Consider the following 57,671-nt stretch of genomic DNA (forward strand, 5'->3'; position numbering starts at 1 on the left):
TTTGGTGCATGGCAGCAATGTTCATTGGAATTACGGTCATTTGTTATGCCGTAGCGATTTTATTGTGGCTGCGCTTTCGCTCATACCGCTATTTGCTGGTGTTGATTGCAGGCCATTGCACCATCGTAGCCGAGCCGATTTTGCAACGTTTGTATAGCCTGACCTACCCTGATGGTGTGGCAGCGATCAACCTTTTTGGCAATCCTGTGCCGATCTATGCGTTGCTGGCGGCTAGTTGGATTGGCTCGTTACCAGTGTTGTTGATGTATTTTGGGCAGCAGCAACATTGGTGGACACGCCATTATCTGACTGGAGTGGTAGCGTATGTGGCGCTCGTGCTCTATCACATTATCATTCAAGGGCTGGCCGCCCGCACCGGGTTATGGCGTTATAGCCAAAATGTTGGGGCTTGGGGAATTAATTTCTATCTCTTGATGGCGGTTTTTGCTGGGCTAAGCTCATTACTCTTGTTCTATGCCATGGTTGCCAGCCGCTATTATGCCGCCGAAATTGCTGTGCCAACTCTGGTTGCCGCCAGCATCGGATCGCCGTTGATCTGCTTTGGCTTGCTGGGAGCGCCGTTCTGGCTACCCCGCTTAATCGGCAGCAGCGGCAATTTTACCAAGCCTGCGTTACTGGTGATTGCAGGGCTGGTGCTGTGGGTTGTGCATTTGGCCAGCGCGGGGATTCATGCTTCGCGCCAACAACATGTGATTGAACGATGATGAAGGCTATGGGCTATAGGCTTTTGGCTATAAGCTTTTTTCTTGATAAGTGGCTTTGAGATCCAAACAATCTCCGATCGCCCACAGCCTATAGCCTTACAAATAAGGAACTTTGATTATGACAAAGGTATTGGTGCTCCGTGCACCGGGGATTAACTGTGATGCCGAGGCCGCCGAAGCCCTCGAATTAGCGGGAGCCAAGGCCGAGCGGGTTCACGTTAACCGTTTGGCCGAAGGCAGCGTTCAATTGGCCGATTACGGCATGCTGCTAATTCCAGGCGGCTTTGCTTACGGCGACCATCTTGGAGCAGGCCGCATGTTGGCAGTCGATTTGATCTATCGTTTGCGCGAGGATCTGAGCCGCTTTGTGGCTGATGGTCGGCCTGTGCTGGGCATTTGCAATGGGTTTCAGGTGTTGGTCAAAACTGGCCTTTTGCCCAGCGATAAAGTTGGTCAAGCAACCTTAATTGATAACGCCAGCGGCCATTATGAATGTCGCTGGATCAAATTGGGTCTCAACAGCGCTAGCCCGTGTGTCTTTACCCAAGGCTTGAGTGGCACGCTTGATTTGCCGATTGGCCATGGTGAAGGCCGTTTCCTGACCGATCAAGCTACGCTCGAAAAGCTCCAAGCCAATAACCAAATTGTGGTGCAATATCTCGATCAAGCAGACCAGCCAACCATGGAATATCCGGCTAATCCCAATGGAGCATTAAATGCGATCGCAGGCATTTGCAATCCGGCGGGCAATGTCTTTGGCTTGATGCCGCACCCTGATCGAGCATTCTTACCACAACATCATCCACAATGGCGGCGACGCGGCCTTGATCGCGAAGGCCCAGGCATGGCGATTTTCCGCAACGGCGTGCGGGCGATGGCCTTAGTTTAAGCCCAACGGCGCAACAGATTCTTGCTGTTGCGCCATGTTCAATTTCAATTAACTTGTTAGAGAGCCGCTACTTGATTACGTGGTGAACCACCCCAATTGTCTAGTGCATCAATATCAGCACCGCTAGCAACCAGCAGGCGGGCTACTGCCGACTGTTCATGCCACAAGGCCAAGGTCAGCGGCGTGCCACCATCAGAGCCACGCGGCTCCAAGCCAGCACCTCGCTCAAGCAGATATTCGATCACCGCAAGTTGGCCAGATTTACTGGCCCAATGTAACGCAGTATAGCCCCATTGATCGCGCTGGTGTAAGGCATGACTATCAGTTTCGACTAAAGCTTCGACCCTCGCAAGATTGCCCATACCTGCCGCCATCCATAGATCGGGTTTAACCCCATGAGCCAGCAAAAACTCAACAGTCGCTGTCTGCTCACGTTCAACTGCAATTCGTAAGGGTGTACGACCATAGCGATTAGGCGTGCTGCCTACCTCAGGATTATGCTTCAGCAATTGTTCCAAGTGATCAGTGCGGCCAAGCATTGCGGCAATAAACACATCGGACGTTGCCCCATGCTCCAGTAAGATCTCAGCAGCAGCATTGTGAGCATAAGCAACAGCAAGTTGCAGGGCGGTTTCGTTGCGTTTGGTTCGTGCAGCAATATCGGCACCATGCGCCAACAATTCAGCAATCGCCTCAACTTGACCATTCCAGGCCGCCAAATGCAAGGCAGTATATCCACCTTGATCGCTGATCTGAATGTTAACCGCTGTTTGAGCCAGCAGATCACGCAAGGCTGGCTCGGTGCCAAGCAAACTAGCAGCCAAGATCGGTGCAGGATTGCTATAAGTCAACAACAAGGCTGCGAGTTCAGGAGTTGCTTGCCGTTTGCGGGTTCCGGCAGCATGAGCAGCCAAATAGAGCGGTGAACGACCATGAGCATCTAGACTATTGGGATCGGCATGATACGCTAATAGCAACTCAGCCATGGCTTGATTGCCCCGATCAGCAGCAACATGCAAGGGTGTGGCAGTTGGCGGATGGGTCTGGTTGCCGCTGGTACGAGTGTGGACTAATGTCGGGTCATTTTTCAGAAGCATGGCAGCATGATCATCGTGATCAAGGATGATTGCTGAGAAAATATCGATCATTGCTCCGTTTGCGATCAGGTAGGAGCACAGATCGGGATGATCGCCCCATTGATGACCTGGGCGACGAATGCAACTAGCAGCCAAATGTAATGGTGTTTGCCCAGCATGATCAACGGCATTAATATCTGCGCCTTTTTCCAGTAATATGCTAATAATATCGGGCCGTGTTACCCAGCGTACCATCGCATGCAGTGGCGTGCCGCCATGCAGATCACGCGCATTGGGGTCAGCACCAAGTTCAAGTAGCTGCTTGACCAAGCGCTGTTCACCATTCCAAGCAGCGATGTGTAGCGGGGTCTGGCCAATCGGCGCATTTGCATATTGCTCTGGATGGCTCGTCAGGCCATTAGCAATTGCAGGATTAGAAGGATTGAAAATAATCCGTGCTAACTCTGGCTGTACCGCTAGAATCTCAGTGGCAATTGAGCTTTGACCAGAACGAAGTGCCTCAAAAAGCCGCACTTCGATCATTGGATTATTCATGGAAGTTCCTTTCCTGCTCAACAAATCGATTTGGGGAGTTCAACTATATGTGATTGGGTTAGCTATGTCAAAAACTGGTTGAAGGAACGCAGCTAGCAATCTGTGAGTATTTTGGCGTAGAACAATGGCTGGGTTTGAGGCTTTGGATGCTTGTGGGGAGTTTGGGTTGATAGCTCAAAAAAGGAGGCCTTGAGCAACAGTTGATCAAGGCCTTTGAGTTATTTAGGCTAATTTGCGTAGGCGTAGGCCAACCAATACACAGACAGCCAATACGCCAAGCACAATTGGCAAGGCCAGATTTGAGCTTGAGCTAGTGTCTGGTAATACCCTAGGCAGGCCAGGTTGCTGAACAGGAGTGGCAGTCGAGCCATCGGCAGGAACCAAGGTTGGGGTCAGCGTAATGCCAATGTTGGCAAGTTCAATAAATGGATAGGTTTTTAGCAGCACAGCCTGAACAGCCGAACAAGTTGACATCGTATCTGGCTGTGGGGTCGATGAATCGCGCCGAAAACCACCATCAGCAAGCTGCAAACGCCGCAAAGCATTAATAGGATTATTGATATTATCACCCCATGGTTCAGCCTTGGGGTCGCCACCAGTGGCTAAAATAGCTTGGATGGCCAAGGAAGTTGAAATTGCATCCTTAAACGCTGATGGCGGAAAGTTACGATTGCCGACAAACCCCCGATCACCCTCTTGCTGGGTTTGCAAGAAGGCCAACGCCGCCGGAATTGCCGCAGATTGCTTTTGATCAGCCGCGACTAAGGCCTGAATTTGTAAGGCGGTGTTTTGGGTGCTGGTATTCCACGACCCATCTTCCAACTGTTGATCAAGAATCGTCTGGATTGCCTGTGGCTCAATCGCCTCGCCAGCAGCTTTCAAGGCCATCATTACCAAGGAATTCTCATATAAGTTTTCACCATACATGCCCGTTGCAGGATCGTAGCTCTTGATGATTGCTTCAACCAAATCGACCCCACCAACCGAACGGGGATCATGTCCGGTTAGCAATTGAGCCATGACAATCGCCGAAGCTTTAGCGGGATACCCAATATAGCTCTGAGCCTGTTGCTCAATAAAGCGTTGCGTGGCTGGGTCGATTTGATAGCCTGCCGCATGGAGGGCATACACCGAGCATGCCGTTGGATCAAGTGGAGAGTGATAATACGAATCAAAACTGCCATCCGCCTGCTGCTGAGTTAGCAACCAATCAGCCCCTTTATTGTTCTCCGCCGTTTGAGCAGCGATTGGGACCGCTACCAAAAAACCAACGATGACCAACAGCCAACGATAGCGAACAATGGTTTGAAGCATGCCAATACCTCCTAGAACTACACAGCACAGCCCAAGGCGTGGCCAAATTCTTAACAATTCTTGGGCTGACATGATTATTATGGAAAATCAATGCCTAGATAGGTATAGGACTAAAGTCATGATTTTGTACTTATTGGCATAGAAAGACCCTCGGTGCATTGCAAGCACCGAGGGTCGAGTTTGCTTGAGGCTTGAAATTTACTCACATGGTGGGCGATGTTGGGCATTGATCGTTTCACGGTAGGTCAGGGCATGAATCGCTCGCACCCCTGCCTTGGCGCTATCGCCCGAAACCACCAAGCTAATTGCACATTCGGATGAACCTTGAGCAATCGCAATCACATTGATTTCAGCATCGCCAATCGCGCTAAACACCCGTTTGGCCACGCCAGTTGTACCACGCATCCCAGCGCCAACCGCCGTAATGATCGAAACACCTTCTTCCAAGGCAATCGTATCGATATCGCGGCGTTCGAGTTCAATCGCTAATTCTTGGTTCAGCGATTCGACCACCCGTTTTGCCCCGCCATCGGGGATGACAAAACAGATACTTTGTTCAGACGAAGCTTGTGAAATCATCAAAATGCTGGCATCTTCACGGGCTACCGCACCAAAAGTACGGGCAGCGATGCCAGGTACGCCCAACATGCCACGGCCTGCCACGGTGATCATGGTCAAATTATGGATTGCGGTAACTGCTTTGATTGCGCCAACGATTGGCTCAGTTTTACCCACAATCACCGTGCCAGGATGGCTGGGATTGAAGGTATTTTTGACTCGCAAGGGGATGCCACGCTCGACCACAGGCCGAATTGTTTTGGGGTGCAGCACTTTCGCGCCGTAATAAGCCAATTCGCTAATTTCGTTGTAGGAAAGCGTGCTGATCACATGGGCATCGGGAGCAATCCGTGGGTCGGCAGTCATCACTCCATCAACATCGGTATAGATCCAAACTTCGCTGGCTTCGAGCGCCGCGCCCAAAATCGCCGCACTCCAATCGGAGCCACCACGACCAAGCGTCGTTTTTACGCCCGCCAAGGTTGCGCCGATAAAACCTGTGACCACTGGCGTAATTCCTTGATCCAAGATTGGGCCAAGGGTTGCGGTGGTGCGCTCGGTGGTTTCGGGCATCAACGGCGAAGCATCTTGATAACGATCATCGGTAACGATCAAATCGCTAGCATCAAAATGCTGAGCTGGCACGCCTAGATGGCGCAAGGTTGCCGCAACGATGCGGGCGCTCATACGCTCGCCCAAGCCAGCAATCGCATCGAGCGTGCGCGGAGTCAATTCGCCCAAAACCCGCACACCTTCGCACAAACGGGCACACTCATCGAGCAAGCCATCAATTTCGGTTTGGATTGCGGCCTGTTCAGCATCGAGCAACTCGCCAATCACAGCATGATGGCGCTGGCGCAACTCGGCGTGCAGCCTAGCAACCGCAGCAGCATCGCCCGTTGTTTGGGCAACCCGCACAATATTCAACAATTTATCGGTGACACCGCTGAGGGCCGACACCACCACAACAACATGATCCCAAGTAGTGCGATTAGTGGTAGTGATTGCAGTTAAGCCACGAATAGCTTCAGCTGAACCGACCGACGTACCACCAAATTTCGTCACTAGCAAACGCATAACGTGCTCCAAATGAAAAAATTGAATCCACCTTGCAGGCGAGCAACAACTCAACAACTTTTTGCCCCCAGCAATTAAGTTGCTGCTCAAAAGCCTGAATGTGGCTAAATCAATAGCGTCAAAACCTTGCTCGCTCTCACCGCGCCACTACAAATCTAAGGCGGCGACCACAGCGCTCAATTCAGCAGGGATCGCCTGTGGAACCGAGAACTGCTCGACTGCCAATTGTGGGTCTTTCAAGCCATGGCCAGTCAATACTGCCACAAAACGGCCATTGGGATCGATGCTGCCAGCAGCCAAAAGCTTGCGAATGCCGGCAACGCCTGCTGCCGAAGCTGGCTCGCAGAAAATGCCTTCGAGTGCCGAGAGATCGCGCCAAGCCGCCAAAATTTCTTCATCGCTGACATGATCGATCGTGCCTTCCGATTCGTCGCGAGCATTAACTGCCAACTGCCACGAAGCCGGATTGCCAATTCGAATCGCGGTTGCCACAGTTTCAGGATAGGCAATTGGCTCACCGCGCACGATCGCTGCCGAACCAGTTGCCTCAAAACCCAAAATTTTGGGCAAGCTTTCCGAGCGATGCGCTTCGTAATAGCGTTTGAAGCCCATCCAATAGGCCGAAATATTGCCAGCATTACCAACTGGCAAGGCCAAATAATCGGGTGCATCGCCGAGCACATCGCAAATTTCGTAGGCAGCGGTTGCTTGGCCTTCCAAGCGATAGGGGTTAACCGAGTTGACCAAAGTAATTGGATGTTGTTCGGCCAACACGCGCACCATATCCAAGGCTTGGTCGAAATTGCCTTCGATCACCAAGAGTTTGGCTCCGTACATCAAGGCTTGAGCCAATTTACCCAAGGCGATTTTGCCAGCAGGCACGACCACCACACATTCCATGCCCATGCGAGCGGCATAGGCAGCGGCGGCAGCACTGGTATTGCCAGTTGAAGCACAGACCACGGCTTTGCTGCCAGCTTCGAGGGCTTTGGCAATCGCCATGACCATGCCGCGATCCTTGAACGAACCAGTTGGATTCATGGATTCCAATTTGAGCCACAATTCGCGCACCCCAAGATGGGCAGCCAAGCGTGGCACATTGATCAACGGAGTATTGCCCTCGTGCAAGGTGACAATAGGCGTTTGGGCAGTGATCGGCAAAAATTGGCGGTAGCGTTCGAGTAATGGCACCGCCGAAGCATGGGTGGTTAGCTGACTCATAGCTGGTGTGTCCTACAAAAAAGCCCCTTCCCAATGCGGAAAAGGGCATCATCGCCGATGGCGCTGATTATAACATATTTAGATTATTGTTGAGTTAGTTACTGAAGATTGGCTACTTTATTTTAGCCACGAAGCACACAAAGAACACAAAGACTGATTTTTAGCCACGAATTGCACGAATAATCTTCAGAGTTCTAATCCCTGATGTACATTTCATTTGATCTTGGTATTAGTCACAAGCTGATGCGCTGTTTGTGGACATGCCGTCGGCGGAATGCCCACCATTCGCTAATTGATTATCCCCACATCTGTGCTATACTTGTGCTTATACACTTCATAGATCCTGAAAAAAGGTATTAATGCGCCCGACCCCCAACGAGATTGATTGGTCTACGATTGGTACGCATATCTATCAACGGCCTGAGAGGATTCCCCAAGCATTCCGAGATCTCAACGCTAGTGATCCTGCGGTTCGAGAATACGCCCGAAATTTTCTGCTTGGTCATGGCCAAGACTTTGGCTCGTATTATGATACGACACCACTAATTGTAGGTTTTTTGTTAGACATCCTTGGCAATCCGGATACTCCCGATCGCTCGGAACTTATGATGGCCTTGGGTGGCCCCTTCTGGGGGATGCTTACCTCTTGGGGCACGATTGCGATGAAGCGCATTCAGGTTGCTATCTATGCCATGGCCAAAGAACGCAGAGGAATCTTAATCACCCTGCTCAGCGATGCGGATGCTCCTGTACGCCAGGGCGCTGCCAGATTGCTTGGTTATCTCACAGAGGATCGCCATGAGATTGTGTCGATCCTGCTCAATCACGCGGCCCGCGAAATAGATGCTGGGGTTGGAAGCGAACTCTGTCAGAGCGTGAAACGCCTACTCGCTGATTCGATGGGCTGGAAAGACTTTGTGAGACTTGATCCGATTCCCATGTTCTACGACCTCATTTTCCGTCACCCGCTTATGGAAGTGCGCGTAGCTGCGGCACAAGCGGCTGTCGAGATACAACATGCGCATCATTCTATGCGGCAACATGCTAGTCTTTGGCATGAGATCACACGACTCTTGCTCGATACATTTCTTGCCCAGACCCAGCATGTGCGACTCCCAGATGGATACGATGATATCGCAACGGTTGAACCTCTGCTAAGTGATCTCTCACGACTTGCCCCAGAGCCGCTTCTTGCAGCAGTAATACGGCCAGACATCAGTGCCGAACAGGCCCATTTGCTAGCGATGGCCATCATGATCTGTGCATGTGTTTCTGGTGACGGGATTGCTGCCTCTTGGCGAAAAATCTCACTTTCACTTGTTCAATGGCATGACGAACGTGCTTTTCGCTACCGCCCACAATCTCTTATCCACGAACGATCTTCATTCCGACGCGATCTGGTACAGGCATTGGTGGATACCCCTCGCGTCTGGGATATTCCGACCACCCTGTTCTCAGCCTGGTTTGGTATGCCGGATAGTCGAGAGGCTCTTGCCATGTGGCTCACCCAGCACACCGCTGAGCGCTAATTGTCCGCATGGTGATAGAACGCGATGGGGAGGGAAGGGAAACTTTGGGGCCATGGTTCCCTTCCCATTTCACACGAACATAATGCCGTGTGTGGCAACGCTTTTGAATCTGTGGTAGACCGTACAGTTTGATACTTGATATTTATTAATACTGTAGCTCTGTGCCTCTGCATTACCAGCTGTGAGACGCGGTTACGGTTCAGTTTAACAGCAGGTCACGCACCAAGCCAACTGCCAACAAGCCGACAACTTGGCAGCTAACAATTAGCCAAAAACCTTGCAGAAACGTAGTTTTTTGCGATTTATGCCGAAAAAACCAAATGCCAATCACAGCGCCTAAGGTTCCACCAACGGCCACAAACCACAATAGCGTACTCTCGGCAATTCGGCGGCCACGACCACGCGATTTTTGTTTATCGACAATAAATACAATTAACGTGATGAATGAAATGACGATTAGGCCAATCAGGCCATAGCTAACGCCTATATTAAATGCTGCGCCTAGCCCAAACGCCACCAAAAAATGGCCTAAACCTGCTGGAATTCGCCCACGTTGTGCCATTGTTCAACCTCAATCACAAACAATGCAGGCTATTATAACGAAAAACGGCGACGATCTAGAAATGCTAGATCGTCGCCGTTTGAACAATTATTCAGGGTTGAGTTTAGTCGCAGTGGCCTGGGCCAATTACGCCATTGTTGAAGTTATCCAATTGGGTGGCGTAGCTTGTGCCAGTGTTAGAAGCTGCGCCACTTGGTTTGCTGCCCAATGGATATTGTTGCAACCAAGCGTCAGCAGCAGCGATCGTTGCATTAACCGTGCTGCCATTAGCACCTTGAGCAACATTCAACTTGGCGGCGATCAATTGGTGAGCCAAGATGTAGGTGGCATCACCACGTGGCGAGGTGTTGAAAATTGCCATCAATTGGCTTTGGCTATAAACCACACCACCAATGCTCAAGCTAGTAACTGGCCAAGCACTTGGGTGATTCTTCCAGTAGCCTTGGGTATAGGTACAATCTTTACCAGTAGGCGTGCTGGTTGGAGTTGGCGCTGGTGTTCTGGTGGCAGTCGGCGCTGGTGTCTTGGTCGCGGTTGGCGCTGGCGTGCTAGTTGCCGTTGGCGCTGGTGTCTTAGTCGCGGTTGGGACTGGTGTCTTGGTCGCGGTTGGCACAGCGGTTGGCGTTGGGTAGGCCGTTGGTTCTGGCGTGTTGGTTGGCGCAACCGTTGGCTCAGCCGTTGGTTCTGGCGTGTTGGTTGGCTCAGGTGTTGGCTCAACTGTTGGTTCTGGCGTGTTGGTTGGCTCAGGTGTTGGCTCAACTGTTGGTTCTGGTGTATTGGTTGGGGCAACTGTTGGCTCAGCCGTTGGTTCTGGTGTGTTGGTTGGAGTTGTTACGCCACAATAGTTGGTTCCGCCAAGGTGGCGAGATGAGAGCAAGCGCTCGCCATAGCGTTGACCATCGAGCGAGTGCAATACAGGCCCATAGAACACATCAATTTGGGCAGCACATTCAGGCGCTGCAACACTTAAAGAAACAGTTGTTTTTGGGCCAACTCGGCCAATTGCCCACGAATAAATCAATTGATGATCAATGATTTCATCAAATTTTTGATACGAAGCCATACCTACATCGTAGGAGCAGGTAGTTGATTTATTCCAAATTTTGCCGACGTTATTGCTTGAGAACCAACCCGAAAGATCAGCCTTTGGGTCACAGACTGGAGCTACGGTTGGAGCTGCGGTTTCGGTTGGAGCTGCGGTTGGGGCTGTAGTTGCCGTTGGCGCAACCGTTGGTTCTGCCGTTGGCTCAGCCGTTGGAGCTGCGGTTGGTTCTGCCGTTGGTTCAACGACTGTCTCAACACTGACTGATTCTACGCCTTTGCTCACATTGGCAAAGCTGGCACTTGGCCCACTTGCCACCAAAATTGTTGCAAGTAGCACAACCCGCGTTGTCCATCGTCGCAGTGTCGGGGTCATAAGAACTCCTTACAATAAAAATAGTTAAAGAAATAATAAAATAATTAAAATAGAAAAATAAACCGTGCTACTAGCTAGTATAATGTCATCAAACTGTCATCGCTAGTTCAACATGAGCGTGATCTTTTTGGGGTAAGAGGACTAGATATTGGTAGTACTGGTACTAATTCGATCCGTAAGGTTCTTCGTAAGGTGGCATAAATGCAAATAGTACTCTATTAGTAGAATATTAATTAAATAGATAGTTATTTTGCGTAATTAAATCTACTATTTCAGTTTTATCAAAATTTTTATGTGGTTAATTAAAAATCGACTTTATTATTTAATTTTCCGCTTAAATAACTCAACTATTGCCACTATAGCCTAAGCATTGCCCCATAACCCAGGCCCAAGCAACAATCGGCTATACTAGGCCAATCATCGTCTGTGGATAGGTGGATTATGTTGCGTGGTTTGCGTTCGCGCTGGGGCAATATTGGAGGGTTGTTGCTGTTGTGGCTGATTATTGGTTGGTGGGCGAATGCGCAACCAACCCGCTCGGCCAATGTGTTGCAGCATACTTCAACCAGCGTTGGCGGCTTGTACGGCCTTGAGCAATCAAGCAGCTTGCCAGGCGCAACAGGCCCGACTACCCGCAACTACCGCTGGAGCAATGGCAATTTGCACGTGCCACTCTGGCCTGCCAGCAACCATGCTCGACTAGTTCAGCTTGAATATTTAGCCCCATTTGGCCCAACCAGCCTACAATTCGAGCAAACTCAAGCCCTGAGCCTAGCGTTGCAACCTGAGCTCCGCCAACTCAGCCTATTTGTGCCAGCCGATATACAACAATTGCAATTGCGCAATCAGCCAAGCCAACAAAATGGGCGCAACTTGGGTTTGCTGCTCAGCCACCTCAGTTGGCAAGAACTTGGTTCAAAGGGCTGGGCGGCTTTACCTGATGCTACGCCGTTTAATCCCGGTAATTTGGCCTTGCTCTGTGGCGTGGTGCTATTGCTTAGCCTTGGCTTGGCGCGGCATTGGCTAGCGCTCGCTGGCAGCGGCTTGAGCCTTGGCTTGGCGGCCTTGGCTTGGTCAGGCAATTGGCTCAATCGGGCGGCGATCAACAGCCTCAGCCAATTGTTGCTGGTGGCAGCCTTGGCCGTTGGCGCATACCATATTTGGCAGCGTTGGCCACGAGCAGTTAATTGGCGCTGGCTATTAGTGGCGATTTGGCTGATCACAACGCTCTGTTTGTGGACTCCAACGGTGCAATATGATGGCGTTGGTTATTACGCCTATTTGCGTTCGGCGGGCATCGACCACGATTTTGATTTTAGCAACGAGTTTAGCCAAACTCCCTTAGAAATCAACACTGGGGTGAAATTGACCAAAACGGGCTACGCCGCCAATCCTTGGAGCGTTGGCCCAGCCATGGCGTTCGCCCCGTTGTGGTGGCTCGGCCATGGCATTGCCCTGCTCGGTGGTTGGCCCAGCGATGGCTATAGTCAACCGTATCTTGCTTTGACCACGTGGGGCAGCGCCTTGGCTGGATTAATCTTCATCCTGAGTTGCGAGGCACTGCTGCGCCGCCAATTTAGCCCTAAAATCGCCGCCCTAGCCACCATCAGCATCTATCTTGCTAGCAATTTGCTCTATTACAGTCTATTTCAAGGAGCCTATGCCCACAGCCTTTCGGCGGCCTGCGTCAGTTTGATGGCGCTTGCCAGTATGCGTTTGCGCGAACAACCAAGCCTTGGGCGTTGGGCGCAACTGGGCTTGAGCATGGGCGCAACCATCGTTAGCTATTGGATTGGCGCATTGGTGCTGATTCTGCCAGCGCTGCTGCTTTGGCCGTTGCTAGTTGGCCAACAACGCCTAGCATGGCCGAATTTAATCAAAGGCCTTGGCATCGCCGCGCTCGCTGGCCTGCTTGTGGTGTTGCCGCAGTTGGCGATGTGGCGTTTACTGTATGGCGAGTGGCTGACAATACCGCAAGGTGGCAATTTTGCCACGCCGCGCAGCAGCCAACTTTGGCCAATGCTGGTTGGTTCGCTGTACGGCATGCTCTGGTGGACACCAATCTATCTGCTAGGGTTGGTTGGCTTAGGCTTGAGCATTCGCCAACGGCAAGCTTGGCCATATCTGGCGGCAGTCATTATTTATTTGATTTATATTTCGCGTTTGCCTGATTGGCATGGCAGTGGAGCTTTTGGTTTACGCCGTTTGACCACGCTTGCGCCTTGTTTGGCTTGGGGCGTGGCAGCCCTGCTACACCGTTGGCGACGCTGGCCAAGCACAGCAATCGGCTTAATCGCAAGTTTAGTCGGCTGGAATCTCGCCTTGATGGCACGCTACATCACCTATGCGATTCCACGGGGTTATCCAGCGATTGCCGAATTGCCACTCAGCGCCATTTTGCTCTCCGACCAACCCCTAGAGGCCTCACGGCTTGGTTTATTGATGCGCAATGGTTGGTTTGGCAGCCAACTAAGTAATTTTCAAGGGCGTAGTTTATGGGTATTTTTGGGGCTATTGGGCAGTACTGCTGGAGTTTTGGCAATTTGGAGGTGGTTGGGGCGAGCCAACTCGCCAAGCCTAAATCAAGAGACTTAGCGAGTTAGCAAGGTTAATTGGATCACTTGTGGGCATCGCGCAAAAAGCGGCGCACTACCTCGCGCACTGAATTTTTATCAGTCGCGGTGCACAAATAAATATGAATATCGGGATTCAAACCGAGTTGTTGGCGCAGATCAGCTTGGCTAATGACGGTGTTTAAATCGCTTTTATTGGCCACAACCGCATACGGCACTTCACCATGATCGCGAAATTGGGCCAAAATTGCCGCTGCATCGTCGATCGTGGCTGGTTGCGAGAGATCGACAAGCACCAAAAAGCCGTTCATGTTTCTGGCTAAAATGTCGCGCATAAATTCAAAACGGTTTTGGCCAGGCGTACCATACAGACGCAAAGTATAATCATCGAGCGCCACCCGCCCATAATCCATTGCCACGGTGGTATTGGACTTGATGCGTTGCTCATCGGGCGATGAGGTGGCTTTATCGGTATCGACAACGGCAATATCCGATAATGATCGAATAAAGGTGCTTTTGCCCGTGTTAAAGGCTCCGGTGATCACGAGCTTAAATGTTTCCACAGGAATGCTCCTTTCATTTAGCGCAAGCTCAGCGCCCAACGGTAAACATCTTCATAGCGGGTTGCCGCAGTATCCCAGCTAAAATCGTGGGTCATGGCCCGCCGCACAAAATAGCTCCAATCATTGGGGTAGCGATAGGCGGCTAACGCTCGGCCTAGCCCATGCAGCATAGCATCAACGTTGTAATCGCTAAACACCACGCCAACTCCTTCTGGTTGGCTCATATCGGGCACGGTATCAACCAAGCCGCCAGTTGCCCGTACCACTGGAATTGTGCCATAACGCATTGAGATCATTTGGCTCAGACCGCATGGCTCAAAGGCCGAGGGCATGAGAAAAATATCAGCTCCAGCATACACCCGTTGTGCTAAGGGTGCATTAAATCCAATATAATTTGCCACCCGTTCAGGCACAAACCGACTGGCATCGCGGAAGGCATCTTCATAGGGGCCATAGCCTGAGCCAAGTACCATTAGTTGGGCATCGGTTTCAGCAATAATCCGACCTAAGCCTTGCACAATCAGATCAATGCCCTTTTGACTATCAAGCCGTGAAACAACCGCCACTAACGGCACATCGGCCCGCTCTGGCAGGCCAACTTCGCGTTGTAATGCCGCTTTACAGACAGCCTTGCCCGCCAAATCATCAACACTAAATTGCTGGGCAATATGCTGATCAGTTGCCGGATCAAAGTGGCGTGGATCGATTCCATTCAAAATGCCAACCAAGCGATCCGAACGTTCACGCAGCATATGATCTAGCCCAAAGCCATATTCAGATCGTTTGATTTCATCGGCATAGGTTGGGCTAACGGTGGTAATCACATCGCTGGTATAGAGCGCCTGCTCCATCAGATTCAATTCGCCAAAGGCATCGTAGACCCCAACCAAGGGCCAAGCATCGTTGGCAAAGCGGCCTTGATGCGCCAAATTGTGAATCGTAAAGACTAAGGCTGGCCGAGCTGCATTGCCCCAAGCGATCCGAATTGCGGCAGCCGCATGCCAATCGTGGGCATGGATCACATCGGGCCACCAATTCATTTGGCGACAGGCTTCTAAGGCAGCGTGGCAAAAGAGGGCGAAACGCACATCATCATCGCCATGACCATAAATCGTGGTGCGCGACCCAAAGAAATATTGATTTTCAATAAACCAAGTTTGTTGATCGGCAGTTGCCCAAAGTTGGCATTCTTCGCTACGCCAATCCAAACCAACCGGAAAATTATCGCGGAGTTGCCCTAAATTCCAGCGCAAAGGGTCAATCGTACCATATCGCGGAATCACCAGCCGAACATCGAGTCCTCGCCGACGAAGTACCTCTGGCAATGCACCCGCCACATCACCCAACCCCCCGACCTTGACAAATGGAACGCTTTCCGCTGCCAGAAACAAGACCTTCATGGTAGCCCCTTTGCGCTCGCGACAGGAAAGGGCATCCTGTGCTTGCCTGCATTATACTCGTTCAGTTGGCTTGATAGAAGAGTGCTTTTGCTGTGCCATGAGCCAAAAATAGCCTGAAATTAACGCAAAAACGGGCATGATCGCCCTGCAATCACACCCGTAACCCCATTCCTAAAACTATTGATTAATTCGTTGTTCTTCATCACCAAACACAATGCCCAACGAGCGGCCAGTTCGCACCATTTGGCCATCAACTGGCACTGGCTTAATTTTGTTGGCACATTCAAGCAATGGCACGGTGATCAATTGATCGTTTTGGATTGCCACTAGTTGGCCAAAGCGCCCTTGGGAGATGGCCCAAACCGCACCAACCCCATAGCGCGAGGCCAAAATTCGATCGATTGGCGTAGGCGAGCCACCACGTTGAATATGTCCCAACACGACTGCGCGGGTATCTTTGCCAGTTAATTCAGCCAATTGATTGGCAACGTAATAGCCGATCCCGCCGAGCAAGCCTTCACGTTGGTAAATTGCCTCGCCGCCAGCTGGCATTGCACCCTCAGCCACGATGATGATGCTAAACGAAGCACCAACGCCATCACGTTCGCCAATTTTGTGCGCCAAGGCGCGTAAATCGAAGGGAATTTCAGGAATCAGGATGGCATCGACTCCGCCAGCCAAGCCAGCGTGCAAGGCAATCCAGCCAGCATGACGACCCATGACTTCAAGCACCATCACCCGATCATGGCTTTCGGCGGTGGTGTGCAAGCGATCTAGGGCATCGGTAGCAACCCCAATCGCTGTATCAAAGCCGAAGGTTTGGTCAGTGCCGACTAAATCGTTATCGATAGTTTTGGGCACGCCAACCACTGGCAAACCAAAGCTACCCAAATCGTGGGCGATCGATTGACTGCCTTCGCCGCCTAAGACCACGACTGCATCGATACCTTCAGCTTTGGCATTGGCCACAAATTCTTGGTAGGATGCATCGTTGCGCACCAGCTCGCCATCGGCATTTTTGTGCCAACCAAAATTACCTTTATTGGTGCTGCCCAAAATCGTGCCACCGCGACCGAGCAACCCGCGCACTTCTTTCAATCCTAAAGGCCGCAGGCGCGGCGTACCAACTAAACCCTCAAAACCATCTTCAATCCCAACGACTTCCCAGCCATGTTCTAGCACTGCCGATTTTACAAAGGCTCGAATAACACCGTTTAAGCCTGGGGCATCGCCACCACTGGTTAAAATTGCAACTTTGCGAATGGCCATGGCACAACTCCTTAATATCTATATCTGCATGAAATCAAGCCCGATTAATTATGGCTATCCTAGCACTATCAGGTTGGCTCTGGCAAGGAATATTCATACGACCCATGGTTATGGTTTAGTTACCGATTTAATCAGTCGCATGACCGACTACGATCAACTTAATCAGGATTAGGCTAAAACCAATTCGTTTTATGGAGGCAAACCAATGCCATTTGGAATTCTAAATGTTGGCTACGATTCAACCAATTATTATCTGGTTGGCTCGACCTATGGTTTTTTGTTGGTCGATGCTGGCTGGCCAGGCACATGGGGCAAATTTATGGCCGTACTCAAACGACATGACGTGGATTTAGCGCAAATTCATTCCATGCTGATCACCCATTATCACCCCGATCACGCTGGTTTGGTACAAGAACTTAAATCCAAGGGCATTCAGCTGATTGTGGTTGAAGAACAACAACCAGCCATTCCCTTGCTCAAAAGTTTAATCAAGCCCGAACTGAACTATCAGCCGATTACGCCCGAAGATACCACCGTCATCACCACTGCGCAAAGCCGCGAATGGTTAGACTCAATCGCCATCGCTGGCGAGATCATCCACACACCAGGTCACTCAGCCGATAGCATTAGTTTAGTGCTCGATCAGGGTATTGCTTTTACTGGCGATTTACAACCTTATGCCGCCGATGCTGAGAGCCAAGCCTTGGTTGAACGCAGTTTTCAGGCCTTGCGCGAACGTGGCGTGGAGTGGCTCTACCCAGGCCATGGCCCAATGCGGCCACTGATTTATGCCAGCCAACAGGTTAAACTTTGCCCCGATGACCCAAGCTAGGTGAGGTCGTAACTAAAAAACAGTGCAATCTCGCGCGGGTCAAGCGCAGAAGGATCGTACAATTGCCAATCGCTGCCACACCAACCGAAGCCGACTGTTCGGTAAAACGCAATTGCGGATGGATTAGTCGTTTGAGTTTCGAGCCACAAACAACGTGCCGATAATTGCCGCGCCGCCGCGATCGCTGCCGTGAGCAATTGTCGGCCCAAGCCCCGCCCACGATAACGCCGATCGACATAGCAATGTTCGAGCACTGCCCGTCGATTCCATTGTTGATATTCGACTGCCGCCAAACCCACCACCTGAGCTTGAGCTTCGGCCACAAGTACCCAATCGTGCTGCGGCAAACGCGCATAATCCTCGCTCAAATCGTAATGCTTTTCAAACGGGCTAGCCAAATCGACTAACCCCAAGCGCATGGTTAACTCACGTTGGTGCAATTGATAGATCGTTGTAGTGCTAAAACTGGTGTCGAGCAAGCCAATCGCCGCCTGATCATGCGGCCAATTTAATTGCCGCAATTGAATTTCGTTCATGAAGCCTCACTTTTTTTGGTGTTCAATCACAGCCGAAGCTGAAACTTACTGGTACAATAGACACATCGATCTTAATGTTTAATCAACGAGGCTTGCCTCATCGAGTTTATACAACACATGAAGTTTCATATCATTACTTTAGGCTGTCCGAAAAATACCGTCGATAGCGAAGGCATGCATGGCATTCTGACGCGCGAAGGCCACACCGCCGTCGATAGCAGCGATGGTGCCGACGTGGTGATCGTCAATACCTGTTCGTTTATCAACGCTGCCCGCGAAGAAACCGTCGGCGTGTTGCAAGAGCTAGCCAACAACAAAGCGCCAGGCCAAAAATTAATTGCGGCTGGCTGTATGGCCGAAAGCCATGGCGATGTCTTGCGTTCACGCGTGCCCAAGCTCGATGCCACCCTCAGCACCAAAGAATGGATGCGCATCGGTTCAGTTGTGGCAGGGAGCAGTGCGCCTAGCAAAACCACAGGCTTTGGCATTCCCTTGATGGGCGGTGCACCAAGCGCGATGCCCAGCACTGGGCTTAATCTTAGCCTCACACCTGCTTCAACTGGCGATAGCCTCGGAGCCTATGGCGATTGGCGCACAACCGCGATTACCCGCAACAAACGCGGCCCTTCAGCCTATCTCAAAATTTCCGATGGCTGTAATTTGCGCTGTGCCTTCTGTACAATTCCATCGTTCAAAGGCGATATGCGTTCGAAGGCGGTTGGCTCGATTTTAGGCGAAGCCCGCGAGTTAGTCGAGGCGGGAGTCCAAGAAATTATCTTGGTCGCCCAGCACCTCACCGATTATGGCCGCGATTTGGGCATGAAACAAAATGGCCTTGGGGTTTTGCTCGAAGAGTTGGCCGCAGTTGTGCCAGCCGACCGCTGGATTCGGCTGATGTACGCATATCCGCAATCGGTTACGCCCGATTTGGTCGAAACCATGGCGCGGCTGCCACAATTGTGTCATTATGTCGATATGCCATTGCAGCATGCCCACCCTGATACCTTGCGCCGCATGCGCCGCCCACCCGACACCGATAAAACTAAGGCAATTGTAAACTCGTTGCGCCAAGCCATGCCCGATTTGTCACTACGTACAACGTTTATTGTGGGCTATCCTGGCGAAACCCGCGATGAATTCAAAGCCTTGCTCGAATTCCTCGAAGAAATGCAATTTGATCGGGTGGGGATGTTCCGCTATTCGCTAGAGCCAGGCACAGTTGCTGGCGAATTGCCTGATCAAGTAGCTGAACGGGTCAAAGAGCGGCGTTGGAACGAAGCCATGGCGGTGCAACAAGTGATTTCGCGTGCTCGCACTGCGCGTTTTGTCGGCCAAACCATGAAGGTATTGGTCGAAGGCACTGGCACTGATGATGATGGCCGAGCGATTGTGGTTGGGCGTTCGTATCGCGATGCCCCCGAAGTTGATGGCTTGGTCTTTGGCTATGGCGCTGCCGATGTTGGTCAATTTGCCAATATTGCTATCAACAAAACCACCGATTACGACCTATGGGGCGAGATCGTCTAAGCAAACTTCTCCCCTAGCTCAAAATAAAAAGCCCCTTGCCGCAGTGGGCAAGGGGTTGGGGTGAGGGAACTTAGACCCGCGCATAGCGATTTTGCGCATCGCGGCTGAGTTGCTTAAGTTGAGTTGGATCGTTACGAGCCAAATAATCAACAACATAGCTCAGGGTCAAATCAGGATAATCATCGAGCAAGCCATCGAGCACTTGTTGCACAACCATTTGCACAAATTCATCTTGGCTTAATTCAGGGCTATAAACATAGGCCAAACCATCGCGGGTGCGGTGCAAAATACCTTTTTCAGCCAAACGGCTCATCGTGGTCATCACAGTCGTGTAGGCAATATCGCGGCGATGTTGCAACGAACGATGAATTTGCTTAACCGTGCCTTGAGTTTCTTTCCATAACAATTCCATAATTTCGGTTTCCAACGGGCCAAGGACTTTTACCAAACCATCTTGGGTTGGGCTGAAACGAAAGCGCATTTTCAAACTCATCATCGGCTCCTTCTTTGATTGAGATCTGGTGCAACGGGTTGTTCTTAGCTGCCTTGAGTGTACGCCCTTGCAAGAATCGGTACTAGATCTGAAGATTACAAAGACATTACGTAGTACGAGGTTACTATGAAACAAATTTCTGACGAATCGATTCGCCAAGCGATGCAGAGTGCCTTCCCACCTGCCGATGCCCGCGTAACTATGTTTTATGAGATGCAGGAATATCATTTGGGCTGGCGTAATGCTCAACTTGAGCCAACCCAAGCCGATAGTGGCAAGTTGTTGCGCCCACGCTTTTGTTTGCTCGCCTGTGCTGCGGTTGGCGGCGATCCCCAACAGGCTGAGCCTTTAGCTGCCGCGATTCAGCTTTTACATGATTTTTCGCTCATCCACGATGATATTGAAGATCACAGCCCAACTCGCCGTGGCCGCGAAACCGTGTGGAAATTGTGGGAAGTTCCGCAAGCGATCAATGTTGGTGATGGCATGTTTACGCTTGCCCAGCTTTCATTATTTCGTTTGGCAGAAGTTGGGGTCGAATCATCGGTCGTGGTCGAAATTGCGCGGCGCTTTAATCAAACAATTATTCGTTTGTGCGAAGGCCAGTATCTCGATATGTCGTTTGAGCAACGCCTCGACATTAGCGAAGGCGATTATTTGGCGATGATCAGCCGCAAAACGGCGGCATTAATCGCCGCTGCGGCTGGTTTAGGGGCAATTTTGGGCAATGCCAACCGCGAACAAGCCGCCGCCCTGTATAATTGGGGTGAAGCCTTGGGCTTGGCCTTCCAAATCGAAGATGATATGCTCGGCATTTGGGGCGCAGAAGCGGTAACAGGCAAGCCCGATGCTCACGATATTTGGGGCCGCAAAAAAAGCCTGCCGATTATTCATGCTCTAGCTCATGCCGATGCTGAGGATGGTGGCAAGCTGGCGGCGATTTATCAAAAAGAACAGCTTGCAGCCAGCGATATTCAAACTGTGCTGACAATTTTAGAGCGCACTGGCTCACAAGGCTATACTGCTGGCGTAGCCAAGTTCTATCACGAGCAAGCTTTAGCCGCCTTAGCCGATTTACAAGGCGAGGCCGAGCCAATCGCCGAGTTGCATGCATTAACCAAACAATTATTGGGACGAGTGAAATAGTTGGGCAATCAGCGCTGCTGGTCTAGCCCAGCAATCTGCTAACCAAGGAGTAAAGGTTGGGCTACGGCCTTGCTGCTAGCCACCGAGAATACATGATGCGAATATTGTTGCTAACAGCCGAATATTTGCCCCAACCTGGGGGCGTTGGCGATTACACTGCCAAATTAGCCGAAGCCTTAACCGCGCTCGGCTGTCAGGTTTGTGTGCTCACTGCTGGCGAAGGTGCTGAACAAAGCGAGCCATGGCTGGTTTGGCGCAGGGTGCGCGGCTGGGGCCGTAAGCTGCATCAGGATGTGCGCAACGCTGCCAAGCAATTCGAGGCCGATATTGTGCATATTCAATATCAGACTGGCGCATACGAGATGAAGCCTGCGGTCAATTTGCTGCCTGCGGCGCTCTCGGTGCCAAGTGTCGTAACCCTGCACGATTTGCGTATGCCCTATTTGGCTCCTAAAGTTGCGCCGTTGCGCCGCTATGTTACCCGTCTGCTGATCGAAAATGCTCATGCCGTGGTGGTTACCAATGCCGAGGATGAATCGCGCTTGGCTGGCGATGCACCCAGCAGCAATCCCGATATTTATACCTTGACCCAGCCATTGGAGCCGCCAGCTCACTTAATTCCAATTGGCGCGAATATCGAGGTTGCGCCATTAGCCGACCGCCAGCAGCTACGCCAGCAGTTGGGAGCCAACCCCGAAACGCTGTTATTGGGCTATTTTGGCTTGCTCAATAGCACCAAAGGCGTGCACACCATCGTTGAATCGTTGCAATATTTGCCAGCAACCACCCGCCTCGTGATTATCGGCGGTGGCACAGGCACGCCCGAAGATGAAACCTACGCTGAACAGTTACGCGCCACGATCAGCCGCCTCGAGCTTGATCAGCGTATCCATTGGACGGGCTACCTGAGTGCTAGCGAGGTTTCCCGTACCTTGCAAGCACTCGATTGCGCGGCTCTGCCATTTAGCGATGGTGCATCATATCGCCGTGGTAGTTTGTTGGCGATGCTCGCCCATGGTGTGCCAACAATCACCACTCCACCGCATGTGCCAATCGATCCTTCGCTGCGCCATGAACGTGATGTGCTGTTAGTCGAGCCAGATGATGCAATTAATTTGGCTTTAGCGGTTGAGCAAATCGCCGCCAACCCCGAATTACGCCAACAATTGAGCCAAGCTGGCCAACGCATCGCCTGCTCATTCCGCTGGGAAACCATTGCCCAATTGCATACGACGCTCTATCAACAATTGCTCGACGCGCAGCAAACCAAGCACGAGCATGATGAGGGGTCAGCATTCAGCGGCTAGGGGTCAGAGAGACGGAACCACGAAGACCACGAAGAGCACGAAGATCAAGGCTCATGCTGTCCGCCAAGCATTCGACATCTGCTATACTGACGTGGCGAATGCTTGGTGAGGATTATGCAACGTTTTAACCCCAAACGCTATTTCGATTTACGCAATCGGCTGCAAAGCGATCAACAACGCCTCTGGGCTTTGTTCAGCACATTGATCATCAGTTTGGTGCTAACGACGCTGGTGCTACGGATCGCCCCACCTGCCACTGAAACTGGGCGCTTGATTTTTCGGCCTGTTGATTCGGTGACCGAGGACGACCGCACCCAAGCTGAGCAACCACCACCAACCTTGCCCCCAGCGATCGAACCGCAAAATCTGGTCGAGGTGAGCACAGTTTTGCCTCGCGCCGCCGAAGCGCCGACGATTATCGATGATATTCGCTTTACATCCGAGCAAAATCTGACCGTCGCCAATATTCAAACTCTGCTAGATGCGCAGCCTGGCACGCTCAAAGCCGCTTTGGTAACAGTTGGCGATCGCAATTTATCGCTGGCCGAGGTTGTGGTTGGCCAAGCTTATTTGTATAGTCTTAATCCCAAGTTGCTACTAGCCTTGCTCGAATTTCAACAAGGCCTGCTGACCAATCCAACTCCCAACCCCGATCAACTCGATTGGGCCATGAAATATCAGGGTGAGGATGAAAAGTGGCGCGGCTTGCATGGCCAAATTCGTTGGGCCGCCCGCGAATTGCGGCGTGGCGTGCGCGATTTCGCCTACGTTACTGAGTTGCAATATCGCGATAAAGATGTCAAAGGCCCAATTCCCGCTGGTTTAAACCCTAGCTCGTATGCTGTGGTGCGGATGTTAGCCCAAACCATGACTCCCGAAGAATTGGCGAAAGTGCTCAGCGATGGCAGTTTTGTCGCAACTTACAGCAAATTTTTCGAAGATCCCCGCCAAACGTTGGGCCAAGTGCCAGCGCCAGCAACGCCATTTTTACGTTGGCCGCTACGCAATGTCACCTATATCACCTCATTTTTTGATCACGAATATCCCTTTCTAACGCCCAATCAATCCTTGGTGAGTTGGTGGGGACGACGCGAAACCCAAATTTCCTACGATGGTCATGATGGCTGGGATTATGGTGCACGACCGCCCGAAGCAGTGGTTGCCGCCGCTGATGGCACGGTGGTTTGGGCCAGCAACTCTGATGATGGTTGCGGTGTGCCAGCTAAAGGCGTGGTGCTCGATCATGGCAATGGCTATCGCACGCTCTATTGGCATCTCAGCGAAATTTCGGTCGAGCTTGGCCAAGCCATCAAAGGCGGCGAACAATTAGGGATTGTTGGCTCAACTGGCTGTGCGATCGGCCCACACTTGCACTTTCAAACCCAGTATCTTGGCCGCAACACCGATCCGTATGGTTGGTGCTCAAGCGAACCCGACCCCTGGAGCAGTTATCCGGTTGGCACGGCTTCGCGTTGGCTTTGGGCCGATCGCCCGAATCCTTGCGATCTTGGGCAAACCATCGCGGTTCGGCCAAGCGACCAAGGTTTTAGCCGCAGCGAGGGCAATTGGCAAAACGCCCCGATTGGCGCTGGTGGCGAAACGCTTTGGATCACCTCGCAAATTCCCATGACCAGCACTGAAACTCTGACCGATACGATCTCGGATTTGGCAGGCGTTGCGACACCCCAACCAACCCCCAGCCAGCCACCAAGCACCGCCACTTGGCAAACCAGCATTCCCAGCGCTGGGCGCTACCGCGTATTGACCTATATTCCCTACTACTACAACGGCCACGATGATGCAGTCGCCGCCCATTATGTGATTGAACATGCCGAAGGTCGCAGCGATGTGGTGGTCAATCAGTTTGTGTATGCCAACGAATGGGCCGATCTTGGCACGTACACCTTTGACCCTAGCAAACCGGCCAAGGTCGAGCTAAGCAACGAAACCAGCATGGCCGACCAAGGGATTTGGGTTGGCACAACCGTTTGGCTACCTGCCGATTGACAATCCGCTTCAATAATGATACATTATATCAATAATCTGGTCGTGCAAAGCGCGGCCACTTTTTTGGCAATTCTATAATGATATACAGTATCAATATGAAGCAAAATAGCCCAAATTATCAATTGCCCAAGGCTGTGCATCAAGTAGGCCGACCACTATTCGAGCAACAATGTTGGTGTTGGGGTCACGATGTGCGGCGTAGCGCAGGCAATTTGCTGCTGGAATATGGCGCAACGCGCAGCCGTGTGCCTACCGAGCAACGGGGCAGTAGCAATTATTATTTTCAATTGAGCTGTGGAGCGAGATTGGATTTGTGGGGTTGGGGTTTGTGGTATGGCGATGGCTATGCGCCAAGCCTGTTTTTGCGCCGCGATAAACTGCAAGTTGGATTGATTGAGCGGGCAGCGCCGCTGTGTGATGTTTGGTCGCTCAGCCAAATTCCAGCCGTTCGAGCGCCGCATACTTGGGCTGAATGGCTGTGTATGACCAGCTTGCTCGGTCATTGTTGCACATGGATTGCCGCCTACGAGCAGTGGGTTATCGCGCAGGCAGGGCTTAATTATCGCCAAACATGTGTCGCCGATTGGCAGAAACCAGCCTTGCCAGCCCACGAAATGGCTGAGCGCTGGCAACAACTAAACGATTTAATTATTGCCAGCCAAGAAAACCTCAGCCTAACTGCGGTTTAGGCTTGATCAGCCAACCATTGGGCAGCTTGTAAGGTGTTTTGCAGCAACATCATATTAGTGACCGGGCCAGTACCGCCTGGTACCGGGGTAATTGCGCTCGCAACCTTGCTGGCACTTTCCCAATCAACATCACCAACCACTTGGCCTTCAGCCACTTCGTTGATGCCAAAATCGAGCACCACTGCGCCAGGTTTGAGCATCTCGCCAGTGACCAAGCCAGCCTTGCCGACCGCCGCCGCCACAATATCGCCTTGGCAAATAACCTCGGCCAAATTGGCAGTACGTGAATGGCAAATCGTGACGGTGGCATGCCGCGCCAACAACAATTGAGCCAGCGGTTTGCCGACCACATTCGAGCGGCCAACCACCACCGCATGCTTGCCAGCCAGACTAATTTGATAGCGATCGAGCAAGGCCATGCCACCAGCAGGCGTATTGGGCACAAGCGCGGTCAAGCCTTGAGCCAAGCGGCCTGCGTTGGTCGGGTGCAACCCATCAACATCCTTTTGGGGATTGAGCGCGGCTACCGCACCATCAGCCGAGAGTTGGCTAGGCAACGGCATTTGAATGATAATGCCATGAATCGCAGAATCGTTGCTGGCTTGTTGAATTGCCGCTTCTAAGGTCGCTTGATCGCAGGTTTCTGGCAAGCGTTGCAGGGCAAAGCCAAAGCCAACCCCTTCGCATGAACGCCGAATTGAACGCACATACCAATCGGAAGCAGCATTACCCGCCACTTGAATCACCACCAATTGGGGAGCATAACCAGTGCGAGCTTTGAATTCAGCCCCTTGTTGGCTAATTTGAGCCTTCAATTCCTTGGCCAACCCACGACCATCAAGCAAAAGCGCTGTCATAACATCCTTTACAAATAAAAGGCGGAGCCTGCGCTCCGCCATCGTTGGAAAACCATTTAGCCCTGAAGCTGTTGATTGACTAAGGCCATCACCGCCTCAGTATCGTCGTGCAGGGTTGCAGTTAGCTTGGCAACCTCGGCACGAGTTTCGCGCACATAAAATTGATCTTCGAGCGTGTTGAGATTAATTTCAACGTTGAGCAAGGCGCTGCGTACAGCCGCTTGAGCCAAGAGCACCGCCACGCCCACATCGCTCACTGCCGCTGAATTGCCTTTTTGAGCGGCTGGGCTACACAATGGCAAAATTGCCGCTGCCGCTTGGGCCGCCCTCAATGGCACATCAGTCGCAATCCGCGTCGCTTTTTGGATGGCATCGCGGCGAATCGCAATATCGGCGGTCGTTTCACGCGGCAATTTATAGGCTGCGCTCAAACGCCGAAATGCCTCAACATCAGCATCGGCTAGCTCTTGCAATTCGCGGCGCAACGACTCAGAGCGATCCATCAAACCACGAATTTCATCCTCGACCTCGGCATATTTCTTTTTGCCAAGCGTCAGCGAACAAACCATTGAAATCAAGCCTGCGGCCATTGCCCCAGACACGGCTGCAACACTACCGCCACCTGGCACTGGCTCCTTGGTTGCAAGCTGATCCAAAAATTCGGTGATTGGCACCTGTAATAGGGTCATAACGACCTCCTTGGTGTTGAATCAAGTTCATATTGATCGTACCACATCTAAGCATACGTGCGGTTGAACGATTATGATCCATCGTTGCTTAAAGTGGGCCAAACTTGATCAAGTAGAGCAACATTCCAAGGCATAAATAGGTACCATAGGCAATATACAGCGTGCCTTCGCCTTTGATTTGGCGCAGCGCCAAAATCCCAATTGAGGCGATCCCTGCCAAACCCATGCCATACATCAGCGCTCCGCCAAGGTGTCGCCAACCGACGGTTGCGCCCATAAAAAAGGCCAAATAAACATCGCCTAAGCCAAACGGCGCATCAGTATCAGGAAAAAGCAGCAGCGAGCCAGCAAAAAAGAGCAAAAACAACAAGCCAGCAATCAACGAGCCAATCAGCGAATCTTTAAAGCTAATCGTTAAAAAAGCCGAGCCAAGAAACGCAACCACAGTTGCAATCATCACCAGCAGCACATCAATCAGCCGTACCTTCCAATCGACTGCGCCAACCACAATATAAACCAAGCTGATTAGATACCAATACAAGCCTTGCAGTGAAGCACCATAATCGTGATAGCAAACCCAAGCCATCAAGCCACTGGCTGCCGCAACCAACAAACCCACCCAAGTTGGGCCACCAAGCAAGGGGTGACGTGGCGTTGGCAAAGGATTCGCAGCTTTGGGGTCGGTGGCGATTTGGGTAATCCATGGGTTGAGGCCAAAACCAAGCGCAATTCCAACCACAAGCACAATTGCTGGCAACATAGGCTGATTATCCTTGTAGAGCCGCTAGAGCTGCTGCTCGCATTATTTCAAGCGGTGCAGGCTGCTTGAACCACAAACTAAACGCCAAACCTGCTTGCCGCACCAGCATATCAAGGCCATCGTAGTGGGCCGCACCACAAGCCGCCGCTACTCGCAGCAACGGCGTTTGGCGATAAACCGTATCGTACACCATCAAGTCAGCATGCAACAGAGCTAAATCCAGCGGCGCAGGATCAGCATCCTTCCAGCCCAACGACGTGACGTTGATCAACAAGGTTGCAGCGGCAAGTTGTTCGGCCACTCGCTGATCATCGGCAGCTAACGCCAATTCATGTGGCAAAACTAAGGCTTGAGCACTGCTGAGCGTGCGGTTGATCAGGCTAATCTGTTGGCAACCTGCATTGCGTAAAGCCCAAAGTGCCGCCCGTGCCGCCCCACCTGCGCCGAGAATCACCGCCCGTTGGTTAGCGAGATCTGCGCCATAGGCTTGCAATGAGGCTTGCAAGGCAGGGGCATCGGTGTTATGGCCAGTCAAACTTCCATCGGCTTCACGCACAACCGTGTTGACCGCCCCAAGTTCTTGGGCAATTGCCACTGTGCGATCAAGCAAACCAGCAATCGCCACTTTATGCGGCAAGGTTACGTTGGCTCCCAGCATACCCTCAGATCGCAAACCGCGAACGCGGGCAGGCAGATCGGCGGCGGGAGTATGCCAACGATCATACTGCTGATTAATGCCAAGCGCCTGCAACGCAGCATTGTGCATTGCAGGCGAAAGACTATGAGCGACTGGATCGCCAATGATGCCAAGAGCAGCAGCTATTTGGGACACGCCAAAAACTCTTCTTGAAATTGCAAAAATTCGCTATAGTCGTTGGTGAAGTTGTGGGTTGGGCGTTCACCAGCAGCCACACACTTGGTCACAAAATAAGTCACATCTTCGGCGGCAGGCGAGGCAGCGGCTTGCAAGGCAAACAACCCAGGCGCACTAATTGGCCCAGGTGGCAAGCCGGGGTTGACCCGCGTGTTGTACGGACCAGCAGCACTATTAATTTGTTCAACCGTTAGCTGATCAAGCTTTGGCCACCAATTACCCGATTCACCTAAAATATACTGAATCGTTGGATCGGCTCCCAGTTGATTGCCAGCAAATTCTGGTTTCAGACGATTCCAGAAGGCGGCAGCAATCCGTGGCATTTCCTCGTTATTGCTGGCTTCGCGCTGCACAATCGAGGCTAAAGTCACCACTTCATGGACAGAGCGTCCAGTCGTGGCGCTACTCAACGGCGAATCAGCCCAGCGAATTGCAAAGGTATCGAGCATTTTGCGCACAATCTCTTCGCTAGTTGCATCAGAAAAGATTTCATAGGTATCAGGGAAGAGATAGCCTTCCAAGGTTGCACTATCTGGCAAGCTAGATAAAAAGCTATAATCGGCCTTGAATTGCGAGCCATCACGGGCCACAGCTAAGAAATCATCAGCACTAACGACCCCAGTCGATTCAATCACCGCCGCAATTTCTTCGATCCGCAATCCTTCAGGCACGGTAAAGCGCACCGCAGTTTGAACTTCTGGGGCAACCCGAAACATCTCTAAAATCTGATTGATCGTCATATTTGGGCTAATTTTGTAGGTGCCAGGATACAAATCGGTCTCGGCATTACGTAAATCGGCGAATACGCGGAAAACAATTGCCCGCCGCACCAAACCTTCAGATTCCAGATTGCTGCTGATCACCGCCAAACTTTCGCTAGGAGCGATGGTAAAATTTTTGGCAATATCGCTCTCGCCAGCAGGCTGAGTTAACTCACGCAGAAACAGGGTTGCAACACACGCGACAACTAGTGCGCCGATAGTGGCAACAATCAACAAAGCTCGAATTAAACGTCTCACAAGCATCCCTTATTATCTATAGGTAGCGTTGGCACACGCCAACAATCGTCGATAGCAAGCCTCAAAACCTTGGCTATTATAGCCTTGCGTTATCTATTTGACAACAACTGCTCCTTTCACAACCAGCGTTCACCCCATCCTAATAGGCTAAATCCTTAGGCAAGCATCTCGCTAAATCCTCACCTCTAGGGGTGAGTACCAAGTCGTCTCAACGAATGGGACTCACGCTTGTTAATGAGACTGCACAACGACTAGAAGTGTTGCTATACTAACAAGTATTCTTTTTGGATTCTTTGCTGGCTTGTTGCCAGTTGGATTGCGCTTGGCTGGTTGGTACGCCTGTATCAAGATATATTCCACGATTGAGTTTAGGCTAGGATTAATACTTGCTAGTGATTCGATCAGCGGATTGACTGAATAGCTAGCTAGTCATTGACATGACTTAAGGCCTGAGTCATAATAGTCCTACCGACATACCAACCAATCATCGCAGGATGGTGTTTTATGCAATGGAGCATGCGGCTACGTTCGCTCTGCATTCCTGCTCTATTGACGTTCATGATCGCTGGTTTTGCAGCGTTTATGCTCAGTCAACCGCACGCTAGCTTCGCTCAAGATAGCGAAGGTTCGCCACCTGATTGCCCTGGTTTGGGTGATCTCGGTGCTTGGTTCACCGCTGAAAACGAAGTTGTTATCATCAATCGTTCGAGTGTTTGTAGCTACGAGGTTGGTACGGCTGTCTATAAAAAATTCGATGCCGTGACCGATCATCAGGTGCTTTTCGCCTCACAAACTGATCAACTGCCCCCCAATACCCAACGCACCTATCGCCAAAGCTTAAACCCCTGTGCTGGCCAAATGAGTGCCTTTTTCGGGCCAGTGTTGCCAAGTTTAATGAACCAACGCTACAACGAGCGCTTGTTGGCAGCCAATCATTATGGCGGCACGAATTATTGTTTGCGCAGTTGTGATTCGGGTCAATTGCTGGGTTGGGTCGGGGTCAGCTCGAATGCAATTTTGCAAAGTTCAGCCCGCATTGGCATGAAAATCACTGGTGCCCCACCATGGCAAGTTGAGTTTCGCCTGACTGGCCCGATGACCATGACTCATATTGAGCAAATTGATCCTTATTTGTTCACGGGCAATACCTGGAATTTAAGCGACGTGCCAATTGGCGATTACACCATGAAGGCCACCTATATTGCCAATCCAGGCGTGCGCTGCGATAGCAAAACGATTCAATTTAAAGTTGCTAGCACCCCGCTGCCAACTCCTACGCCATCGCCAACCCCAACCCCAGTGCCAGTTTATCGGGCGCGAATCGTGCTCAATTCATTGGTCATTTGGGATGCTAATCGTGGTGATGGGCTAGCCAATTTCGATGGGTTTGTCCGGCCAGGCGATACCATTTCCTACACCCTTGCCATTCAAAATACTGGCAATATGCCCCTGACCAATGTACAAATCGTCGATCCCTTCTCGAATGCAACCAGCTTCGCGGGATTAAGCCTACCAGCGCCCCAAATTCAGCCAAGCCCTGATGGCTCCGGCCCGATTGGCTGGCAAATTCCCGTCTTGCAACCCAACCAGCGCATCGATGCCACCTTCCATGTGATCGTCAAAGAATCGATTCGCGGCACCTATACCCAAATTATCAATAATGCCAGCTTTGCCAGCAACGAAACTGGCCAACAGTGGAGCAACACCACCGAGCATATTTACAATCCCGATTTTGATCAGTAACTCAGGGATCGGTTGTTGGGGATCGGGGATCGGAAACCCGTAATCTGAAGCCTATCGAATACCTACTGCTTTTCACAAACTAATCTTTATAAAAATGCAGAGGGGTGAAAACCTCTCTGCATTTTTCGGCTTAAAGCGGAACGGAAGGGTGGTGAACGAGGGTTCAGGGTTCAGCCACCCAGAAACCGCGAAGAACACGAAGAACACGAAAGGCGGGTCATGCCAGCAACAATTACATAATTCTGAAATAAATAATAAGTCTCTGCTGCTTTATTTCAATGATGAGGCAGGCTGATCGATATTTGCCTCGCGCATAAACACCATTGCCAAGCCAACCACACCCCAAAACAGCGTCCCCATATGCGGAAACTCAATATTGAAGAAATAGTGATCGAGCAAACCAACCGCTAGCGCTGCCAAAATTGCTGCCTGCAAACCAATAATTGCATCGCTTACCGATCGTTCACAGCGGCGTGCAGCCTGAGTAGTTAGCACCAAAAAGGCCAGCGCAGTTAATATATAGAGGCCTAAGCCAACCAAACCCATACGCGAGCCAAGCGCCAAATACACACTACTCACGCCTGTTGTGAGATCAATGTTGGGTGCACGGCCAAAACCCACCCCAAATATCGGATACTCGCGCATAATCGCGATCGCATTGCGAAATTCGGCCAACCGCATTTGGTTCGCTTGATCTTTGAATTGAATGCCTTCGACGATCCGCTCGACAAAATCGCCACCCTTGCCTAAGCCCACAATCGCAATTGCCCCAGCAAGACCGCCAGCCCCAATTAACCACCACAATTGGCGATAGCGCACGGTTGCCAAAAACAAGCCTGCGATCATAAAGCCACCCAAGGCAGCTCGCGAGGAAGTCAAAAACACTGCCAAAGCAAAACTGGCGGTGATCAACCATAGCCATTTACGGCCTAGGACTGGGCGCTGAGCTAAGGCCTGACCAAGCGCAATCGCTCCCAGCAAGGCCATCATCCCACCAAAGCCATTGGGATCAACTGAGGTGCCAATCGCTCGCTCAAAGCCGCTGGGGTCGTCTTCGACATAGCGTAACACTCGACCACTCGTCGGATAACCAAGCGGAGCCAGAGCGGTCAAAAAGCGCAAGGCTAAAGCGTCGGGAGCAAAGCGCAAGCCAATGCCCAACAATGCCGCCGCCCAGCCAGCCAAAATCAGCAAGCGCAGCCACCAACGCGCCTGTTCCAGTGAATCAAGCGCATTTTGCACCCCCCAGAACAAGCAAATCCCTAGCAGCAATTTAAAATAATTATGCAGCAGCAAACTATCGGGTGAGCCATTCGAGCCGATGATGAAGGAGAAAAACGAACTAGCTAGCAGCAAAATCACCCATGGGGCGAGGCTACCCCAACGCCAAGTACGCTCAGGGTCAGCCAAGCTGCGCACCACCAACATGGCATACAGCGCCAATAACGCTAGTTCGAGCAAGGCTGGAGTTAGCCCAACTTTGAAAGGCAAAGTGCCAAATGGCAAGAGCGTTGCAACCAAAACCGTGGCCGTCAGCATCGAGTGGATCGAACGGGCAAACCATGCCCCGACCAACAGCGCCAGCAAACCAGCGACGACCAAAAAGCTCGGCACAAACGCGGCAGCAGCGCCTAAGCCAATGCCAACTAATGTGCCGCCAACAATCAAGCCAATTTCACGCCGCCGCCGCTGATCAAACGTTGCAAACATACCAAGCTACCTTTTATAACTGGGGATCGGGGATCGGTTGTTGGGGATCAGGTCATCCTTTTTTTGATCCACGAAGAGCACGAAGAGCACAATGTCTTTAACTTTTGCCACAAATTGCTCAAATTATAACTTCATCCCTCATAATTCATCCTTCATACTTCACCTGCTCTGCGCCTCTGCGTTAAAACTAAATTCCCTATGCTCTATGTTCTATGTTCTATGTTCTATGTTCTTCTAGCCTAGCATAAACTATGACAGCCCGACAAGCTCAAAGGCCAATTATTGCAAAATTGCAACCGAGCAAAAGCCCGCTTAAATAAAAAAAGCGCCAGCAGGCCACCTGCACATGGCACGCTAGCGTTACCCTATAGCAAAAAAGGGGGCCAGAACCGATTCTGGCCCGCGAACGGTCGTTCGGAGGTCGGCAGCCTTATACGAGATGGGCTAACTCGTTAGCGGTACGTTTCATGTCCAAGAAGATCAGCCCAAGCTTTGCCCGGCTCTGCGCCAAGGCGGTTAGCACTGCATCTTCACCAATCGAAATCAGAATAACGTAGCCTTCTTCGCCTTGCACAAAGACGAGGTTAAGAGCGCCCCGCCGAAGCTCGCCAGCGATTCGTTCGCCCAGAGACAACATCGCGGCACTCATAGCAGACACACGATCTTCTTCCACATCGTTCGGAAGATTCGAGGCCATGATGAGACCATCAACGCTGACGACCGCCGAGGCTTCGATGTCAGGCGTATTCATCTGCAGTGCCTTGAGATGCCGCACCATCTCTTCGGTTCTGGTTGCCATGCAACTCCTCCTTAGGCCGTAGGCCGGCGTGGAATCTATAATGAATGACTTGCTTGGAACGATCAGCCTTCAGCGGGTTGGCCGTCTGCGCCATTCTACTACATCTTTTGCCAAATATCAACTACAGATCGCACCACAACGGGCTAATTTAGCCCTTGCTTGTCAAGCGCTTACTGTAATATGCTGGGTTGGCTACTCGCTCCGTAGCAGGCGATCGGCATTCGCGATACTTTCTTCCAAGGGTGCGCCGTTTAAGCTATTACGCACCAAAGCGATCAGGATATCCCATCCGTTGTTGAAACGAAGGGTGGTGGGCCAAGCGCTGGCTCGACTAACCGCCAGTTGAATTTGGCTGTACAGTGGATCGGCACTGGCTAAGTCGATTCGGACGCTTGGTATATCAGCGGCTTGAAAAGCCGTTTGCGCTTTCATCTCCACAAGAAACCGCATCACGTCAAGCGCGGCGTTTTGCTGTTGTTCAGTGCTGCGTGGGCTGATCACAAGCACGCTGCTCCGAACAAAGGGTTGCGGTTCTTGGCCGGTTTGGCTCAGGCGTGGCAATGGTTGCACGCCAACGTTCTCCCCCCACAATTGACGATAGGTTCCGATTTGATCTGCCCAGTCAATCGTCATGATCGCACTGTTTTGGCTCACGCTGCGAGCTATCAGTCGATGATCATCACGGGCTAACAAGCGTGGGTCTTGGGCTAATTCGTCAACCCACGTCAACCACTGTAATGTTGGGGTATAGCTTTGGGTTCCCAGCACGACCTCGCCAGTAGTATCGAAGATTGCGCCTCCGAAGGCTGGGAGGTAGGGTTGGGTAAAGTATAGCGATAAATTATACGCTAATCCGTACTGTCCTTGATCATCGCTAAACCCGCGAGCGATCTCAAGCCATTCAGCAGTGCTTTGCGGCGGTGTGCTCACAAAGTTTGCACGATTATAGTACAGCACAGGTAGATCTAGCGTCAATGGCAAGCCATATAATTTCTCGCCATAGCGGGCACCATCAAGCGCAGCTGGCGCAATTGACTCAAAGTTCTCGTCGCTTAGTCGTTCTGTCAGATCGATGATAAGCTGTTGATCTGCCAGTTCCCCTACCCAACGATTTTCGTTGAGCCAGATCAGGTCTGGTGGTGTGCCTTCAAGCAGGGCCGCACGATAATCGTGTAGCAGGTTTGCCCCACGATTGACGATTTGAATCACAACGTTTGGATGCTCACGTTGATATTCTAACAGCAATCGGGTGAAAAGTTCACTCCGTTGGGCATCGGCTCCATGCCAAATGACCAGTTGCGTGCGTGCGGGAGGATTAGCGGTAGCCCCTGGGGTTAACAAAGTGTTATCATAGCTTGTCGTGCTACAACCAGCAACAATGAGAATCCCAATCATAAAAAGGCTAAAATACCGCCATACTGCCCTCATGGGTGTATCCCGTTCTTTCGTTAATTGCGTTTTATCTCATTATAAAGGCATAAAACGCCAACGAATCACCAAAAGTATACCATGCTCATGCGTTACTGACAAGCTGTCGTAAACCCCTTGACTTTGAGCACGCTCAAAGGTGTAGACTGCCAATATCGCTTTGGTGTACTCACTTGGAGGTTGGAATGGAACAACGGTCACTTGGCACGCAAGGCCTCACAGTTAACCCGCTTGGCTTGGGTTGTATGGGCATGTCGGAGTTTTATGGCCCAACTGATGAGGCCGAATCGCTGGCAACAATCGATCGCGCCTTGGAGCTTGGGGTCAACTTCTTCGATACTGCTGATATGTATGGGCCTTTTACCAACGAGCAATTGGTTGGCAAAGCCTTCAAAGGCCGCCGCGATCAAATCATCCTTGCAACGAAATTTGGTATTCAACGCGAAGCCAACAATCAACGCTCGATCAATGGCCGCCCTGAATATGTTAAGGCTGCCTGCGACGCTTCTTTGCAACGCTTAGGGGTCGATTATATTGATCTGTATTATCAGCATCGGGTCGATCCCAACGTGCCAATCGAGGAAACTGTCGGCGCAATGGCCGAATTGGTTCAGGCAGGCAAGGTGCGGTTTATCGGCTTATCCGAAGCCAATTCGGAAACGATTCGCCGCGCACACCAGGTACACCCAATTAGCGCTTTGCAAACTGAATATTCGCTCTGGTCGCGCGAGCCAGAAATTGATATTTTGGCGACAACTCGCGAATTAGGCATTGGTTTTGTGGCCTATAGTCCGCTTGGGCGGGGCTTCTTAACCGGTCAATTTCGCAGCATCGATGATTTTGCCGCCGATGATTATCGCCGCTACTCACCACGCTTTCAAGGTGAAAATTTTGGCAAGAACTTGGCTTTGGTTGAACATATCGAGCAACTAGCTAGCCAAAAGGGCATCACGCCTGCTCAATTAGCCTTAGCTTGGGTCTTGAATCAAGGTGCTGATATTGTGCCAATTCCAGGCACCAAGCGTCGGCGCTATCTCGAAGAAAACATGGCTGCGCTCAACGTGAGTTTCAGTGATGCCGAACTGGCAGCAATTAACGCGGTGCTGCCAATTAATGTCGCGGTTGGCACACGCTACTAGATCTTGATAGCCGCATCCCCAGCTCCTCTCCGATCAATAAGACGAGGGGCTGGGCGATCGTAGCTCACCGATAACCCTCACAACCCGCTCCATCAAGCTCCTCGGCACAGTTCTGGCTCAAGCACCTGTTTGCGAACACCTGCTATAATGGGAATCGACCTCTGCAACATGTCCCGCATGTTCCGCAAAGAAGGAGCATCTATGCCAAAACAAGGTGCGTTCACGTTTGTCTTACATAGCCACTTGCCCTACTGTCGCAAGGCTGGCCGCTGGCCTCACGGTGAAGAATGGATTCACGAGGCCGCTTCCGAGACGTATATTCCACTACTCAATGCGCTCAACGATCTGATCAACGATGGGGTTACACCACGCTTGACGATTGGGATTACGCCAATTCTAACCGAGCAGCTTGCCGACCCCACCATTTTGCACAATTTTGAAGAATATCTCGACGAGAAGATCACTGCGGCGCAAGCTGATATGGATCGGCTGGCCGATGTTCAGGCGGTTTGGGATGCTGCTCAAATTGCCGAACCAGAAACCGAGCCAACTCCTCTGCTCTCCAGCGAAGAGTTGGAAAGCTTGATTACCAAAAGCGATGCGCTGCTTTCTTCAACCGCTGGTGATGCCCCAGCTCCACTTCACGCTGGTTTGCTGAGCGCCACTGCTGCTGCTAGCACCGAAGCTGAAGCAGACGAGGAAGCGGAAGAAGAAGAAACCGAAGAAGAAGAAGTTGAAGAGCCAGCTCCGATCGAGCAGCCTGATCCACATAAAGCCTATTTGGCCATGTGGTATCGCGATTGGTACAGCATGATCAAGCGTTCGTTTATCGAGCGCTACAACCGCGATATTGTCGGAGCCTTCCGCCAATTGCAAGATGCTGGCTATATCGAAATTATCACCTGTGGCGCGACCCACGGCTACTTGCCCTTGGTCAGCCGCGATTCAACGATTTATGCTCAAATTGCGGTCGCTGTCCAAAGCTACGAACGTCATTATGGCCGCAAGCCGAAGGCGATTTGGCTACCTGAATGCGCCTATCGCCCAGCCTATTATCCTGAAAACCCCAGCGAAACCGAGCGCAAGCCTGGCATCGAGGAATTTCTCGAAGCCCAAGGCATCGAGTGCTTCTTCGTCGAAACCACCACCATCGAGGGTGGCGCACCAATGGATAAGGCTGAAGGCAAGATTCTTGGACCATATGGCGATACGCTGCGCCGCTATGTCGTGCCAGTCAGCCGCGAAATTCCGCCAACTGGCAATAGCACACTCCAACCCTACTTGGTTGGTTTGAGCGATAAAGTTGCGGCAATTGGTCGCCATCACAAAACTGGCTTGCAAGTGTGGTCGGCTGAATGGGGCTACCCCGGCGAGGCCAACTACCGCGAGTTCCACCGCAAAGATAGCGAAAGCGGCATGCAATATTGGCGGATCACTGGGCCAAAAGTTGACCTTGGCTATAAAGATTACTATCATCCCGATTGGGTCAGCGATAAAGTTAATGCTCACGCCGAGCACTTCACGGGCTTGGTGCAGCAAGTTATCAGCGAATATCGCGGCCAAACTGGGCGCTATGGCCTGATTTCATCAAACTACGATACCGAATTATTTGGTCACTGGTGGTTTGAAGGGGTCGATTGGATGCGCGAAGTGCTGCGGCGCTTGGCCGCTAATCCCGATATTGATCTCACCACGGCCTCGGAATATATCGCCAGCAACCCACCGCGTGAATCGTTGAACCTACCCGAAAGTTCGTGGGGTTCCAATGGCACGCACCAAACATGGCTCAACCCTGAAACCGAGTGGATGTGGCCAATTATTCATGCCGCTGAAAAACGCATGGAAGGCTTGGTCGCCAGCTATCCACAGGCCGATGGCGCTTTAGCCGAAGCCTTGGCGCAAACTGCGCGTGAGTTGCTCTTGCTGCAATCCAGCGATTGGCCGTTCTTGGTCACGACTGGCCAAGCTCAAGATTACGCCACCAAGCGTTTCAACGAGCATGTCGATCGCTACAATCAATTGGCTGATGCAATTGAGGCCAATGATGCTGGCTTGATGGCCGAACTGACCGCCAGCTTCAACGAGCTTGATAATCCATTCCCCACGATTGATTATCATGTATTTGCCGCTCGTGAAGGCTCAGCAGCCTAACCTAACCAAGTAGATTTATTATTACGCGATTGCTGTTAGCCCAAATAGCAGCAATCGCGCTAGCAATTTAGGCCTATGAAAGTACTTGTGCTTGGCAAAAATGGCGCAGCCCATGCCTATGTTTGGAAGTTGTTCAATAGCCAACGGATTGATAGTTTAGCAACCATGCCAGGCAATGGTGGTACAAGCTTGCTTGTGCCAAATGCTGAGCAAATTGAAAAAATTAACGAGTTGGCCAAATGGGCCTACGACGAACACTTCCAAGTAATTATTCCGGCTGAGGGCAGCTACCTCAGCGCGGGTTTGGCTGATGCCGCCGCTGCCTATAAAATTCCGGTTTGTGGGCCGCCCAAAAATTCAGCAGTCCTAGAGCGCTCGCGGCTTTGGCTCAAAGAATTTCTCAATCGCCACCAAATTCCGACCTCAACAGGCCGTGCCTTGGGCGATTTGGCCATGGCTGAGCGTTATGTGGCCTCGCAACCCATGCCACTCATGCTCTGGGGCGATTATCCCTCAGAATACGATGGAGCCTATACCGACCGCGCCGAAGCCTTAGCTGCCTTGGCGGGCATTTTTGCCTTGCCGCCGCGCGAAGGCCACTATCGAGGTGTGGTGATTGAGCAGCCAGCACTTGGCCCAACCGTGGCACTTTCAGCAATTACTGATGGCACAACCCTGATTCCAATGCAAGCAGTCCGAATGTATGATCGACTTGAGGATAACGATCAAGGCTGGGCAGCTGAAGGCATGGGGGCGCATACCACGCCTAGCGGAATTCTCAAACAACTTAGTGATTATCTCAGTGCCGCTATTCTTGAGCCAATTCGCGCCGCTCTCTTGCGCGATAAAATGCCTTGGTGGGGAATTTTAGGGGTCGATTGTGCAATTACCGCCAGCGGGCCGCAAGTGCTGCGCATACGCACAACCTTGAGTGATCCTGAGGCGCAAGTTTTATTACCCTTGCTCGAAGACGATTTATTTCCCTTCTTGGTAGCGGCCAATAACCGCAGCTTGTTAAATGTGCCAGCTTTGCGTTGGCGCAATGAGGCGAGCGTTGGCGTAACCATGGTCGCCAATGGCTATCCGCATAGTTTTAACACTGGAATGGCGATCGACGGCGTGATTGAGCTTGATGCTGGAGTCGTGGCATTTCAAAATGAAACCGCCAACCCCAATGGCTTGCGCTATGTCTCCGCTGAACTGCATATGCCTGAAAAACGTGGCTTATTCAGCGGGGTCAGCGATGCCTTAAACGATGCAATTCTGGTGCGATCGATGGGGCCAAATCGTTTATCAAGCCAAGCAGGACGCATCGTTACCGTCACCGCCCAAGCCTCAAGTTTGGCAGCCGCCCACGAAAAAGCCTACAACAACCTCAAACGGCTACGAGTCAACTCAGCAGTTTACCGCAACGATATCGGCCTACGCGAGCTATAGCAACGCTGGAATATCGGTCTTTGGTCGGTAGTATGGCCTATCACTACCGACTATGCTTGGTTTAATTCTGCAATTGAGGGAAGTTGAATATGCTACTATTCCGCAAAATCGGGCTTGGGCTGTTATTAATCGTGCTTACTGGCTGTTCGCTCACTGCCGAACCCCTGTCAATCCAAGAGGCCTACGATCAAGGATTAATCGATTTAGAGTTTAAAAACTCTGGCACATCAGGCGACGTAATGTTTATGATCGTCACTGGCAAAACTGATCGCTCGATTCGCATCACGATTCCTGCTGGCCAGATTTTGGATAATCAAACCGACTATCACGAAGATATGGTCTTGATTGCCTATGAAGGTCGGGTTGATACCCTAGAAGATACGTATATCCAACCAAAGGCGCTGATTACAAAACAGGCCACAGCTCGCTACGGCATTATTGAAGCCTACAGCCTTGAATTGTATGCAGATCCAGGCACTGATACTGATGTCTATGAATTTGATGGCTTTGTTGATGCAGAATTGCAACAGCTCGTTGACCATTTAGTGCTACAAAGCAGCGAAGAGTTTGTGGGCAAACAATTGGCAATCTGGGCCTTGACCGATAACCCTGATCGCGAAACGACCTCCGAGATTATCGAATTTACCGAGCATGATCTTGAACAAGCTCGCAGCTTTTTGCTTGGCGCAAACTTAAATCCCAACGATTATCGGATTTTTGAGTAATCAATTAATCATTGCTATTAAAGTTTAGATTTGAGGGAAAACGAATATGTTACTACTCCGCAAAATCGGGCTTGGTTTAGTATTAATTGTGCTCGCTGGTTGTATGCTTAGCTATGAACAACTGACAATTCAAGAAACAATTACCCAAGAACGAATTGATGTGCGCTTTATGGCCAAAGACTTCACGGGTGATTCAATGATTGTTACTATGCGTGGGAAAGTTAATAAACCGACGAATGTCACTATTCCGCATGGAATTTTATTAAGCAATCGGAATAAACGTCAAGATTTAGTCGCAATTCGCTATAAAGGACGAACGAAATCAGTTGATGCAGAGAAATATCGTGCGGTTGAAGAAACATTTCTGAATGCTGAAAAGAAACAAACTGTCCATTTTGTTTTAGAAGTTTATAGCACAAACTTTTATCGCGATTACATTCAGGCAAATGATCAATTTATGATCAACGGTATGGCAGAAGGTGATTTGAAAAAATTTGTTGATTTTTTAGCCGATCAAAAAGATGGAAATGATACTGCAAAACAGTTAGCCATTTGGGCGATTACCGATGATGCCACCCAAGATGAGGCCATAGAATATTACACAAATATTCGGCCTGAGCATTTTAAGCTGGCGGAAGAATTAATTATTGAATCAGGCTTAGATACCGCAGATTATTTGATGTTTTACGAAGAATAGATAAGGATTGTTATGCTCACTATAATTAAATATCGATTACCCCAATTTGTGCTGTTAGCTGTAGTTCTTGCAGGATGTTCTTTGGGTACTAATCAGCGCAAAACGTTGAATCAAGCGATTGACCAAGGTTTAGTTGATGTTGAATTTACCAATCTTGGTACCTTTGGCGATGTGATGATCGCCACAGTTTATGGCAAAGCCAATGATTCGGTTGAGTTGACAGTTCCCAGTGGATTAATTGTTAAGAATGAAAGCTCTGATGAAGATTTTGTTTTGGTGCGCTATCAAGGTATGCTCAGTGCCGCCGATGCCATCGATCCGCAGCTTGAGGAGCCACTAATTGCGCACAAGGATCAGGCTAGCTATGGCTTGATTGAAGCCTACAGCATTGAGGCCTACACGAATTCACCAGCAATCAGCGATACATTTCGGCTTGATGGCTTTGCTGATGGCGATTTGAAAATGCTAATCGATGTGCTTGCCCAAAAACCGCATGATCAATTTACTGCCAAACAAATTGCGATTTGGGCAATTACCGACGATGCTGATCGTGAAGTTATTTATTGGGCCAGTTCACTGTTTAAGGAAGAGGATTTCGAACAAGCCAAAGCGTTGTTAATCGAGGCCAAATTAGATCCCGCCAACTATCTGTTGTTTGCCGAATAAACAAAACCCCCGCCATGTTCTCAATGGCGGGGGTTTTTGCTGCGTTAGCCGAATCTAGGCGGCGGGTGGTTGCTCACCAACCGATTGCAGCAGAATTTCGGCGACATCTTTGCGACCCAAGGTTTCTGATTGGTTGGTGTTCTTGGCGGCATCCTCAAACATCACCATACAGAAGGGGCAGCCCATCGCCACGGTATCAGGCTTTTCAGTTTGCAGTTGCTCCAGCCGAATCACATTGACATGTTTATCGCCAAAGCCTTCGAGCCAAGCATTACCACCACCGCCACCGCAACACATCGCTTTTTCACGATTGCGCGGGCCAGCTTCGACTAACTCCAAGCCAGGAATGCTATTTAGCACATTGCGTGGCTCTTCGTAAATATCGTTGTAGCGGCCAATGTAACAGGGGTCGTGGTAAACAACCTTTTCGTTGACTGGCACGGTTGGGTTGAGCTTGCCAGCTTCGACCAAATCATTCAAGAATTCGGTATGGTGCACCACTTCGTAATCCACGCCAGCTTTGCCGCCAAACTGCGGATACTCGTTTTTGACGGTGTTATAGCAGTGGGCACAGGTGGTGACGATCTTCTTGAATTTGTATTGACCCATGGTTTCGATATTGGTGTTGGCTTGTTGTTCGTACAACAACTCCTCGCCCATGCGCCGTGCTGGGTCGCCAGTACAGGTTTCTTCATCGCCAAGAATGGCGAAATCAACCCCAGCTTTTTGCATCAACTGGACCATTGCACGGGCGGTTTTCTTCGAGCGATCATCATACGATGGAGCACAACCAACCCAATACAATACTTCGGCTTCTTCTTTTTCGGCCAAAGTTGGCACTTCCAAGCCATCAGCCCAAGCGGTACGCTGGCGTTGTGGCAACTTCCATGGATTGCCGTTGCGCTCGATCCCTTGCAACACCGTTTTGACACCCGATGGAATTTCGCCCATCACCATGGTCAAGTTGCGGCGGAAATCGATAATATCATCAACATGTTCAATCGTTGCTGGACACTCGGTCATACACGCGCGACAGGTGGTACAAGCCCAAAGTTCGTTTTCGGTGACAATGCCATGTTCATACAATGGCAAGGTTTCGGGCGTGCCTTCCAGCAATTCGATTTTTACGCCGTTGCTGGTGGTTGGGGCAGTGGCGGTTGCGCCAGCAGGCTGAACCATCACTACCGTGCCATCGCGCTTCATCACTGGGCCGCCATGCATCAAATCGCTCATCTTGGTGATCAGCCATTTGGGCGAAAGCTCGGAGCCAGAGGCAAACGCCGGACAATTATCCTGACAACGCCCACAGCGCATACAGGCATCAAAATCCATGCGGCGCTTCCATGAGAAGTCGCTCAGCGTGGTAATCCCCAATTTTGGCTCATCTTTTTCCAGTTCCTCTTCCATATTTGGAATTCGATCAAGCGCACCTTTGGGGTCGCGATCGCGGAACAAGGTGTTGAGCGGGGTATAGAAAATGTGACGGAATTTGGTGAAGGGAATTGAGCCAACAAAGGCAAAAACCACCGCCATATGGCTCAGCCAGAGTACGCGGTGAATCCACAAGGCTACTTGGCTATGAATCAGCGTACCATCGGCGGCGCGTTCGACACCAAGGCCAATCGCGCGGGCAACGCTGGCCCCAGGATAACCAAAGATCGCCCATTTGGCCCAACCTTGCTCGTAGACGATCGCGGTGACAGCATCTGCGCCCTCGCCAACGGTCATGGTTTGGTTGGCCAAGCGCAAAATTTCAATAAAGTAACCGCCAACCACGATAAAAATCATCGACCAAAGCACCCAAGCATCGGTCCGGCGATTATCCAAGCGGGTTGGTTTGGTTTTGTAGCGTCGCCACAACGCCCAGAGCAAACCAGCGAGAAAGACCATCCCCATCACATCGAGAATCAGTTCATAATACTGATAAAAGCCACCAGTTAAAATCTTGCCTTGCTCTTCACCAGCAATTGGAATGGTGAAGTCGGCTTCAGCGGCGATGATATCGGTGCCGATAAACAGCGCCAAAAAGCCGTAGAAGATAAAGGTGTGCATGATGCCCGGGGTACGGTCACGTAAGACGCGCTTCTGCCCAAAAACCTCGGTCGTCGTTAACCACAAGCGACTGGCAAAATTGGTCGAGCGCACTGTTGCATGGCCGCGTCGCCACAACAGAATGTCTTGATACATCTTGTAGAACATCGTGCCAATTGAGGCGATGGCAAACAAGTACAACACATACTCAACCGCATGCGGTAAGTTCCAGTAAATCTCGCGAACGGCGATAACTTGGCTGTTAAATAGAATCTCGTGCATAGGCGTTCCTCATCGAACTGGTGAACACGGTGTGGGTCTATTGTATTACAAAAGAGGATACGCCGAGTTTAGCACGCATGACATCATGCGTCAAACGTTTAATTGGGGATCGAGCGTTGGCGGTCGGGGATCGGAATGCAACCACAATCAGCTATTTGGTCATCGGGCGTTGGCGGTCGAGGATCGGAATACAACCACAATCAGCTATTTGGTCATCGGGTGTTGGCGGTCGGGGATCGGAATGCAACCACAATCAGCTAATTTGGGGATCGGAATGCAGCAAGAGCTAATTCCCGATCCCCAACAACCAATCCCCGACCCCCATCAACGTTAGGCACTCGCCGCGAAACGGCTTGTACGCAAGGCCGATGGGGCTTGACGACGACGGGCAGTCCGCAATGGTCGCACTGGCAATTGCTCGCAAACCACGGCTGTACGTGCCGGCATGGGTTTGCGCACTGGTTGCTCAATCGTGGCAATGCTATAACCCAAGGCACTCATTTGCGCCATCAAGTTTTGCGGAGCAATTTCGCGCATCACCAATTGATCGCCATCTTGCTCGATAATAATTCGGCGCATTTCGGGGTTCAAGCAGTGGTGCGCCCCACCTTTGCCGCCAATCATGGCTTGATATGCACCAACGCCACACACCGCCAAAACCATGCCAGCTTGGAATTCAGGCAACATCAAGGCTGGGCGATGCGAACGTGGATACAGATCATCAGAATCGCAGGTGCGGCGGCCACCCAAGCGCACTGCTTGCACCGCTGTATCCCAACCATCCAAGGGCACAACTACAAATTCTTGGTCAACAATCAAGGTATCTGGAGCTGAAACCATCAACGAGCCATTCAACAAATACCACGGCTCGATTGCGCCAGCTTCCTTGACGCGGCCAACTTCAATCAAATACAGATTATGGTTGGCAACGGTGTAGCGGCCACATTCGGCGATGATCATGGGTGCTGCCACGCCATGCTCAACACAAATTGCTTGGGTATTGGCCATCAAGTTGGTCAAAAAGCCCACATAATCAAATTGGAAGGCCAAATCATAGCCTGACGTGGGCATGCCACCGCCAAAATTAAACATCGTTAGACTAGGGGTAGTGCTGGCCAAAGCGGCATAAGCATTGGCTGAACGAGCCAAACGAGCTTCCCATGCAGCAGCATCTTCAATTTGCGAGCCAACCATGGCGTGATACACCACCAATTGATGCTGCGTGCCAGCCAAGCGTTGGGCGACAAGTTGCATTTCGGCGGGAGTTAAGCCAAAGCGCTCGGCTCCAGCATGGTTCCGATCCACGACTTCAGGGGCGTGGCGTTCACGAACACCGAACAACATCGGTACACGACAATGGGCCAAGATATAATCAAGTTCATCGAGATCATCAAGCACCGCCACAACTCGCTCGTAGCCAGCCTGGCGCAAAGCCAAGATCCCATCGAGATACATCGGCTCTTTCGAGCCATTACAGAAGATATAGCGATCTTCGGCAAGCACCCCTTGCCGCCAGAGATGGTGAGCAATCACCACATCGGCTGCCGCTGAGGTTTCGTAATGAGCACCAGCATTCAAGGCTGTGCGCACCACTTCTTCCGAAAAATTGGCCTTGGTAGCATAAGCATACAAGAACGAGCCAGTATAGCTTGATGCCGCCTGTGCAGCCATCGCATAATCAAGCATATTCTGCACCTGCGTGGTAATTTGCGGGCAGAACGAAACCTCAAGGGGTGCACCAAATTGCTCAACTAATGCACCCAGATCGACCGTATCGCCTAAGAGCAAGCGCTCATTACGGCGCGTTAGAAAATCGGTCAAAGCCCCAGCACCCGAAAAGCCAAACGAATCATTCAGGTAGCCAGCATAGGTTTGCTCGATCAACTGGACATGTCCCTCCAAGCCGTGATGTCCACGACGATAGTGCTCAGCCACAACATGGGGCTGAGAGAACAAAGTGCAATCAAAATTAGCGGTGTTCGTGCGTGTGTTTATTGACGGAGACTCCCAAAGTGCTTTGCCCATTTTTTGGGCATAAAAAAACCAAGTGTCGGGCGACATTTGGCCTAAGCACTGGGCATAAAAAACCTGCCCAATCGCGGCAGGTGAGGAGATAGACAGAGAACCATTGCTAGTCTGCTAGCATGATTGCAAAGCTCACCAACCTAGATTGAGGGAGGTTCAGCACAGCGCCGCGCAATTTGTCGCAGCGTGCAAAAATTCTGTCTACCGTTCATATAGCCTCGTTGAAAGCCCGCTCGGAAGTCAAAAACCAGCGCTCAAAACGTTGTGATGCGCCCCAGAAAACAACTACACTCATCGTTACAATCGATGCAGCCCCCTGCTGCCGATGAGTGCCGAGAAGGCACGGAACCTGTTGGCGAATTACTTCACCGCTGCATATTTTAGCCTAATTTTGGTGCTTGTCAAATAAGCAATTAGTATGAATTTAGTGGCAAAATCATGGGGGATACTCGCAGCAATTCAGTTGATTACAAAGGGCTAAATTGGGTTACATGGCTGTAACAGGCGCTAATTGAAACGCTGGCACAATTAATTGAAAATTCGCACCCTGCCCCAGCACGCTCACAACCATAATATCGCCGCCTAAAAGCCGAGCCAGCGAACGGCTAATTGCCAAGCCCAAACCAGTGCCGCCAAAGCGTGCCGCTGTCGATTGTTCAGCTTGCACAAAGGGCTGAAACAGGTTGGCAACTTGTTCGCTGCTCATACCAATCCCAGTATCAGCTACTTCAAAATGCAGCCAATCGCCATCGCGTTTGGCTCGTAAGGTAATTGTGCCTTGTTGGGTAAATTTGCTAGCATTAGTTAATAAATTAAGTAAGATTTGGCGTAACTTTTGCAAATCGCTGTGCATCACCCCCAAATCTTCAGCCACATCCAACACAAGGCGATTGTTGTTCTTGGCAATTTGCGGCTGAATATACAATTCCAGATCGTTGATCAACTCAATCGCACGAAAATCCTGACCGAACAATTCCATGCGGCCAGCCTCAATTTTAGAAAGATCCAGCACATCGTTGATTAAACCCAACAGATGCACGCCAGCATTGCGAATCGTGCTGAGATCTTGTACATAATTGGGTAATTGATCAGCCTCGGCATCTTCTTGCAGCAGTTCGCTATAGCCGATAATTGCATTCAGCGGCGTGCGCAGTTCATGGCTCATCATGGCCAGAAATTGGCTTTTGGAGCGATTGGCCAACTCAGCATCTTCTTTAGCTGCCAGCAACGATTGCTCAATCTGTTTACGCTGGCTAATTTCGTTGGCCAACAATTCGCGCTCATGTTGAATCTCGGCAGTTTGGGCCTGAATTTTATTAATCAGCGAGCGCAACCAGCCAATCATCCAGACCAAAAAACAACTCATCAAGGCTGGCGGCCAGAATGAGCGCAACTGAACCCAATTCATGCCAAGCCAACGAAACAGGCCCAAATTAACCGAAAGCCCGATCACTGCTGCCGCCAAGCCTCTGCGCCAGCCAAACGACCATGCCACCAAGCCCACGGGTATCAGCACAAACGAGCCAACCGCCCCGCCAATAATTGAGTATAACCATGGAAACGCCAGCAAATAGACCAGCACAATCCCAAGGATTATGCCAATCCGATAGACCTGATTGATCGATTGGTTAATTGTTCGACGTTTCATAGCAGCCAATTCTAGCGTTATTCATCGAGATCGGCAATTTCAAGGCTAAGGGCATCGATCGAAACCTGAATTTCACGCAACGATAAGCCCAACGAGGTCAAAAGCAGTAATAAACTTATGGCAAATGTGCCTTTACCTAATAGCTCTTGGCCTGCGAAAAGTACAAACATACACAGCACACAAAAGAAAAATGCTGCAACGCCGCAAATCTGCATACTACGAATAATCCCGATGCGGTAGCGCAAATTTTCCAACTGGCCGCGAATCCGTGGATCACGATCAAGTTTATAGCGACTTTTGAGTTCGCGCATGAGGGCGGCAATTGAAAGAAAGCGGTTGGTATAGGCCAAAAACAGCAACGAAATTGCTGGAAACAACAGCGCTGGCGTGGTGAAAGTCAGTTCCATGATGAGCCTGCTTTGATGCTAAATTGAACTCCATAACCAGATAGTTTAGCACTTTTAGCGCAGGCGATTGGATGCAAACCGACACCGTGCGGCGCTAGATCATCACAATTAACGCCAAAACCGCCCATTCGAGCGAATGAGCGGTTTGGTACAGGCGAACCAACTTATGAAAGCGACTCATAGATAATGCCACCAAGCCCCATATAATCGATGCCCTTGAGTTGATAGCGCTCAATTTCAAGGTCGGCTTGGGTCATCAAAAACGAGCCAATTTCATTCTTAAATAGGGTATATTCACGGGCCATGGCATGGCTGCCACTATATTGGATGGTTACAAACACGGTGGTCGTTGAAGGCAAGCGGAACATACGCACCAACAATTCGGCTTCAGTCGGCGAAACACCGCTGCGCACCAAGGTATCGGCTGATTGCGCTGTTTGGCCTTGCTCAGCCAATTGGCGTGCCATAACTAATTTTTCGCGGCTAATATCAACATGCAAATTAACCGCTGGCGTGTTCGCCGCGTAATCGCTCAGTTGAAACACCGTTTCAATCAATCGATCAAGATTGGGCATCTGCGCGAGGTTGTGAACTTCAGGGTTAATCACCGTATGCACAACTAAAGAATCATCGCGCACATGGCCAAACCCTTGCAGTACCACCCCATCGGCACGAGTATGATAAACCACCAGTGAGCGTTGTGGATACGCGCAACTTGCCACAACTCCAAGCAAATCTCGAACAATTAATAATTGACCATTTTCATCTACCGCCGCAGCGTTGCGAGCACGGAGCGAATGTTCAGCCTGCAACAACTCCAAAGCGCGTTGATTCTCATCGGCGGTGGTCGCTTGAACACCCATCAAAGCGGGAGCTTTCAAGAGTGCACTAATTAACAGCAATTCACTGCGTGAAAGTGTTACTGCGACCAAGGGTTGGGGGGTTGTCATGCCCTAATCTCCTACGGTACAACCGCAAAGGTACTGTCAATTGCAATCGGGTTGGAATATTGATGGTCCCATTCGTGGCCCGAAGCATTGCGATCATCGACCCCACGTTGGCGCGATTCACGAGTGTTCACCGCAATCCGTTGGACCGTTGGCCATTGCGCTTGTTCATTCGGGGCGATTGGAATCACAAATGTCCGTTTATTAAGTTTACTAACTTTTAATGCTTCTAACCAACGAGTTTGATCTGGTTCTTCACGTTCAAATTCGATCGTTGTGAGTTCACCCATAACACTATCATCAACCAAGCCAACAATCAGCCGATAGCCATCGATCTCGAATAAGGCTGTTTGCAGCGGGGCTTCGGGAAAAGTCTGAGTCAAAGGAAGCGCAAACGCCGCTGCACCAGCATTTGGCTCAAGGTAGGCAATCGTTGTTGGTTCGCCAGCCACGGTTTGAGCTCGAATCAAGCTTAAACGGCGATAGCGTGGTTTGTCACCCAACCACGGGCTGATATCAAGTGTGCCAATTGTTTGAATCGACTGTTCATCGAGGCCGTTACGCACGGCCTCGGGAACAGCACTTGATCCACATCCAAAGAGTGATGCCAACAATCCCATTGCAAGCATCCCCCACCATACTCTACACACAACCTGCATGGATTACTTCAGGTATGGAGCAACTTGGGGATAGCTGTTTTTAATGATGCTAACCACATCGTTGCTCGTCCAATAGGAGTTGTGATTGCTAATTGGGTTGCCCGCATTGGCGTTGGTCGTAAAGTAATTGATGCCAGCATCACGGGAGGCGTTATCGGCTCCAAGCACCCCTGGTACAACCAATGGCAAGGATTTAGGCGCTAAGATCCCAGTCATCAAGCCTGGAGTTAGGAAATTACGCCCTTCATCGGAGCGAATCCATGGTTGGCCAATATAATCGCCTTTGTCGCTAACGCTGAGGAATTTGGCATATTGCATCGCCCGATCAGCGTTGGCTACCGGCGATCCGAGCGTAACCACCCCAGAAACATCAACGCCCATGTTATTTTCAAGCATTGGCGCGAGGTTACTGACAACCGCCCCACCGCCGCTATGCCCAATCAGCATGACGGTTTGGCCAGGCAATAATGGGTTACGGGCAAGGTCTTGTTGAATAAAGTTGTAGCTTTCTTGAGTATACTTGCCTTGATCTTGCATTGTATACTCTTGCACAACTTCGCTGACCCCGACTCCAGTATTAAACAACATTGAAGCCCCGTTGACAACCGTTGCACCAGCGCCTGTAATCCCATTAACAACTGAGGCTCCGGCTCCGGTCAGCCAATCGACGGGCGACAACCAACCACCATGATTGGTGCCTTGCAGATTGGTGCCTTGCAAGTTGGTGGTGTAGTTGGTATTGTAAATTGCTGGCATCGCCTTGATTTGGCTAGGATCATAGCCGTGGGAAGCCAACAAGCCAGCCAGTTGCTGTGGCCCTTCGCCTGGAGTACCATCTGGCTCGCTGGCGTTAATCCCATTGACAATGTACATGCGTGGTGGTGGCAACTGATTCGCCGCCGCCGAGCCTGCTGCATTACCTGCCGCAGCGCTGAACGAAACACCGCTACCAGCGCTTGAGCTAGCTCCGCCATCGCCAAACGAGATACCTTTAGCCGCCTCTTGTTCAGCTTGCTGAAAGACTGTGCTAATTTGTTGGGTTACCGTTTGAGCTTCCCGCAATACATTAGTGAGACGTTGCATTGTGGGAAAAATTTCCGTCTGCATTTCATTAAAAAATGCCTTTGCCGCATCACCCATCCATCCGCCATTGGCTAAACTTTCATAGCTCTGGCGAATCTGGCTGTTGATTTGATCAACTACCTCCGATTGCTTGCCAAACCGACTTGCAACTTGAGTGAGTTGGTCATACTGAGCTTGAACGATTTCAGCTCCCATGCCAATACTCCTTAAAAGTGCGCTTCAACCTCGGGAATGCCCTTGCTCTCGTTGACCGAATGTGGGGTAAAAAACCGAAATGTAGCAGTATCATCGTATAAAAACCAGCTTACGTCAAGATCTTTATTAAGAAAAAGCTGCAATCTAGCAGCTAGCTAGTTAGTTATTGTTAAGTATCTTGATCAGGTTAGTCTTTTTAGGCTAAAGCCTGTTTTGCCCCAGCTAGCGCGTTGCAAGAACAAGACCAAGCAAAACCCCTTGATCGGTTGATCAAGGGGTTAACTAAATTGCGCCACTCATTTGATCAAATTGATTCAAGCCTCAAGCAGCTTGGCTCGCATCCAATCAGCATCGTGGCGTTGGCTGCCATCGGCCTCAGGGCTGGCATCAAACCAACCAGTAAACCGCCCACCCTCAACCACCACATCCTTAGCTTGCAAATTAGCCACCGCTACATGCTCAAAGCTTTTGAGCTTGCGTAAACTGGCTGCATTTAAGTTTGCACCCCGTAAATCGCAAGCGTAAATCGTCGCAAAATCAAGGATGGCATGATCAAATTGGGCGTTACGAGCTGAGCTACGGCTCAGACTAAAACGCACCGCATGGGTATAACTAAGCCTTGTCTGATCCAAAACGCTGGTCTCAAAACTGGTTTTGTTCAGATCGGCATAGGTCAGATTGGCTTGGCTAAAATCGCTGAGTTTAATGATTGCACTGATCAGATCAGCCTGTTGCCAATTGCTGTCACGGGCATCAATTTGCTCGCAAAAGCTCGAAGCAAAACAGGCCTTACGCAAATCGGCAGTTTGTAAATCGACCTTGCGCAACGTTGCCCCAAAAAAATTACAATCACGCAAATCGCAGCCTGCCAACACCACGTTTTCAAACTGCATACGCATCAACGAACGTCCACGCAAATCCATGCCCCGCAAATCACAATTGCGCAAGCTCAAGGCTTCGCCAAGCGGTTCTTGCAACCATTCGGCGTGCGCAGCCAGCAGTTGATCAAGCTTTTGTTGCGAAAAATAGCGCATTGCGAGCGCCTCACTAGCATTCCAAAACTAAGCTTGTATCCGTTGTTCAATAATTTCGACGGCGCGGCTGATACCTTGCTCGGCTTGCAACGTTTTGGCCATAGCTTGGGCATTGTGCTGCATGCTCGGTGTATTAGCGGCCTGCGAAATCGCCCAAGCCAAACGATCAACAGTGAGTTTATTGCGCGGAATCCCCTTTGGCCCTAAGCCCAAATCATACACGCGCTGCCCCCAACGCAACTGGTCGCCCAAGTGCGGCACGATGACGGTTGGCAAACCAGCGGCCAAGCTTGCAGCCGTTGTGCCAGCCCCGCCATGATGCACCGCCGCTTTGACATGGCGAAAAAGTCGTTCATGCGGCGCTGAGCCAATCCGAAAAACCGTTTTGGGTAGTTCGATTTGGCCTAAGCCAGCCCAACCAGTTTGGATAATTGCCCGCTGCCCGCTATGCGCCACAGCTTTGAGCAGCAGTTCGGTAAAAGCATCGGGATTGGCTCCGGTCATACTGCCAAAACCAATATAGATTGGAGTTGGGCCATCGGCCAAAAATTGCTCAAGCTCAGGCGGCATTTGCCAAGCTTCATCTGGCGGCAACATCCAATAACCAACCGTCTGAATATTGGCGGGCCAATCGCTAGGATGCGGAATAATTGCCGAGCTATAGCCTTGAATGATGGTGGTTTGACGTAAGCGCTGAGCATATTCGCGCACACTTTGGGCTGGCAATTTGAGCTGTTGCTGGCGAAACTGATTAATAAAATCGCCGCCAACTTGCCACATAAATGGCTCAAGCACCCAGCGCCCAAACCAATAATTAATGATGCTCTCGTGGTTTGGTAGAATTGCTGCCGCACTGGCAGGGCCGCAACGGGTGGCCAACATCGCTGGTTGCAGTGGCGTGCTAATATGCACCACATTCAACACTTCAGCCAAGGTCACTGCAAAGACATCCGAGGTAAAACTGCTGATCAAAACATCGCAGTTTTGGGCCGCTTGCCAAGCATCTTCAACCATGGTCAAGGCATGTTGCTTCAACAAACGGCGCATCGCATTGCGCTGTTTAATTGGATTAGCCCCATGTTTGACCCAATCGTTGCCATGATCGCTCAACATCATTTGCTGAATATCGACCCGCGCAGTCGCCACTTGTAACCCAAACTCCTCAACCCAGCTTTTAAAATTGCTGCTGACCAACAGGGTTATCGAATGCCCACGCGCTTGCAAGGCCAAGCCCAAGGCCACCATCGGCTGAACATCGCCGCGTGTGCCAAAGGCAATAATTAAAATTCTCACACGCTCGCTCCCAATAAAAAGGCCAGCGGCAATTCAGCTCGTTCGCGCCAAGCCAACTCAGAATGGCCCGCCCCCACAAATTTCTGGGTAAGCCAATCGTCGCCTTGAATATATCCTGCTGCCTGCATAAACCCATCCATCTCAATTTGATAGGGTTCGTACTCAGCGTCAAGATCCTCAGTGCCAAAATCGAAATAGATTCGATGCTTGCCAGCCTTAGGCAAACGTTTGCCCAGCCAAGCCACCAATCGGCTAGCCCCAATCGGCCAGTGGGTTGAAACACAACCAGCATTGCCAAAAACTTTGGGATATTGCACCAAGGCATACAGCGAAATCAGCCCGCCCATACTTGCACCCATAATGCTGGTATGCTCAGGCTCAGGGTGAGTGCGATAGCGTGTATCAATCTGCGGCTTGAGCGTTTTGACGATCCATGCTAAATATTCGTCGGAAAGCGGGCCACCACCAACCGCTGCTTCAAATTGGGCTTGCATCGCGGCACTAGCAGAATGAAATGGCTTGGCTGGCAAATAATCACGAATCCGTTGCTCGCTATTCCAAATGCCAACCACAATTGCCCCGTTGATCGTTTGGCTGGCAATCAGATTTTCGAGCGCCTCGTCAATTCCCCAATCAACTCCGATATAGGCTAAGGCTGGGTCAAACAAGTTTTGGCCATCGTGCATATAAATTACCGGAAAAGCTTCGCTGCTACTATGATAGTTGGCCGGCAACCAAACATCGACATTGCGCGGCAACAGGCCAGGAATGGGCATATCGGCGTAGCGTTCTAAAAATCCAGTTGCATCGGATAATTCAATCGATTGCATAGCTACCTCAACTACGAATCTAAGGTTTTCAGCATTGTTTGGACGAAATCAATCGCTATTTTGGGTGGCAGGCTTGAGCGCGGCCAAGTTCGCTGATGAATAATGCTATAGCCACGTGGGTTGAGCAAGATCATCGAACAAGCATAGCCACCAGTCCAAGCAAAAAACGGTTGCTCAACCAATTTAATGCATTCGGCGCTAAATTTACGGGCGCTCACGGCAACCGTAACTGCATTCGGAAGATGCAAGCGTAGCCAGCGTTTCCGCACAAAATTAGCCTCGACCAAGGTTAATTGGGCCAAATTGGCTTGTTCTAAGGCATAGGCTTGATGCTCAGGCTCAATCGCCAGCCGATCAAAATCCCAAAAAGCGAGATCATTGGTCACTTTGCCAATTAGTGGCAGCGGCGCAACCCAACGCAGATGCACATCGGCAGCCTGCGGGTTGGTTTGCATCGGACGAGTATAATCCATACCTCGCCGTTCCAGCCAGCGGGTTAATTGGTCAAAGAAGTAATAATTCATGCCATCAGCCACATCCAAAATGTACCAATTAATAAGGATGGTAGCACAAACAGCAAGCCCAATTTAAAGTATTGTTTGGCACTAATTTCCAGACCCTTGCGCCGTAAAATCACCAACCACAGCATGGTAGCCAACGAGCCAACAATCGTTAAATTTGGCCCAAGGTCAGCCCCAAAAATGGTGGCATAAATCAAAGCAGGCTCGGGCGTGCTGGGCAAATGTTCAAGGGTCGAGGTCATCACCAAGGTCATTGGCACATTGTTGATCATATTCGAGCCAAGCGCACTACCGAAAATCACCCGCGCAATATTGCCCAAACTCGCGCCGCTGCCCTGTAACAAACTCGCGCCAAAGCGTTCAGTCCAGCCTAATTGCTCAATCGCCCGTACAACCAAAAACATGCCGCTAATAAAGCCAAACAATGCTGGTGATAATTCATGTAAGGCTTGTTTGGGTTTAAACGTGCCGTTCCACCAACTAATTGCCGCTAAGAGAGCGGCCCCAGCCAAAGCCACAAAGGCCAATGGCACATGCCACAACGAGCCAGCCACATAGGCCACAGCGATGCTTGCCAAGCCAAAAAGGGTTGCCCGATAAAGGCGTGGGTTGGCGATAGTTAAATCATCAAGCAGCGCCAAATCATAGCTGCCCTGCAAATCGCGCCGAAACAACCAGGCAAATAGCCCAATATTCCAGCCAATACACACCAGCGATGGCACCAACAAATAGGCCCAATATTCTAGCAACTCACGATTAAAGCGGGTTAGCACCAAAATATTAATCGGGTTGGAAACGGGCAGCAAAGTCGAGGCAGTATCGGCAATAAAGGTACAAGCAAACATAAATGGCAAAGCTGGCAAGCGTAAACGGCTGGCCAAAGTCCAAACCACTGGGGTTAAAATCAAGGCTGTCGCATCATTGGAGAGCACCGCCGTAATCAGCGTGCCCACCAAAAATACTGCCAAATATAAACGCTGTGCTGAGCCATTGGCCCAACGCGCCGCCTGTAACGCCAAGGCTTGAAACACCCCAGCTTGCTCGGCAAAAAAGGCAATCAGCATCAAGCCCACAAAAAAACCATACACATTCCATTCGCGGACAAGCGTCGGCAAAATTGCCTTCAGTGGCAAAATCCCGACCAATAACATGGCAACTGCGCCAAGTAACGCGACCCAAGCTTCCGAAATATTGCGCGGACGAACCATCACGCCCAAGAGCGTGGCCCCAAAAATTGTTCCACCAAGTAGCAGTTGCATGATCTTCCTATTAAATGAGGGGTTAGTTGTCAGGGTTCAGATTTTTAACCGCGAAGCATTTATGGTACTAGGCTTTTGGCTATAGAATTAATAACTTATAGACATACCAATAAATCTCCGATAGTCTATAGCCCATAGCCATTTTTTAGCCACGAATTGCCCGAATTCCACAAATTGATCGCCACATAGCCCAAAGCCTTGAGCCAATAGCCCCATTCTCTAAGCCCTATATATTCTAAGGTTTTTTCCGATCCCCAACCCCCGACAACCGATCCCCAGCATATAAAAAAACCGCCAACCACAGCCGTGGTGACGGTTGCTACGAATCATCGTTTTTAAGCGCCTACAAATACTCGAATTGGCTAATCCGTCGCCGCCACTCTTCCTTAATTTGGACAGTGTTTGCGCCACGACTGGTAAAGAAATCGAGAATCAAGCGGTTGAACTGCGAATTAATATCCAAGAATGGAAAGTGGGTACTATTTTCCATTGTCAGCACTTGGTGTTCAATCGCCGCAGTTTCAAACAATTGAGCATGATCGCGGGCAACAATTTGATCATTGCCACTATAAATGCCCAAAGTTGGGGTTTTGAGTGTTTCAAGGGTCGAGCGCAAGTCAGCTGCTAGCACCGAATCAAACACCCGCTGAATCACATCGCCCGAAGTAGCGTTGGTATCTTCCAGCACTTCGCGATAGGTGTCATCATCGATTTTGATATTTTTGAGCAGCTTGCTCCACGTTTCATTGGGGTTCGATTTGCCCATCAAGCGCGAAAGCGTGCTGGGCTTCACCAAGGTGCTCAACGGCTCGCCATACACGGGCATGTTCGAGGTGATCACTTTGATAAAACTATTGGGAGCTTGCGCCGCCGCCCGAATTGCCACCATGCCGCCAAGGCCATGGCCAACCAGGTTGGTGCGAACCATCCCCAATTCGCGCATAAAGGCTAAAAGTTGCTCAACATAGGCATCGATATTGTAGGTACCGATCGATCGATCCGAATCGCCAAAACCCCAAAAATCGAGAGCATAGGCCCGAAAGCGATCGGAGACCATCTCCATCGATGGAACCCAATAGCGCCAAGAGCCAAGCCAACTATGCAAGAAGATAATTGGCTGACCACGGCCAAAAACCTCGTAATGCACGACCCGATTTTCGATAAAAATTGCACTCATGCCCGCGTACTCAACAATTCGCGCACCCGACCAATGAGTGTTGCTGGGGCATAGGGCTTGAGCATATACTCAGTCGCGCCTGATTCCCAGCCTTCCTCAATTTCGGTTTTTTGCCCTTTAGCCGATAGCAAAATAATTGGTGTCGAAGCAAATTGTGGATACTTGCGCAACTCACGACATGCTTCGTAGCCAGTCATCCGTGGCATTTTAATATCAAGAACCAGCAACTCTGGAGTAACCTGAAGGGCTAGTTCAACCGCTTCTGCTCCATTATGTGCTTCGATCACCTCAAACCCGCCAAGGCTCCGCAGGCTGAAGCTG

At 50.8% G+C, this 57,671-nt stretch carries 50 protein-coding genes (1 of these 50 only partly in view); 17 read left to right on the forward strand and 33 right to left on the reverse strand.

Annotated elements, in window-relative coordinates; all coding sequences use genetic code 11:
* Positions 1-8 precede the first annotated feature (8 nt).
* Together LCH85_20700 and purQ are read left to right on the forward strand one after the other, a co-directional pair.
* On the forward strand, positions 9-725 hold the full coding sequence (locus LCH85_20700; protein MCA0354419.1) for a hypothetical protein: 717 nt from the start codon (positions 9-11) through the stop codon (positions 723-725).
* Between the two features lie 118 nt (positions 726-843).
* Entirely contained in the window at positions 844-1,614 is a 771-nt protein-coding gene (gene purQ / locus LCH85_20705; GenBank protein MCA0354420.1) for a phosphoribosylformylglycinamidine synthase I, read from the forward strand.
* A 56-nt stretch (positions 1,615-1,670) separates the two neighbouring features.
* Here the strand turns inward: purQ and LCH85_20710 are convergent, their stop codons facing one another.
* The 4 genes from LCH85_20710 to thrC all read right to left on the reverse strand — a co-directional run bounded on the left by LCH85_20710 (position 1,671) and on the right by thrC (position 7,415).
* Positions 1,671-3,245, reverse strand: coding sequence for an ankyrin repeat domain-containing protein (locus LCH85_20710; GenBank protein MCA0354421.1), 1,575 nt, complete (start codon positions 3,243-3,245; stop codon positions 1,671-1,673).
* A 222-nt stretch (positions 3,246-3,467) separates the two neighbouring features.
* Positions 3,468-4,559, reverse strand: coding sequence for a terpene cyclase/mutase family protein (locus tag LCH85_20715; protein ID MCA0354422.1), 1,092 nt, complete (start codon positions 4,557-4,559; stop codon positions 3,468-3,470).
* 198 nt (positions 4,560-4,757) lie between these two features.
* A complete protein-coding gene (locus LCH85_20720) occupies positions 4,758-6,194 on the reverse strand; it encodes an aspartate kinase (protein MCA0354423.1) in 1,437 nt (478 codons plus the stop codon).
* Positions 6,195-6,341: 147 nt separating this feature from the next.
* Entirely contained in the window at positions 6,342-7,415 is a 1,074-nt protein-coding gene (gene thrC / locus LCH85_20725) for a threonine synthase (protein MCA0354424.1), read from the reverse strand.
* A gap of 359 nt (positions 7,416-7,774) precedes the next feature.
* On the opposite strand from thrC, the gene LCH85_20730 reads away from it, so the two are divergent.
* Entirely contained in the window at positions 7,775-8,944 is a 1,170-nt protein-coding gene (locus LCH85_20730; GenBank protein MCA0354425.1) for a hypothetical protein, read from the forward strand.
* A gap of 199 nt (positions 8,945-9,143) precedes the next feature.
* Here LCH85_20730 and LCH85_20735 read toward each other — a convergent pair whose 3' ends face one another.
* On the reverse strand, positions 9,144-9,506 hold the full coding sequence (locus tag LCH85_20735; GenBank protein ID MCA0354426.1) for a DUF1294 domain-containing protein: 363 nt from the start codon (positions 9,504-9,506) through the stop codon (positions 9,144-9,146).
* 103 nt (positions 9,507-9,609) lie between these two features.
* A complete protein-coding gene (locus LCH85_20740) occupies positions 9,610-10,923 on the reverse strand; it encodes a hypothetical protein (protein MCA0354427.1) in 1,314 nt (437 codons plus the stop codon).
* A 441-nt stretch (positions 10,924-11,364) separates the two neighbouring features.
* On the opposite strand from LCH85_20740, the gene LCH85_20745 reads away from it, so the two are divergent.
* Positions 11,365-13,518, forward strand: a complete 2,154-nt coding sequence (locus tag LCH85_20745) for a hypothetical protein (protein ID MCA0354428.1) — start codon at positions 11,365-11,367, stop codon at positions 13,516-13,518.
* Between the two features lie 22 nt (positions 13,519-13,540).
* On the opposite strand, the gene LCH85_20750 is transcribed toward LCH85_20745, so the two are convergent.
* From LCH85_20750 to LCH85_20760, 3 genes are all read right to left on the reverse strand, one after another.
* Positions 13,541-14,059 carry a GTP-binding protein gene (locus LCH85_20750; GenBank protein MCA0354429.1) on the reverse strand — a complete coding sequence of 173 codons (519 nt, stop codon included), beginning with the start codon at positions 14,057-14,059 and terminating at the stop codon, positions 13,541-13,543.
* A 17-nt stretch (positions 14,060-14,076) separates the two neighbouring features.
* Complete coding sequence (locus LCH85_20755) at positions 14,077-15,459, reverse strand: glycogen synthase (protein ID MCA0354430.1); 1,383 nt, start codon at positions 15,457-15,459, stop codon at positions 14,077-14,079.
* Between the two features lie 177 nt (positions 15,460-15,636).
* Positions 15,637-16,728, reverse strand: coding sequence for a 6-phosphofructokinase (locus LCH85_20760; protein ID MCA0354431.1), 1,092 nt, complete (start codon positions 16,726-16,728; stop codon positions 15,637-15,639).
* 205 nt (positions 16,729-16,933) lie between these two features.
* On the opposite strand from LCH85_20760, the gene LCH85_20765 reads away from it, so the two are divergent.
* The gene (locus tag LCH85_20765; GenBank protein MCA0354432.1) at positions 16,934-17,560 is read left to right on the forward strand and encodes an MBL fold metallo-hydrolase; all 627 of its coding nucleotides are present in this window, start codon (positions 16,934-16,936) and stop codon (positions 17,558-17,560) included.
* Here the strand turns inward: LCH85_20765 and LCH85_20770 are convergent.
* Positions 17,557-18,096, reverse strand: coding sequence for a GNAT family N-acetyltransferase (locus tag LCH85_20770; GenBank protein MCA0354433.1), 540 nt, complete (start codon positions 18,094-18,096; stop codon positions 17,557-17,559). The two genes, LCH85_20765 and LCH85_20770, sit on opposite strands and share 4 nt — an antisense overlap.
* Positions 18,097-18,213: 117 nt before the next feature.
* Here LCH85_20770 and rimO point away from each other — a divergent pair, with 117 nt between their 5' ends.
* Positions 18,214-19,623: a 30S ribosomal protein S12 methylthiotransferase RimO gene (gene rimO / locus LCH85_20775; GenBank protein MCA0354434.1), complete on the forward strand. Its 1,410-nt coding sequence runs from the start codon at positions 18,214-18,216 to the stop codon at positions 19,621-19,623.
* A gap of 70 nt (positions 19,624-19,693) precedes the next feature.
* Here the strand turns inward: rimO and LCH85_20780 are convergent, their stop codons facing one another.
* A complete protein-coding gene (locus LCH85_20780) occupies positions 19,694-20,116 on the reverse strand; it encodes a BlaI/MecI/CopY family transcriptional regulator (protein MCA0354435.1) in 423 nt (140 codons plus the stop codon).
* A gap of 126 nt (positions 20,117-20,242) precedes the next feature.
* Here LCH85_20780 and LCH85_20785 point away from each other — a divergent pair, with 126 nt between their 5' ends.
* From LCH85_20785 to LCH85_20800, 4 genes are all read left to right on the forward strand, one after another.
* The gene (locus tag LCH85_20785) at positions 20,243-21,262 is read left to right on the forward strand and encodes a polyprenyl synthetase family protein (GenBank protein MCA0354436.1); all 1,020 of its coding nucleotides are present in this window, start codon (positions 20,243-20,245) and stop codon (positions 21,260-21,262) included.
* 92 nt (positions 21,263-21,354) lie between these two features.
* On the forward strand, positions 21,355-22,569 hold the full coding sequence (locus tag LCH85_20790) for a glycosyltransferase family 4 protein (GenBank protein ID MCA0354437.1): 1,215 nt from the start codon (positions 21,355-21,357) through the stop codon (positions 22,567-22,569).
* A gap of 114 nt (positions 22,570-22,683) precedes the next feature.
* On the forward strand, positions 22,684-24,576 hold the full coding sequence (locus LCH85_20795) for a peptidoglycan DD-metalloendopeptidase family protein (protein MCA0354438.1): 1,893 nt from the start codon (positions 22,684-22,686) through the stop codon (positions 24,574-24,576).
* Between the two features lie 95 nt (positions 24,577-24,671).
* Positions 24,672-25,265 (forward strand): hypothetical protein, encoded by a 594-nt coding sequence (locus tag LCH85_20800; protein MCA0354439.1) that lies wholly within the window; start codon positions 24,672-24,674, stop codon positions 25,263-25,265.
* Here the strand turns inward: LCH85_20800 and LCH85_20805 are convergent.
* The 5 genes from LCH85_20805 to mltG all read right to left on the reverse strand — a co-directional run bounded on the left by LCH85_20805 (position 25,262) and on the right by mltG (position 29,464).
* Positions 25,262-26,122 (reverse strand): bifunctional 5,10-methylenetetrahydrofolate dehydrogenase/5,10-methenyltetrahydrofolate cyclohydrolase, encoded by an 861-nt coding sequence (locus LCH85_20805; GenBank protein ID MCA0354440.1) that lies wholly within the window; start codon positions 26,120-26,122, stop codon positions 25,262-25,264. The two genes, LCH85_20800 and LCH85_20805, sit on opposite strands and share 4 nt — an antisense overlap.
* A 56-nt stretch (positions 26,123-26,178) precedes the next feature.
* Complete coding sequence (locus LCH85_20810; GenBank protein ID MCA0354441.1) at positions 26,179-26,811, reverse strand: cyclodeaminase/cyclohydrolase family protein; 633 nt, start codon at positions 26,809-26,811, stop codon at positions 26,179-26,181.
* An 88-nt stretch (positions 26,812-26,899) separates the two neighbouring features.
* Positions 26,900-27,571 carry a hypothetical protein gene (locus tag LCH85_20815; protein MCA0354442.1) on the reverse strand — a complete coding sequence of 224 codons (672 nt, stop codon included), beginning with the start codon at positions 27,569-27,571 and terminating at the stop codon, positions 26,900-26,902.
* Positions 27,572-27,578: 7 nt separating this feature from the next.
* Positions 27,579-28,403 (reverse strand): shikimate dehydrogenase, encoded by an 825-nt coding sequence (gene aroE, locus LCH85_20820; protein MCA0354443.1) that lies wholly within the window; start codon positions 28,401-28,403, stop codon positions 27,579-27,581.
* Positions 28,391-29,464, reverse strand: coding sequence for an endolytic transglycosylase MltG (mltG, locus tag LCH85_20825; GenBank protein MCA0354444.1), 1,074 nt, complete (start codon positions 29,462-29,464; stop codon positions 28,391-28,393). The genes aroE and mltG overlap by 13 nt, the downstream gene beginning before the upstream one ends.
* 504 nt (positions 29,465-29,968) lie before the next feature.
* On the opposite strand from mltG, the gene LCH85_20830 reads away from it, so the two are divergent.
* On the forward strand, positions 29,969-31,207 hold the full coding sequence (locus LCH85_20830; protein ID MCA0354445.1) for a DUF11 domain-containing protein: 1,239 nt from the start codon (positions 29,969-29,971) through the stop codon (positions 31,205-31,207).
* 270 nt (positions 31,208-31,477) lie between these two features.
* Here LCH85_20830 and LCH85_20835 read toward each other — a convergent pair whose 3' ends face one another.
* The 3 genes from LCH85_20835 to LCH85_20845 all read right to left on the reverse strand — a co-directional run bounded on the left by LCH85_20835 (position 31,478) and on the right by LCH85_20845 (position 35,144).
* Positions 31,478-32,917: an O-antigen ligase family protein gene (locus LCH85_20835; GenBank protein ID MCA0354446.1), complete on the reverse strand. Its 1,440-nt coding sequence runs from the start codon at positions 32,915-32,917 to the stop codon at positions 31,478-31,480.
* A 430-nt stretch (positions 32,918-33,347) separates the two neighbouring features.
* Positions 33,348-33,716, reverse strand: a complete 369-nt coding sequence (locus LCH85_20840; protein MCA0354447.1) for a roadblock/LC7 domain-containing protein — start codon at positions 33,714-33,716, stop codon at positions 33,348-33,350.
* Positions 33,717-33,908: 192 nt separating this feature from the next.
* A complete protein-coding gene (locus LCH85_20845; GenBank protein MCA0354448.1) occupies positions 33,909-35,144 on the reverse strand; it encodes an extracellular solute-binding protein in 1,236 nt (411 codons plus the stop codon).
* A gap of 185 nt (positions 35,145-35,329) precedes the next feature.
* On the opposite strand from LCH85_20845, the gene LCH85_20850 reads away from it, so the two are divergent.
* The 6 genes from LCH85_20850 (at position 35,330) to LCH85_20875 (ending at position 41,959) form a co-directional block, all read left to right on the forward strand.
* A complete protein-coding gene (locus LCH85_20850) occupies positions 35,330-36,283 on the forward strand; it encodes an aldo/keto reductase (GenBank protein ID MCA0354449.1) in 954 nt (317 codons plus the stop codon).
* Positions 36,284-36,484: 201 nt separating this feature from the next.
* Positions 36,485-38,434, forward strand: coding sequence for a DUF1957 domain-containing protein (locus LCH85_20855; GenBank protein MCA0354450.1), 1,950 nt, complete (start codon positions 36,485-36,487; stop codon positions 38,432-38,434).
* Between the two features lie 75 nt (positions 38,435-38,509).
* A complete protein-coding gene (locus tag LCH85_20860; GenBank protein ID MCA0354451.1) occupies positions 38,510-39,871 on the forward strand; it encodes a phosphoribosylamine--glycine ligase in 1,362 nt (453 codons plus the stop codon).
* Positions 39,872-39,960: 89 nt separating this feature from the next.
* Positions 39,961-40,596, forward strand: coding sequence for a hypothetical protein (locus LCH85_20865; protein MCA0354452.1), 636 nt, complete (start codon positions 39,961-39,963; stop codon positions 40,594-40,596).
* A 46-nt stretch (positions 40,597-40,642) separates the two neighbouring features.
* A complete protein-coding gene (locus LCH85_20870) occupies positions 40,643-41,293 on the forward strand; it encodes a hypothetical protein (GenBank protein MCA0354453.1) in 651 nt (216 codons plus the stop codon).
* Positions 41,294-41,374: 81 nt separating this feature from the next.
* Positions 41,375-41,959: a hypothetical protein gene (locus LCH85_20875; protein MCA0354454.1), complete on the forward strand. Its 585-nt coding sequence runs from the start codon at positions 41,375-41,377 to the stop codon at positions 41,957-41,959.
* Between the two features lie 54 nt (positions 41,960-42,013).
* Here LCH85_20875 and LCH85_20880 read toward each other — a convergent pair whose 3' ends face one another.
* The 14 genes from LCH85_20880 to LCH85_20945 all read right to left on the reverse strand — a co-directional run.
* Positions 42,014-44,272, reverse strand: coding sequence for a 4Fe-4S dicluster domain-containing protein (locus LCH85_20880; GenBank protein ID MCA0354455.1), 2,259 nt, complete (start codon positions 44,270-44,272; stop codon positions 42,014-42,016).
* Positions 44,273-44,602: 330 nt separating this feature from the next.
* Complete coding sequence (locus tag LCH85_20885) at positions 44,603-46,174, reverse strand: arginine decarboxylase (GenBank protein MCA0354456.1); 1,572 nt, start codon at positions 46,172-46,174, stop codon at positions 44,603-44,605.
* A 610-nt stretch (positions 46,175-46,784) separates the two neighbouring features.
* Positions 46,785-47,945, reverse strand: a complete 1,161-nt coding sequence (locus LCH85_20890; GenBank protein ID MCA0354457.1) for a hypothetical protein — start codon at positions 47,943-47,945, stop codon at positions 46,785-46,787.
* A 17-nt stretch (positions 47,946-47,962) separates the two neighbouring features.
* A complete protein-coding gene (locus tag LCH85_20895) occupies positions 47,963-48,352 on the reverse strand; it encodes a DUF2721 domain-containing protein (protein MCA0354458.1) in 390 nt (129 codons plus the stop codon).
* Between the two features lie 164 nt (positions 48,353-48,516).
* Positions 48,517-49,302, reverse strand: a complete 786-nt coding sequence (locus tag LCH85_20900) for a hypothetical protein (GenBank protein ID MCA0354459.1) — start codon at positions 49,300-49,302, stop codon at positions 48,517-48,519.
* An 11-nt stretch (positions 49,303-49,313) separates the two neighbouring features.
* Complete coding sequence (locus tag LCH85_20905) at positions 49,314-49,919, reverse strand: hypothetical protein (protein MCA0354460.1); 606 nt, start codon at positions 49,917-49,919, stop codon at positions 49,314-49,316.
* A gap of 42 nt (positions 49,920-49,961) precedes the next feature.
* Positions 49,962-51,236 carry a WXG100 family type VII secretion target gene (locus tag LCH85_20910; GenBank protein ID MCA0354461.1) on the reverse strand — a complete coding sequence of 425 codons (1,275 nt, stop codon included), beginning with the start codon at positions 51,234-51,236 and terminating at the stop codon, positions 49,962-49,964.
* 314 nt (positions 51,237-51,550) lie between these two features.
* The gene (locus LCH85_20915) at positions 51,551-52,270 is read right to left on the reverse strand and encodes a pentapeptide repeat-containing protein (GenBank protein MCA0354462.1); all 720 of its coding nucleotides are present in this window, start codon (positions 52,268-52,270) and stop codon (positions 51,551-51,553) included.
* 27 nt (positions 52,271-52,297) lie between these two features.
* Entirely contained in the window at positions 52,298-53,563 is a 1,266-nt protein-coding gene (locus LCH85_20920; GenBank protein ID MCA0354463.1) for a glycosyltransferase, read from the reverse strand.
* Positions 53,560-54,393 (reverse strand): alpha/beta hydrolase, encoded by an 834-nt coding sequence (locus tag LCH85_20925; GenBank protein MCA0354464.1) that lies wholly within the window; start codon positions 54,391-54,393, stop codon positions 53,560-53,562. The genes LCH85_20920 and LCH85_20925 overlap by 4 nt, the downstream gene beginning before the upstream one ends.
* Before the next feature lie 11 nt (positions 54,394-54,404).
* A complete protein-coding gene (locus tag LCH85_20930; GenBank protein MCA0354465.1) occupies positions 54,405-54,917 on the reverse strand; it encodes a hypothetical protein in 513 nt (170 codons plus the stop codon).
* Positions 54,914-56,173: an arsenic transporter gene (locus LCH85_20935; protein ID MCA0354466.1), complete on the reverse strand. Its 1,260-nt coding sequence runs from the start codon at positions 56,171-56,173 to the stop codon at positions 54,914-54,916. The genes LCH85_20930 and LCH85_20935 overlap by 4 nt, the downstream gene beginning before the upstream one ends.
* A gap of 343 nt (positions 56,174-56,516) precedes the next feature.
* Complete coding sequence (locus tag LCH85_20940) at positions 56,517-57,350, reverse strand: alpha/beta hydrolase (protein MCA0354467.1); 834 nt, start codon at positions 57,348-57,350, stop codon at positions 56,517-56,519.
* A protein-coding gene (locus LCH85_20945; GenBank protein ID MCA0354468.1) for a response regulator crosses the window boundary here: on the reverse strand, positions 57,347-57,671 show its 3' portion. The gene runs 56 nt beyond the window's last position; only the last 325 of its 381 coding nucleotides appear in the window; its start codon lies off the right edge, out of view — the gene reads right to left on this strand; its stop codon occupies positions 57,347-57,349. The genes LCH85_20940 and LCH85_20945 overlap by 4 nt, the downstream gene beginning before the upstream one ends.

This window comes from Chloroflexota bacterium (assembly GCA_020161265.1).
Lineage (GTDB): Bacteria > Chloroflexota > Chloroflexia > Chloroflexales > Herpetosiphonaceae > Herpetosiphon.

Bases quoted from the DNA above. Each gene is read 5' to 3' on its own strand.
- LCH85_20700 (MCA0354419.1), top strand. From the start codon at position 9: ATGGCAGCAATGTTCATTGGAATTACGGTCATTTGTTATGCCGTAGCG.
- purQ (MCA0354420.1), top strand. From the start codon at position 844: ATGACAAAGGTATTGGTGCTCCGTGCACCGGGGATTAACTGTGATGCC.
- LCH85_20710 (MCA0354421.1), bottom strand. From the start codon at position 3,245: ATGAATAATCCAATGATCGAAGTGCGGCTTTTTGAGGCACTTCGTTCT.
- LCH85_20715 (MCA0354422.1), bottom strand. From the start codon at position 4,559: ATGCTTCAAACCATTGTTCGCTATCGTTGGCTGTTGGTCATCGTTGGT.
- LCH85_20720 (MCA0354423.1), bottom strand. From the start codon at position 6,194: ATGCGTTTGCTAGTGACGAAATTTGGTGGTACGTCGGTCGGTTCAGCT.
- thrC (MCA0354424.1), bottom strand. From the start codon at position 7,415: ATGAGTCAGCTAACCACCCATGCTTCGGCGGTGCCATTACTCGAACGC.
- LCH85_20730 (MCA0354425.1), top strand. From the start codon at position 7,775: ATGCGCCCGACCCCCAACGAGATTGATTGGTCTACGATTGGTACGCAT.
- LCH85_20735 (MCA0354426.1), bottom strand. From the start codon at position 9,506: ATGGCACAACGTGGGCGAATTCCAGCAGGTTTAGGCCATTTTTTGGTG.
- LCH85_20740 (MCA0354427.1), bottom strand. From the start codon at position 10,923: ATGACCCCGACACTGCGACGATGGACAACGCGGGTTGTGCTACTTGCA.
- LCH85_20745 (MCA0354428.1), top strand. From the start codon at position 11,365: ATGTTGCGTGGTTTGCGTTCGCGCTGGGGCAATATTGGAGGGTTGTTG.
- LCH85_20755 (MCA0354430.1), bottom strand. From the start codon at position 15,459: ATGAAGGTCTTGTTTCTGGCAGCGGAAAGCGTTCCATTTGTCAAGGTC.
- LCH85_20760 (MCA0354431.1), bottom strand. From the start codon at position 16,728: ATGGCCATTCGCAAAGTTGCAATTTTAACCAGTGGTGGCGATGCCCCA.
- LCH85_20765 (MCA0354432.1), top strand. From the start codon at position 16,934: ATGCCATTTGGAATTCTAAATGTTGGCTACGATTCAACCAATTATTAT.
- LCH85_20770 (MCA0354433.1), bottom strand. From the start codon at position 18,096: ATGAACGAAATTCAATTGCGGCAATTAAATTGGCCGCATGATCAGGCG.
- rimO (MCA0354434.1), top strand. From the start codon at position 18,214: ATGAAGTTTCATATCATTACTTTAGGCTGTCCGAAAAATACCGTCGAT.
- LCH85_20780 (MCA0354435.1), bottom strand. From the start codon at position 20,116: ATGAGTTTGAAAATGCGCTTTCGTTTCAGCCCAACCCAAGATGGTTTG.
- LCH85_20785 (MCA0354436.1), top strand. From the start codon at position 20,243: ATGAAACAAATTTCTGACGAATCGATTCGCCAAGCGATGCAGAGTGCC.
- LCH85_20790 (MCA0354437.1), top strand. From the start codon at position 21,355: ATGATGCGAATATTGTTGCTAACAGCCGAATATTTGCCCCAACCTGGG.
- LCH85_20795 (MCA0354438.1), top strand. From the start codon at position 22,684: ATGCAACGTTTTAACCCCAAACGCTATTTCGATTTACGCAATCGGCTG.
- LCH85_20800 (MCA0354439.1), top strand. From the start codon at position 24,672: ATGAAGCAAAATAGCCCAAATTATCAATTGCCCAAGGCTGTGCATCAA.
- LCH85_20805 (MCA0354440.1), bottom strand. From the start codon at position 26,122: ATGACAGCGCTTTTGCTTGATGGTCGTGGGTTGGCCAAGGAATTGAAG.
- LCH85_20810 (MCA0354441.1), bottom strand. From the start codon at position 26,811: ATGACCCTATTACAGGTGCCAATCACCGAATTTTTGGATCAGCTTGCA.
- LCH85_20815 (MCA0354442.1), bottom strand. From the start codon at position 27,571: ATGTTGCCAGCAATTGTGCTTGTGGTTGGAATTGCGCTTGGTTTTGGC.
- LCH85_20830 (MCA0354445.1), top strand. From the start codon at position 29,969: ATGCAATGGAGCATGCGGCTACGTTCGCTCTGCATTCCTGCTCTATTG.
- LCH85_20835 (MCA0354446.1), bottom strand. From the start codon at position 32,917: ATGTTTGCAACGTTTGATCAGCGGCGGCGGCGTGAAATTGGCTTGATT.
- LCH85_20840 (MCA0354447.1), bottom strand. From the start codon at position 33,716: ATGGCAACCAGAACCGAAGAGATGGTGCGGCATCTCAAGGCACTGCAG.
- LCH85_20845 (MCA0354448.1), bottom strand. From the start codon at position 35,144: ATGAGGGCAGTATGGCGGTATTTTAGCCTTTTTATGATTGGGATTCTC.
- LCH85_20850 (MCA0354449.1), top strand. From the start codon at position 35,330: ATGGAACAACGGTCACTTGGCACGCAAGGCCTCACAGTTAACCCGCTT.
- LCH85_20855 (MCA0354450.1), top strand. From the start codon at position 36,485: ATGCCAAAACAAGGTGCGTTCACGTTTGTCTTACATAGCCACTTGCCC.
- LCH85_20860 (MCA0354451.1), top strand. From the start codon at position 38,510: ATGAAAGTACTTGTGCTTGGCAAAAATGGCGCAGCCCATGCCTATGTT.
- LCH85_20865 (MCA0354452.1), top strand. From the start codon at position 39,961: ATGCTACTATTCCGCAAAATCGGGCTTGGGCTGTTATTAATCGTGCTT.
- LCH85_20870 (MCA0354453.1), top strand. From the start codon at position 40,643: ATGTTACTACTCCGCAAAATCGGGCTTGGTTTAGTATTAATTGTGCTC.
- LCH85_20880 (MCA0354455.1), bottom strand. From the start codon at position 44,272: ATGCACGAGATTCTATTTAACAGCCAAGTTATCGCCGTTCGCGAGATT.
- LCH85_20890 (MCA0354457.1), bottom strand. From the start codon at position 47,945: ATGAAACGTCGAACAATTAACCAATCGATCAATCAGGTCTATCGGATT.
- LCH85_20895 (MCA0354458.1), bottom strand. From the start codon at position 48,352: ATGGAACTGACTTTCACCACGCCAGCGCTGTTGTTTCCAGCAATTTCG.
- LCH85_20900 (MCA0354459.1), bottom strand. From the start codon at position 49,302: ATGACAACCCCCCAACCCTTGGTCGCAGTAACACTTTCACGCAGTGAA.
- LCH85_20905 (MCA0354460.1), bottom strand. From the start codon at position 49,919: ATGGGATTGTTGGCATCACTCTTTGGATGTGGATCAAGTGCTGTTCCC.
- LCH85_20910 (MCA0354461.1), bottom strand. From the start codon at position 51,236: ATGGGAGCTGAAATCGTTCAAGCTCAGTATGACCAACTCACTCAAGTT.
- LCH85_20915 (MCA0354462.1), bottom strand. From the start codon at position 52,270: ATGCGCTATTTTTCGCAACAAAAGCTTGATCAACTGCTGGCTGCGCAC.
- LCH85_20925 (MCA0354464.1), bottom strand. From the start codon at position 54,393: ATGCAATCGATTGAATTATCCGATGCAACTGGATTTTTAGAACGCTAC.
- LCH85_20930 (MCA0354465.1), bottom strand. From the start codon at position 54,917: ATGAATTATTACTTCTTTGACCAATTAACCCGCTGGCTGGAACGGCGA.
- LCH85_20935 (MCA0354466.1), bottom strand. From the start codon at position 56,173: ATGCAACTGCTACTTGGTGGAACAATTTTTGGGGCCACGCTCTTGGGC.
- LCH85_20940 (MCA0354467.1), bottom strand. From the start codon at position 57,350: ATGAGTGCAATTTTTATCGAAAATCGGGTCGTGCATTACGAGGTTTTT.